Below are 57,671 nucleotides of genomic sequence, written 5' to 3' on the forward strand. Positions count from 1 at the left end.
GAGGTGCCGGACGTCGAGAACGTCATCGGCATGTTCCTCAACACCGTCCCCGCGCGCATCGCCCTGGACCCGCGCGAGCCGGTGCTCACGCTGCTGCGCAGGATCCAGGCGGAGCGGCTGGAGCTGATGCCGCACGAGTACCTCGGCCTGGGCGTCCTCCAGGCCGAGACCGGTCACCGGCGCCTGTTCGACACGCTGTTCGTGCTGCGCAACGCCGACACCGACGAGCGGCTCGCCGAACTGCGCGACCGGCACGGGGCGAGCGCCGTCGCCAATGTGGACGCCACCCACTACCCGGCCAACCTGGTCGTCACCCCCGGCGAGCGGGTCCGCGTCACCCTCGCCTACCGTCCGGACCTCCTGGACGACGCGTACGCGCGGAGCCTGCTGGACCGGTTCGTGCTCCTGGTCGGGCGGCTGGTGGCCGACCCGGCCGCCCCCGTCGGCTCGCTGGATGCGCTGCTGCCCGCCGAGGCCGCCGCGCTGGCCCGCGAGGAGGCCGCGAACCGCCGGCCGGTGCCGCACGAGACGGTCGCGGACATGCTGGCCGCCCAGGCCGCCCGCACACCGGACGCGACGGCCCTCGTCTTCGGCGCCCAGACCGTCACCTACGCCGAACTCGACGCCCGCTGCAACCGGATGGCCCGGCTGCTCCTCGCGCGCGGCGCGGGACCCGAGAAGGTCGTCGCGCTGGGCCTGCCGCGCTCGATCGACATGGTGGTGGCGCTGTTCGCGGTGCTGCGCACCGGGGCCGCGTACCTGCCGCTGGAGCTGGACCACCCGGCGGAGCGGCTGTCGCTGATGCTCGCCGACGCCCGCCCGCTGCTCCTGCTGTCGACGGGGGCCGTGTCACGGACACTGACGGGCGACACCCCACGCGTCCTGCTCGACGACCCGGAGGTGGCGGCCGAGCTCACGGGTCTGCCCGCCGACGCCGTGGACGTCACCTTCAGCCTCGACCACCCCGCGTACGTCATCTACACCTCCGGTTCCACCGGCCGCCCCAAGGGCGTGGTCACGCCGTACGTCGGCCTGACGAACATGCAGCTCAACCACCAGAAGGAGATCTTCGCCCCGGCGATCGCCTCGGCGGGCGGGCGGCGGCTGCGCATCGCGCACACCGTGTCGTTCGCGTTCGACATGTCCTGGGAGGAGCTGCTGTGGCTGGTCGAGGGCCACGAGGTGCACGTCTGCGACGAGGAACTGCGCCGTGACGCCACCGCGCTGGTGGCGTACTGCGAGGAGCACCGCGTCGACGTGGTGAACGTGACGCCCACCTACGCCCATCTCCTCATCGAGGAGGGCCTGCTGGAGGGGCACCGGCCACCGCTGGTGCTGCTCGGCGGCGAAGCGGTCACCGAGACGGTGTGGAACACCCTGCGGGACACCGAGGGGACGTACGGCTACAACCTGTACGGACCCACCGAGTACACGATCAACACCCTCGGCGGCGGCACCCACGACAGTGCCACCCCCACCGTGGGCCGCCCGATCCGCGCCACCCGCGCCCGCATCCTCGACCCCTGGCTGCGCCCCGTCCCGGACGGTGTGGCGGGCGAGCTGTACATCGCGGGCGTGGGGCTGGCCCGCGGCTACCTCGACCGGCCCGGCCTGACGGCGGAGCGGTTCGTGGCCGACCCGTACGGGCGGCCGGGCGAGCGCGTGTACCGCACCGGTGACCTGGTGCGGCGCCGCCCGGACGGCAACCTCGACTTCCTCGGCCGCACCGATGACCAGGTCAAGATCCGCGGCCACCGGGTGGAGCTCGGCGAGATCGAGACGGTGCTCGCCCAGCACCCCGAGGTGTCCCAGGCCGCCGTCGTCGCCCGCGACGACACGAACGCCCCGGGCACCAAGCGGCTGGTGGGCTACGTCGTCCCGGCGGAGCCCGACGCCGAGGCCCTCCGGACGGCCGAGCGCGACCAGATCGGCGAATGGCAGGAGATCTACTCCGCCGAGTACACCGAGATCGGCACGGCCGTCCTCACCGAGGACTTCGCGGGCTGGGACAGCTCCTACGACGGCGCGCCCATCCCCGTGGAGCACATGCGCGAGTGGCGCGAGGCCACCGTGGAGCGCATCCGCGAGCTGCGGCCGCGGCGGATCCTGGAGATCGGCGTCGGCTCCGGCCTGCTGCTGTCGCGACTCGCTCCCGACGCCGAGTCCTACTGGGCGACGGACTTCGCGGCGCCCGTGATCCGCAAGATCGGCGAGGACCTGAAGGCCGACCCCGGCCTTGCGCGGAAGGTCGAACTGCGCTGCCAGGCCGCAGAGGTGACCGCCGGCCTGCCGGCCGGGTTCTTCGACACGGTCGTCATCAACTCCGTGGTGCAGTACTTCCCGAGCCTGGAACACCTGCGCAAGGTGATCCGAGGCGCCATGGGCCTGCTCGCGCCGGGCGGCGCCCTGTTCCTCGGTGACGTGCGCGACCTGCGGCAGGCACGGGTGTTCCAGACGGGCGTCCAGCTCGCCCGCGCGGGCGCGGACACCGGCCCGGCGGCGCTGCGCCGGGCCGTCGACCGCGGCCTCGCCCTGGAGAAGGAACTCCTCGTCGACCCGGACTGGTTCAGCACCCTCGGCGTCGGCGTCGAGCTGCGCACCAAGGCGGGACGGCACCACAACGAACTCACCCGGTACCGCTACGACGTGGTGCTGTACGAGGGCGAGGGCGCCGTGTGGGTCGACGACGCCCCCGTACTGGACTGGACCGGGACGGGTGACCTCGGCGCCCGCCTGGACGGCGTGGACCTGCTCCGGGTCCGCCGCATACCCGACGCGCGTACGGCGGACGACCTCGCGGCGACGCGGGCGATGGACGCCGGACGGCCCGTCCCCGCTCCGGCGGGCGAGGAGCCCGAGCGGCTGCGGTCACTGGGGGAGTCCCGTGGCTACCGGGTCCTGACCACCTGGTCGGAGGAACCCGGCCACTTCGACGCCGTGTTCGTGCGTGGCCCGGAGCCCCGGCGCACCTCGGGCCTGCACCGCCCCCGCCCCGACCGGGGCACCGCCCCCTACGCCAACACCCCCACCGCCACCCGCGGCAACGGCGCGCTCGTCCGCAGGCTGCGTGAGGACCTGGGACAGCGCCTGCCCGGCTACATGGTCCCGGCCGCCTTCGTGGTCCTGCCGCGGCTGCCGATGAACGACAACGGCAAGCTCGACGTGCGGGCACTGCCGGACCCCGAGCCCGCGGTGGCCCTGTCGGAGGGCCGCGGACCGCGCACGCCGGCCGAGGAGGTGCTGTGCCGTCTCTTCGCCGAGGTGCTGGGGCTGCCGCGCACCGGCGCGGAGGACAACTTCTTCGACCTGGGCGGCCATTCGCTGCTGGCCACCCGGCTGATCAGCCGGGCCCGCACCGAACTGGGCGCGGAGCTTGCGATCCGGGACCTGTTCGAGGCACCGACGCCCGAGGCGCTGGCGCTGCGCGGGGAGGCGGGGCGCCCCGTCCGGCCGGTGCTGGAGCCCGTACCCGCGGCCGAGCGTCCCGCACGGGTGCCGCTGTCTGCGGCCCAGCGGCGGCTGTGGCTGGTGGAACGGATCACCGGCGGGGGCGTCGCGTACAACTTCCCGCTGGTCGTCCGGGTGCGCGGAGCACTGGACCTCGACGCCCTGCGGGCCGCCCTGCGTGATGTGACGAGCCGTCATGAAGCCTTGCGGACACGGTTCGTGACGGAGGACGGCGAGCCGTACCAGTGGATCGCGCCGCCCGGCGCGGTCGAGCCCGGCGTCCGGGTGACCGACTGCGCCGAGGAGGAGCTCGCCGCGCGGATCGAGGCGGCCCAGCGCCGCCCCTTCGATCTGAGCGCCGAACTTCCCGTCCGGGCCGAGGTCCTGCGGCTGGGAGCCGAGGACCACGTGGTGGCGCTGGTGCTGCACCACATCACGACCGACGAGTGGTCGGACCGGCCGTTCCTGACCGACCTGAACCGCGCCTACGCGGCCCGCGCGGCCGGAGAGCAGCCGGACGAGGCACCCCTGCCGGTGCAGTACGCCGACTACACGCTGTGGCAGGAACGCCTGCTCGCCGACGTCGGCGACGCACAACTCGCCTACTGGACGCGCACCCTGCGCGACCTGCCGGAGGAGATCCCGCTGCCGCTGGACCGCCCCGGCGCGGCCCGCACCACCGGCCGGGGCGCCACCGTCCGCCGGGACCTGCCGGACGCGACGGCCGCCGCGCTGCGGGAGCTGGCGGCCGGCCACCAGGTCAGCATGTTCATGCTGTTCCAGGCGGCGACGGCGGCGCTGCTGCACCGGCTCGGAGCGGGCGACGACATCCCGCTGGGCGCGCCGATCGCGGGGCGCACCGACAGCGCGGTGGACGACCTGGTCGGCTTCTTCGTCAACACGCTCGTCCTGCGCACGGACCTCTCCGGCGACCCGACCTTCGCCGAACTCCTCGGCCGGGTACGGGAAGCCGCGCTCGCCGCCTTCGAGCACCAGGACGTGCCGTTCGACCGGGTGGTCGAGGCCGTCAACCCCGCCCGCGTCGCCGACCGCAACCCGCTGTTCCAGGTGATGCTCGGCTACCACCACCGGCCCGGCGGTGACCCCGGCCTGTTCGGGCTGCCGACCGAGTGGTTCGAGATGGACACCGGTATGGCCAAGTTCGACCTGGACTTCACGTTCGTCGACCACGGCGCCGGACGCGACATGGTGCTGCTGCTGGAGTACGCGACCGATCTGACCGACGCGGACACCGCCGCCCGGCTCGTCGAGCGGCTGGTGAGCCTGCTGGAGCAGGTCGCCCGGGATGGCGCACGCCCGGTGGGCTCGCTGACCGTCCTCACGGCCGACGAGGAGTCGGCCGCCACGACCGTGTGGAACGACACGGCCAGGCCGCTGGAGACCCGGTCCGTGCCGGAGATCCTCGACGACATCGTCCGTGCCCGGCCCGACGCCCCGGCGCTCGTGGCCGGGGGCGAACGGCTCAGCTTCCGGGAGCTGGCGGAGCGGGCGGACGCGGTGGCCCGGCTGCTGCTGCGCCGCGGAGCGGGGCCCGAGACGGTGGTCGGGCTTGCCCTGCCGCGGCACCTGATGGTCCCCGCCCTGCTCGGTGTACTGCGGTCGGGAGCCGCCTACTTGCCGCTCGACCCCGAGTACCCTGCCGACCGGCTGGAGTTCATGCTCCGGGACACGGCACCCTTGTGCGTCCTGACGACGTCCGCCCTGGCGCCGCGCCTGCCGGACGGCTGCGAGCCGGTACTGCTCGACGAGGCGGACCACCGCAGCGACGGCGAGACCCCGGCCCCCGTGACACCCGCCCCGTCGAGTGCCGCGTACGTCATCTTCACCTCCGGCTCCACCGGCCGGCCCAAGGGCGTCGTCGGCACCCACCGCGGTCTGAGCAACCTCTTCGCCGTGCAGCGCGACGACGTCGTCGTCCCCGCCGAGCGGGCGGCCGGCAGGCAGGAGCTGCGGGCCGCGCACGCCGCGTCGTTCAGCTTCGACGGCAGCTGGGACCCGCTGCTGTGGCTGCTCGCCGGTCACGAGCTGCACGTGACCGACGAGGCCACCATGGCCGATCCGGCCGCGCTCCTCGCGTACCTGGGGCGGGAGCGGATCGACTACCTCGACGTCACCCCGACCTATCTGCGCGAGCTGATCCACCACGGTTTCCTCCAGCCGGGCGGTCACGTCCCCGGGGTGATCGCCGTGGGCGGCGAGGCGATCCCCGCCGCGCTGTGGGAGCGGCTGTGCGCGCTGGCGGACGTGTCGGCCCACGACCTGTACGGACCCACCGAGTGCGCCGTGGACGCCTACGGCCGGCACCACGACGCGTCCGGGGCCTGGGCCGCCCCGGTCGGCAACATCCGCGCCCACCTCCTCGACCACGCCCTGCGGCCCGTCCCCGTCGGCGTCACGGGCGAGGTGTACCTCGCCGGCGAAGGGCTCGCCCGCGGCTATCTGAACCGGCCCGGCATGACCGCCGAGCGGTTCACCGCCGACCCCTTCGGGGCACCGGGCAGCCGCATGTACCGCACCGGCGACCTCGCCCGGCGCCGCCGGGACGGCACGCTCGAGTTCCTGGGGCGCGCTGACAGCCAGGTCAAGCTGCGCGGCTTCCGCATCGAACTCGGCGAGATCGAGACGCTGCTCGCCGGGCACCCCGACGTGGCGACCGCCGCCGTCGTCGTGCGCGAGGACACCCCGGGCGTACGGCGGCTGGTGGCCTACGTGCTGCCGGCGGGGGACCGCGAGCCCGACCTGACGCGGTTGCGCGGCCACGCCGCCGCCGCGCTGCCCGCGCACATGGTCCCGGCCGCCTTCGTCACCGTCGCCGCGCTGCCGCGCACGGTCTCCGGCAAGCTCGACGAGAAGGCGCTGCCCGCGCCGGACCTCGCCCTGCTCAGCTCGGGACGCAGGCCCCGTACACCCCGCGAGGACCTGCTCCGCGAGGCGTTCGCCGCGGTGCTCGACGTCCCCGAGGTCGGCATCGACGACGACTTCTTCGCCCTGGGCGGCCACTCGCTGCTGGCCATGCGGCTGACCGCCCGGATCCGCGCCGCGCTCGGCGCCGAGGTGTCCCTGCGTACGGTGTTCGACGCGCCCACCGTGGCCCGGCTCGCGCAGCGGCTCACGGACGACCGGCACTCCGCCCGCCCCGCGCTCACGGTCCGGCCGCGTCCCGAACGGCTGCCGCTCTCCTCCGCCCAGCAGCGCCTGTGGGTGCTGTACCAGGTGGAGGGGCCCTCCGCGACGTACAACATCCCCACGGCCTGGCGGCTGACCGGAGACCTGGACGTCGAGGCGCTGCGCGCCGCGGTGCACGACCTGGTGGTACGGCACGAGACACTGCGCACGGTCTTCCCCGACGAGGAGGGCCGGGCCTTCCAGCGCGTGCTGGACGCCGCCGACGTCCGCATCCCGTTCGAGGTGGAGGACACCGATGCCGGCCGGCTGCCCGGGCTGCTGGAGCGGGCCGGGGCGTACGGCTTCCGGCTGGACCGCGAACCGCCCTTGCGCGTCCATGTGTTCCGCACGGGCGAACGGGAGTGGACACTGCTGCTCCTGCTGCACCACATCGCCGGTGACGAGTGGTCGGAAGTCCCGCTGCACCGCGACCTGGCGCTCGCCTACGCGGCCCGCACGGCGGGTCGGGCCCCCGACTGGGAGCCGCTGCCGGTCCAGTACGCCGACTACACGCTGTGGCAGCGTGACGTACTCGGGGACGAGAAGGACCCGCTGAGCCTCGCCGCGCGTCAGATCGCCCACTGGCGTCAGGCGCTGGCCGGGCTGCCCGAGGAACTGGCGCTGCCCGTCGACCGGCCCCGCCCGCTGGAGGCGAGCTACCGGGGTGGCTCCGCCGACCTCTCGCTCGACGCCGAACTCGCGGCGGGGCTGCACCGGCTGGCGCGCGACCACGGCGTCAGCGTGTTCATGGTGCTGCAGGCCGCCGTGGCCACTCTGCTCACCAGGCTGGGCGCGGGCCACGACATCCCGATCGGCAGCCCCATCTCCGGCCGTACCGACGCGGCTCTGGAGGACCTGGTCGGGTTCTTCCTCAACACGCTGGTGCTGCGCACCGACACCTCAGGGGACCCCTCCTTCCGGGAACTGCTCGCCCGGGTGAGGGAGGCCGACCTCGTCGCCTTCGACCACCAGGACGTGCCGTTCGAGCGCCTGGTGGAGGTGCTCAACCCCACCCGGTCGCTGGCCCGGCATCCGCTGTTCCAGGTGATGGTGGTGTACCTGGCGTCCGGCGACGACGGTGGCGGACTGCCCGGACTGCGGGCGTACCGGGACGACGTGGCGCAGACGACGGCGAAGTTCGACCTGTCGTTCGACTTCGTGGAGCGGGCCGACGGCCACGGCGTCGACGGTGTGCTGGAGTACAGCGCCGATCTGTTCGACCACCCGACCGCGCAGTCCTTCGCGGACCGCCTGCGGCGCATCCTGCGGGCCGTCACCGCGGACCCGGACCTGCCGCTCGGGCGCATCGGCATCCTCGACGCCGCGGAGGAGGCCCGGCTGCGCGGCGGCTGGCACAGCCGTCCGCTCGCCGCGGAGCCGGCTACCGTGCCCGCCCTGTTCGAGGAAGCGGTGCGCCGCTGCCCGGACCTGCCCGCAGCCGCCTCCGACGATGTCGAGCTCAGCTTCACCGAGCTCGACCGGGAGTCCAACCGGCTGGCCCGCCTCCTGGTGCGGCACGGCGCGGGCCCCGAGCGGTACGTCGCCCTCGCCCTGCCGCGCACCGCGCACTTCCTGGTAGCCGTGCTCGCGGTGCTCAAGGCGGGAGCGGCCTACCTGCCGCTCGACCCCGACGCGCCCGGGGACCGCACGGCCGGCGTTCTCGCCGACGCGCACCCCGTCCTGACGCTCACCACCCGCGCACTCGCCGCCACCCTGCCGCCCGGCGCGGACCCCCTCGTCCTGGACGAGCCCGGCACGGCCGAGCGGATCGCGGCACAGGACGCGTCCGGCCTCACGGACGCCGACCGGACCGCCCCGCTGACGCCCCGGCACCCGGCGTACGTCATCTACACCTCGGGCTCCACCGGCCGGCCCAAGGGAGTCGTGGTCACCCACGAGACGCTCGGCCATCTCTTCCACAGCCACCGCGAGACGCTGTACCGGCCCGCCGCCCGGGCCACCGGGCGCCGGCACCTGCGGGCCGGCCACGCCTGGTCCTTCTTCTTCGACGCCTCCTGGCAGCCCCAGCTGTGGCTGCTCGACGGGCACTGCGTGCACGTGGTGTCCGAAGAGGTGCGGCGCGATCCCGCACTGCTCGCGGCCGCCGTCGCCGAGCACCGTTTCGACTTCCTGGAGATCACCCCGTCGTTCTTCGCGCAGATGGCCGACAGCGGGCTGCTGAACGGCGACGACTGTCCCCTCGCCGTCGTCGGCGTGGGCGGCGAGGCCGTACCGGCGGCGCAGTGGCAACGGCTCGCCTCGCTGCGCGCCACCGAGGCGTTCAACCTGTACGGGCCGACGGAGTCCACCGTGGACGCCCTGGTGGCCCGCGTCCGCGACAGCGAACGCCCCCTCGTGGGACGGCCGGTGGCCGGTACCCGCGCCTATGTCCTGGACGGCCTGCTCCAGCCGGTGCCGCCCGGGGTCACGGGTGAGCTGTACCTGGCGGGCGGCGGTCTCGCCCGGGGCTACCTGGGCGCGCCCGGGCTCACCGCCGAACGGTTCGTGGCCGACCCGTTCGGTGAGCCGGGCGCACGGCTGTACCGCACCGGCGACCTCGCCCGCTGGACCGCCGACGGGCGCCTCGACTACCTCGGCCGCGCCGACGACCAGGTGAAGATCCGCGGCTTCCGCATCGAGCCCGCCGAGATCGAGTCCACGCTCAGCGGACATCCCGCCGTCAGCCAGGCGGTGGTGACGGTACGTCAGGAGGGGCCACGCAAGCTGCTCGTGGCCCATGTGGTCCCGGTCCCGGGCACCGACCCGGACCCGGGAGCACTGCGCGGCCATGTCGCCGCACGGCTTCCCGACCACATGGTCCCGGCGGCAGTGGTCACCCTGGAGCGCTTCCCGCAGCTGGCGAACGGCAAGCTCGACCGCGCCGCCCTGCCCGCGCCGGACTTCTCCGCGCTGTCCTCCGGCCGTGCGCCCGCCACCCCCATGGAGGAGCTGCTCTGCACGGTCGTAGGCGAGGTGCTGGGGCTGGAACAGGTCGGCGTGGACGACGACTTCTTCGCCCTCGGCGGTGACAGCATCGTCGCGATGCAGCTCGTCGGCCGGGCGCGCGCGGCGGGCATCCGCATCACCCCCCGGCTGGTGTTCCGCCATCGCACGGTGGCCGCGCTGAGCACCGTCGCCGAGGCCGCCGGCGCGACCGGTTCCCGTCCGGCGGACGACGGCACGGGCACCGTGCCGCTCACCCCGGTGATGCACTGGCTGCGCGAACTGGGCGGGCCGTTCGGCTCGTACCACCAGGCGGCGCTGGTGCGCACCCCCGCGGAGCTGGAGCTGCCCGGCCTGACCGCCGTGCTCCAGGCGCTGGCCGATCGGCACGACCTGCTGCGGGCGACCTTGGTGCGGCCCTCGCCGGACGCCACGGAGGACTGGTCGCTGCACGTCCAGCCCCCCGGCGCGGTCGACGCCGCCGGATGGATCGACCGCGTGGACGTGGCGGGCCTCGGCGCCGAGGCGCTCGCCGCGACCGTGCGGGACCAGGCGCACGCGGCGCGGGCGCTGCTCGACCCGGACGCGGGCGTGATGGTCAGGGCCGTGTGGTTCGACGCCGGAGACACGCCCGGACGCCTGCTGTTGATGGCCCACCACCTGGTGGTGGACGGCGTGTCCTGGCGGGTGCTCCTGCCGGACCTGGCGACGGCCTGGCAGCACGTCGCCGCCGGGCGGCCCGCGCGGCTCGCCCCGGTCGAGACGTCGTTCGCGCGCTGGTCGCGGCTGCTGACCGAACTGGCCCAGGACCCGGCCAGGGAGGCGGAACTGCCCGTGTGGACGGCCGTCCTGGACGGTGCACAACCCTTCCCGCTCGTCCGCGAACCGGAACCGGACCGCGACACGACGGCCACCCAGCGGGAGGTCGTCCTGCGGATGCCCGCCGAACACACCGGGCCGCTGCTGTCCACGGTGCCCGCGACCTTCCGGGCCGGCGTCGACGACGTCCTGCTGGCCGGGCTCGGGCTGGCCTTCGCCGACTGGCGGCGGCGGCACGGCGGTTCCGGCACCTCCGTCCTGGTCGACCTGGAAGGGCACGGCCGCACCGAGGAGCTGGGCGGCGACGACATCGACCTCTCCCGTACGGTCGGCTGGTTCACCAGCGTCTTCCCGGTCCGGCTCGACCCCGGCCCGGCCGACCCCGCCGACGCCTTCGCGGGCGGCCCGGCGGCCGGGGAAGCCGTACGCCGGGTCCGTGAGCACCTGGCCTCCCTGCCCGCCGGTGGCGTCGGGTACGGAATGCTGCGGCACCTCAACCCGCGGACCCGAGAGGTACTGGCGGGCCGCGAAGCGGCGCGGATCGAGTTCAACTACCTCGGCCGGTTCGGCATCCCCGAGGAGACGGACTGGTCGTACGCGCCCGAGGAGGACGCGGCCGACATCGGCCCCGAGGGCGCCATGCGCGAAGGCCACGCGCTGAGCATCAACGTCGTCACCGAGGACCGGGCGGACGGGCCGGTGCTGGCCGCCCACTGGTCCTACCTGGAAGGACTGCTGCCGCGCGAGACGGTCCAGGACCTGGCCGAGACCTGGTTCAGGGCGCTGGAAGGGCTGGTCGCGTGGGCAGAGCGCACCGCACGGCCGTGAATCATGAGGAGAGGAACAGCATGAGCAATCCGTTCGAGGACCCCGAGGGTGTCTTCCTGGTGCTGGTCAACGACGAGAACCAGCACAGCCTCTGGCCGGACTTCGTCGACGTGCCGGCCGGCTGGCGGGTGGTGCACGGGCCCGCCGACCGGCAGTCCTGCCTGGACCACGTCGAGACCCACTGGACGGACATGAGGCCGCGCAGCCTGGCCGAGGCCATGGACAGCTGAACATGACGGTGGGGCGGTCCCTCGGGACCGCCCCCCGTCATGCCGGGTTCAGGACGCGGGCTGCTCGACCTTGGTGTCCGGCTTGCCGTCGACGGCCGCGGCCAGCTGGGGGACCAGCCGCTCGACCACGTACCGCAAGCCGAGAACGGTGCCCATGGACAGCGCGTTGCCGTAGTCGCTGCTCTCGCTGACGTAGACCTCGCGACCCTCCTTGACCACGTTCAGGTCCTTGTAGGAGGCGTCCTTGTGCAGTTTGCCGGCGTCCTTGGTCACGTCCGTGACCTGCCACACGAGGGCGTCCTGGTCGAGCAGGTCGGTGCGCTCCTTGCTGATGTTCGCGCCGAACTGGTCGCCGATCACCTTGTCCAGGTCCGCCGGCAGGGAGAAGCCGAGGTCGGTCAGGAGATGCGAGCGCGGGTCCTGGCTGCCGAAGACGAACATGCCCTCGTACGGCGTGGCCATCACGGCCGTGCGGCCCTTGAACTCGGGGTGCTGCTCGACGGCCGCCTCGATCTGCGCCTCGGTCTCCTCGACCGCCTTGGCGGCCTCCTCCGGCTTGCCGAGCGCCTTGCCGATCGTCTCGGTCTGCTCCTGCCACGGCACGCCGTAGTCGTTGTACTTCTTCGGCTGGGCGACGACGGGCGCGAACTTGGACAGCGACTCGTACTGTTCCTTGGTCAGTCCGCCGTAGACCGCGAGGATCAGGTCCGGCTTGAGCGAGGCGATCTTCTCCACCTGCGGGCCGGTGCCGGTGTCCTTGAGCACGGTCGGTGGCTCGGCCCCGCCGAGCTTGTCCTCGGCCCAGGGGCCGATGGCGCCCTTGTAGCCGCCGAGCCACTCGGTGGTGCCGACCGGGACCTTGCCGAGCGCGAGGACGGCGTCCTGGTCGGTGAGGCCGACGGTGACGATGCGCTTCGGCTCGGACTTGATCGTGGTGCTGCCGTACTTGTGGGCGACGGTGACCGGGAAGGCGGACTCGCCGGAGGCGCCTTCCTGGGACCCCGCACCGCTGTCGTCCGATCCGGAGTCGTCATTACCGCAGGCCGTGGCGGCGGTCAGGAGCAGGAGGGCGGAGGCGAGGGCGGCGGCGAGCCGTGGTGCTCTGCGGGAGCGGAACATCGATGGTCCTTCGTTCTTCGGATTCCTGTGGAGCCGGGCGGTGCGGGGGGTTTCGAGGTGCATCCGTGGGGTCAGGTGCCGGTGTCGCGGGTGTCCGACCACGCCCGCCAGACGGCGGCGTAGCGTCCCTCGGCGGCGCGGAGTTCGTCGTGCGTGCCGGTCTCGACGACGCGGCCGGCGTCCATGACGACGACGCGGTCCGCGGTCGCCGCCTGGCTGAGACGGTGAGCCACGATCAGCGCGGTGCGGCCGTCCACCGCCTGCGCGACCGCCTTCTCCAGGGCGCGGGCCCCCGCGCTGCCCGCCTCGGCGGTGGCCTCGTCGAGGATCACCAGGGGCGGATCGGCCAGGATCAGCCGGGCCAGGGCGAGGGCCTGGGTCTGTGCGCCGCTCAGCCGGTGGCCGCCGTCCCCGACGACGGTGGCGAGGCCGTCGGGCAGTGCCCCGGCCCAGCCGAGGGCGTCCACCCGGTCGAGCGCGGCGCGCAGTTCGCCGTCGGTGGCGTCGGGCTTGGCCAGGCGCAGGTCGTCGGCGAGGGGCCCCGCGAAGACATGGGTCTCCTGGGTGATCAGGGCGACCGTGCGGGTGGCGGCAGCGCCGAGTTCGGTGGGTGGCACACCGCCGATCAGGACGGTGCCGGCGGTGGGTGGCTGGATGCCCGCGACGAGCCGGGCCAGGGTGGTCTTTCCGGCGCCGCTGGCGCCGACGAGGGCCACCCGCTCGCCGTGCCGGATCGTCAGGTCGATGTCGTGCAGGACGGGATGTCCGGGCCGGTACGCGTGGCGCAGGCCCCGCACGGTGACGTCGACGCCGCCCGCCCGGACCGAACGGGTGCCCTCCGGGGGCGGCGGCTGATCGGTGACCCCGACGAGCCGGGACAGGCCCGCGGTGGCCGACTGGGCGTCGTCCAGGAGGACGAGGGCGGCGTTGACCGGAGTGAACAGGCTGTGGAAGTACAGGGCGGCGGCGGTCGCGGTGCCGATCGACGCCGAGCCCTCGCGGACCAGCCAGTAGCCGGTGAACAGCACGGCGGCGAGCCCGGCGTACTCGGCGATGTGCAGACGGCTGTAGAAGCCCAGCACGAGCTGCACCCCGCGCATCGTCAGCGCCACCACGGACCAGGACCGTGCCGTCACCCGCTCGGTGTGCTCCCGCTCCAGCCGGAACGCGCGCACGGTGGAACTGCCCGCGACGGTGTCGAGGAGTTGCTGCTGCTGCGCGCTCGCGGCCCTGCGCTGCTCGGCGTAGAGCGGGACGGCACGGGCCACGTACCAGCGGGCGGTGGCCGCCTGGACGGGCACCGCGATCAGGGCGGCCAGCAGGAAACGCCAGTCGAGCAGGGCCAGGGCGCCCAGGGTGAGGACGATGGTCAGCAGCGAACGGGCCAGTTCGGGCAGGGCGTTGCGGATGGCTTCGGCGATGAGGGAGACATCGGCGGTGACCCGCGCGGTGAGGTCACCGGCGCCGGCCCGCTCGACCCGCTCCAGCGGCAGCCCGAGTGCGCGCTCCACGAACCGCTCGCGCAGCCGGGCCAGGGTTGTCTCCCCCAGCCGGGAGATCAGCGACAGACCGAACCCGGCGGTGACGCCCTGCGCCACGGCGACGGCCAGGAGAAGCGCCGCGGTCGTGGTGACGGCGTCGACGGAGCCGCGGTCGGCGGCCAGGTCCACGATCCGGCCCAGCAGCGGCTGCACGAGCAGCCCGACGGCGGTGGAGGCGACCATCACGGCGAACGCGGTGAGGGCCAAAGGGCGCTGCGGGCGCAGCAGTTCCGCGACGGCGGCGCGGGTGCGGGCGGGTGTGGCGACGGGCAGGAGGGGGGCCTGCGCCGTACTGCGGGGCTCGGTCATGTGAGGACCGCCGTCCGGTAGGCGGCGCGGTCGTGCACGAGCCGCTCGTGGGCGCCGGTCGCGGTGACCCTGCCGTCCTCGATCAGCACGACCCGGTCGGTCACGGCGAGCAGCGCGGGGCTGTTGGTCACGAGGACGGTGGTGCGGCCGCGGCGGACGTCCCTGATCCCGGCGGCGACGCCTGCCTCCGTGACCGCGTCGACGGCCGTGGTGGGCTCGTGCAGCACGAGAACAGGCGCGTCGGCGGCCAGTGCCCGGGCGAGGGCCACCCGCTGCCGCTGGCCTCCGGAGAGCGAGTGGCCGCGCGCGGTGACGGCGGTGGCCGTGCCGTCGGGCAGGGCGCGTACCACCTCGTCGGTGCCCGACGCGGCGATCGCGGCGGTGACGGGCGCGGCGGTGGGGCTGCCGTGCCCGGCGGTGACGTTGTCGAGGAGCGTGCCCTCGAAGAGGTCGGCGTCGTGCTCGGCGACGAGGATCGCCGCGCGCACCTGCGCGAGACTCAGCGCGGGCAGTTCCGTCCCGTCCAACTCCACGGTCCCGCGGGCCGGGTCGGCGTGGCGGCCCAGGCAGCGCAGCAGGGCCGTCGCGTCGGCGGGGTCGGTGGTGACCACGCCCACCGTCTCGCCCGGGGCGATGTCCATGTCCACCTCGCGCAGAGGGCCGTACGACAGGCCGCTCAGCCGGAGCCGGCCCGCGGTCCGGCGCGGTACGGCGCCGCTCTGCGGCGGACCCGGCGGCACGGCCCGGGGGGCGCCGAGCACCTCGGCGATCCGGGCGGCGGACGCCCGGCCCTGGGCCAGCTCGGCGTTGACCCATGAGAACTCGGAGAGCGGGCCGATGAGGAAGAGGGCGAGGGCGACGGACGAGACGAGTTCCCCGAGGCTGATGTCGCCGCGTGCGGTGAGCCGGCCGCCGACGAGCGCCACCAGCGCGAGGAACGCGCCGGTGAGGATCGTGACGACGCCGTTCTGCCATGCCTCGGCACGGGCCGCGCGCAGGGTGGCGGTCAGCGACTCCTGGCTGGTGCGGCGGTAGCGGGCGACGGCCGCCGGTTCGGCGCCGATGCCCTTGAGCACCCGCAGCCCCGCCACGAGGTCCGCCGCCACGCCCGAGGCGCGGGCCGCGCGTTCCTGCTCGGTCTCGCTGCGGCGTTCCAGGGGCTTGCTCAGCAGATGCACCAGCCACAGCAGCAGTGGCGTCCCCAGCAGGACGAGCAGGCCGAGGGGGAGCGAGATGCGCAGCAGGACCACCGCGCCCACCACCAGGCCGGTGGCGGCGCCGATGCCCACGATGAGCGCCATCGTGACGGCGCCGACCCGCTTGGCGTCCTCGGTCGCGGTGTTGGCCAGTTCCCCGGGCAGCCGGCCTTCCTCCGCGCCGCCCTCCGGGGCGAGTACGCGGCCGACGAGCTGGGTCCTGAGCCGGTGCGCGGCGGTCACGGAGGCGCGTTCGCCGGCCCGGGCGCCGAAGCGGAAGCTGTAGGAGAGCCCGACGTAGACGACGGCCAGGACACCGAGCCACAGCAGCAGCCCGCCCGCGTCGCCGGCCACGACGCCTCGTTCGACGGCCAGTCCGATGAGCACCGGCACCAGGGCCTCGCCCGTCTGGTGGCCCATGCCGAGCACCGCCCCGAGCGCGACGCCCCGGCGCTGCCCGCCCACCGCATCCCGCAGGACACGCCGTCCCGGCAGGTCCGCTTCTCTCACGCATCCCTCCGGAAGGGGGTCACAGCGCATACACCGGGCACCAGAACTTAGGTAAGGCTAATCAGATCTGGCTCTCGCGGCTACCCCCTTGGGGATTCGCGGGGACGTCGTCGACACGGACGAGCCGGTACCGGTGCTCGTACGCCGAGACGCCGCGCCGTGCGGTCCGCCTGGATCGCGCGCGGCGTGCCGCGAGGATCAGCGCGTTGACCTTCGGGCGTTCCTTGCGCAGCCGGTAGAGGGCCGCACGGGGCATTCCGGCGAGCGCGGCCGCGGAGGCGTGCTGCGCGCCCGCCTGAATCGCCTGGAGCAGCACCAGCAGCGCGACGGCGCCCGGCGGACGTGCCGCGCCGTTCACCTCGGACGCGTACGACTGGGCCAGTGCCCGCGCGCCCGACATGGCCGCGGCGAACGACGGGTTGTGGTCCTGCCAGTTCAGCAGCAGCCGTTCCGGCACCCCGGCGGCCGCCGCGCAGCCGGCCGGGCCGAAGCCCAGGGCCGCGGCCCGCACGGCCTCCGCCATCCGGGCCAGCGTCTCCTCGCGCAGGCTCGGACCGCGCCCCAGCGCGGCGAGCAACTCGCCGTCGAGCCCCTGTTGCGCGTCGATACGCGCCAGCACACCATCGGCCCAGGCCGCCAACTCGCGGTCGGGGCCCACCGTTTCCTGCATCGGAAGCCCCCTTAGGTTAGCCTAACCTAAACACATGTGCGGGCTGTGTGCCAGCAGTTTCGCGTGGGAGACCGGAAGGAGTTGTCCTTGCTCTCGTCGAGGATCACCAACGCCCGCATCATCACGATGGATCCGCAGCGCCCGCTGGCCCGGGAACTGGGCATCTGGCGCGGCCGCATCGTCGGTCTGGACGAGGACGTGGCGGGACTGCCGGCACGGCACACCCACGACCTGGACGGCGCCGTGGTGCTGCCGGGCTTCATCGACAGCCATGTGCACCTGGCCTGGGCCGGGTTGAAGGCGGCGGTGCCCAGCGTGGCGCCGAGCACCCGGGCCGACGACGTGCTCCGGGTCGTGGCCGACGCGGGCGCCGGGGCGCCGGCCGGGGCGTGGCTGGACTTCGGCGGCTACGACCAGCGCACCCTGGACCGCCCGTTGACGGCCAGGGACCTCGACGCCGTCGCCGCCGGCCGCAAGGTCTACCTGGGCCACCTCTCCGGGCACGCGTGCCTCGTCAACACGGCGGTCCTTCAGGGACTGCCGGCGGGCGCGGCCGGCGCCGACGGTTTCCTCGTCGAGGGCGCGATGGGAGCAGCCCTGCGGTCCCGGCCGCCGCACTCCCTCGACGAACTGGCGGCGGCCGTCGCACGCGCGGCCCGCGTCTGCCGCTCCGAGGGCGTGACCGCCTGCGCCGAAGCGGGCGTCGGCGCCCGCCTGTTCCGCCACAGCCCGATCGAGGCGGCGGCCTACCAGCTCGCCCACGACACCGGCCGCCTGCCGATACGCGTGCAGCTCATGGTGGCGGCCGACGCCCTCGATCCCGTACGCGCCGCCCCCGAGGACACCACGGCCCGCGCCCTCACCCTCGGCCTGCGCACCGGCTTCGGCGGCGGCGCCCTCTCCCTGGGGGCGCTGAAGATCTTCACCGACGGCGGGATGATGGCCCGTACGGCCGCCCTGACCAGCCCCTATCGCGGGACCAGCACCTCCGGCCAACTCCAGGCAGATCCCGAGGAGTTGGTGGAGACCATCGTGGCGGGGCACCGCGCGGGCTGGCAGCTGGCGATCCACGCCATCGGCGACCGGGCGGTGGACGTCGCCCTGGACGGCCTGGAGCGGGCGCAGCGGCTGCTGCCCCGCCCCCAGGCACGTCACCGCATCGAACACGCGGGCCTGGTTCGCCCCGACCAGCTGCCCCGGCTGGCCGCGCTCGGCGTCACCGTCGTGATCCAGCCGAACTTCCTGCGCTACTACGGGGACGACTACGCCACGGTCATGGGTGACGACAGGGCCGGCTGGCTCTACCGCGGCCGGGGCTTCCTCGACCACGGCGTCCGTGTGGTGGGCAGCTCGGACCGCCCGGTCGCCGACGGCGCGCCGCTGCGGGCCGTGCAGTTCATGGTCGAACGGGCCTCGCAGTCGGGCCGGGTCATCGGCCCCGAGGAGCCGGTCACCGTGGACGAGGCCCTGCGGGCCTACACCGTCGACGCCGCCCACGCCTGCCACTGGGAGGCCGACGCCGGCAGCCTCACCCCGGGCAAGCGGGCCGACCTCGTCGTGCTCGGCGACGACCCGTACCGGGTGGACCCCTCCCGGATCGCGGACATCGAGGTGCTGCGGACCTTCCTGGCGGGCGAGGACGGGCTCTGACCGGAGGGCCGGAACACCCCGTCCCGCCCGCCACGCCGGCCGCCACACCACGGCACCCCGCCCTCCGCGCCGCCGCGCCGCCCGCGCACTAGCCTGCGGTCATGGGACTCGGCCTGCTGTTCGCGCTGTGCGCCGCCGTCTTCATGGGGACGGCGACGGTGTTCCAGGCGCTCGGGGCGCGGCGGGTTGCTCCCGGAGGCGCCGGCGCGGCGGTGCGGGCCACCTGGCAGTGGCCGTTCGTCGCCGGAGTCGCGCTCGACACACTGGGATTCGGTGCCGAGCTGTTCTCGCTGCGCTCGGTCCCGCTCTTCCTGGTCGAGGCGGCGGTCGCCGGGGCGCTGGCCGTCACCGCGATCGTCTCGGCGCTGGTGCTGCGCATCCGGCTGCGACGGGTGGAGTGGGCCGCCGTCGCCGCGGTGTGCGGCGGGCTCGCGGTGATGGCGATCGCCGCGGGGCGCGAGACCGGCGGGGACGGCGACCTGAGAATGCGGCTCGCGGTACTGGTGGGCTCGGTGGGACTCGCCCTGGTGAGCTGGGCACTGGCGCCGCGCCTGCGGAACGTGCGCCACCGCGCGGCCGTGCTGGGCGGGCTGGCGGGAGTCAGCTTCGGAGTGACGGCCGTCGCGGCCCGGCTGCTGCCGGGGCTGTCCCTGCCCGGTCTGCTCGCCGATCCTTCGGTCTACGCCGTGATCCTGTCCGGGATCACCGGCTATCTGCTGCTGATCGAGGCCCTCCAGTCCGGTTCGGTCACCTCCGCCACCGCGGCGATGGTCATCGGGGAGACCGTCTGGCCCGCCCTGTTCGGCATCATCTGGCTGGGGGACACCACCCGCCACGGGCTCGCGCCGCTGGCCGTCGCCGGTTTCGCGGCCTCCATCGCGGGAGCCCTCGCGCTGGCCCGCTTCGGTGAGGCGGAGGAGCACGCGTCCTAGGGTCCCGCCCGGAGCCGCCGTGTCCGCACCTCGTTCCCCGTGCTGCCGCGTTCCCGTCACGCCTGATCAGCTCCACCGGACCCGCATGGCGGCCCAGATGCTCATTCGTGCTCGCAACAGGCTCTCTTCGAGCAACTATTGACACCCCGTCGTCCGCTCGACAAAGTCGTTCGGCAACAGGAGCAGTCGGCCACCCACAAGGGAGCGTTCAGCGCCATGCATGAAATCCCTGCTGTCTCACGCCGTACTCTCATGGGCGGGGCCCTGGCCTCCGGTGCCGTCGTCGCGGGGCTCGGCACCACGGCAGCCGCCGCACCGGCCAGCGCCGCACCGGACGCCGCCCACGCGGCCGCAGACACCCCGCCGGCCCGGCGGCCCGGCCAGAAGTCAATGATCAACGTCCCCTTCGACACGTACCGGACGGTCCGCGTCGCCCTGATCGGCCTGGGCAACCGGGGCCACGGCATGGCCTCGGGGTGGGCCGCCGTCCCCGGCTGCACCGTGACGGCCGTCTGCGACATCCGCCCCGACCGCGCCAGACGAACCGCCGACAAACTGGTCTCCGAAGGCAGGCCCCGTCCCGCCGAGTACGGCGGCTCCGCCGACGCCTACGCGCGCATGCTGCGCCGCGAGGACATCGACCTCGTCTACGTCGCCACCCCTTGGGAGTTCCACTACGAACAGGGCCGCGCGGCCCTGCTGTCCGGCAGGCACGCCATCGTCGAACTGCCCGTCGCCACCGAGCTGCGCGAGCTGTGGGACCTCGTCGACACCAGCGAGCGGACCCGCCGGCACCTGTTCCTGTCCGAGAACTGCTCCTACGGCCGCAACGAGCTGGCGATGCTCAAGATGGCCCACGACGGCCTCTTCGGCGACGTCACCAACGGACACGGCGGCTATCTGCACGACCTGCGCGAACTGCTGTTCTCCGACACGTACTACACCGACTCCTGGCGGCGGTTGTGGCACACCCGCAGCACCGCGTCGTTCTACCCCATGCACGGTCTCGCCCCGATCGCCGCGGCCATGGACATCAACCGCGGCGACCGCTTCACCACACTGCGGGCCACCGCCACCGAACCCCGCGGTCTCGCCGACTACCGCGCGCGGTTCGTCCCGCGGTCGCACCCCAGCTGGAAGGAGACGTACATCAACGGTGACCTGGTCACCTGCCTGATCGACACCGCCCAGGGCCGGGTGATCCGCGCCGAGCACGAGGTCAGCTCGCCGCGCCCGTACAGCCGTATCAACTCGCTGGCCGGCAGCCGTGGCATCTTCGAGGACTACGCCGGGGTCACCTCCGCCGGCGGTGGCCGCATCTACGTGGAGCCCGATCACAGCGGCCACACCTGGCGGTCGTTCGACGCGTACCTCAAGGAGTTCGACCACTGGCTGTGGCAGAAGATCGGTGACGATGCGGAGAACAACGGCGGCCACGGCGGGATGGACTACGTCCTGCAGTGGCGCACCGTCCAGCAGATGCGCGCCGGGCTCGTCCCCGACATGGACGTGTACGACGCCGCCGCCTGGTGCTCCCCGGTCCCGCTGAGCGTCATGTCCCTCGCGGTGGGCGGCCGGCCGGTCGCCGTGCCGGACTTCACCCGTGGCTCCTGGGTCAACCGCCGCACAGGTCTCGACTCACGCCCCACCGACATGCCGCCGGTCAGCTGAGCGGGCTCCCTCCCACCACACCACAGCAGCGCGCAGCGCGCCGCCCGGTCGATGCCGACGGGGCGGCGCGTTTCGCATGCCGCCCGCCGGTCGTGTGCAGCACTTCACCCTGCCCAACGCTGCCGCGGGCGTATGAGATGACGAGTCCGTCTGACATGATGTGCCGCGAAAAGGCGACGGCGGAACGAGGAAGCCGGTGAGAATCCGGCGCGGTCCCGCCACTGTGATCGGCGAGCGGATCCCGAACGACCACTGCCCGCATGCGGGTGGGAAGGACGGGACGAGCACTGACCCGAGAGCCAGGAGACTCACGCGGTCGCCTCCTCGACGTGACCGGGGCGGATTTCCCCGGGGAGGAGGGCTCGTTGTGACGCCTGCTGAGACGTCACGGGACGGCACCGTGCCGTGCCGGGTCGTGGTCTGCCGTGACTGCTGCTGCGGCAGCCCGAAGGTGACCGGTGTGGACCACGAGGCGCAGGTCCTGCGGCTCGCCGAGGACGCCCCGGTCCGCATCACCGGCTGTCTCGACGTGTGCGACCAGGCGAACGTCGTCGTCGTGCAGCCCTCGTCCGCGGGGCGTGCCGCCGGAGGCCGGCCGGTCTGGCTCGGGCTCGTCAACGACTCCGCCGCGACCGAGGACGTCGCCGCCTGGGTACGGGCGGGCGGCCCGGGCCTCGCGGCGCTTCCGGACATCCTGGACCTCTACGTCTTCACCCCGCCCCGGCGTGCCCGGTCCGGGGCGCTCGGGACGCCCGCTCCCGGCCCGGCGGCCTGACGGCCGCAGAACCGTTCGCCGTCACCGCCCGCCGCTCACACCCGCCGTACCCGGGGCGTCCACGAACGGCCGTACCCGGCCGATTTCCCGGACCGCACCGCGCACTGTTCCGCGTTCCACCCTCCGGTGAGAGGACCACTCCATGATGGGCAAGCGCCCGCTCCCCCTGCTGCCGGCTCTGGCCGCCGCGGCCCTGCTGATGTCCGGCTGCGGTGGCGGCTCCACCCGGGACGACGCCGCGCAGGCGGGTCCCACCGCCGAGGGCTTCCCGGTCACGCTGTCCAACTGCGGGGTGAAGACGACGTATCAGCGGCCCCCGCAGCGGGCCGTGTCGCTGAACCAGCACGCCACCGAGGTCATGCTGGCGCTCGGCCTGGAGAAGTCGATGGTGGGCACGGCGTACCTCGACGACAGGATCCTCCCCGAATATCAGGACGCCTACGACAACATCAAGGTCATCGCCGAGGAGTACCCGTCCTTCGAGACGCTGCTGTCCGCCGAACCCGACTTCGCCTACGGCGGGTTCGCCAGCACCTTCGACGAGAAGGAGGGCCGCAGCCGCGACGCCCTGTCCCAGGCGGGCATCAACTCCTACCTGAACATCGAGGAGTGCCCGTCCGGACCCGTCACCATGGCCACGATGGACCGGGAGATCCGTAACGTGGCCAAGATCTTCGGGGTGCCGGACCGGGCGGAAGCGGAACTGAAGAAGCTCCACTCCACCCTGGACACGGTCGAGGACGAACTCGCCGGGGTCACCCCGGTCAAGCTCTTCGTGTACGACAGCGGCGACAAGACCGCCTTCACCGCGGGCGGCGCGGGCATCGGCAACGAGATGATCGAGCAGGCCGGCGGCGTGAACCTCTTCGCCGACCTCGACAAGGCATTCGGCGACGTGTCGTTCGAGCAGGTCGCCGAGCGCGCGCCCGAAGTCGTCGTGATCTACGACTACGGCGACCAGCCGGTGGCGGACAAGAAGAAGTTCCTGCTGGCCAACCCGGCGCTGAAGGACGTACCCGCCATCAAGAACAAGCGGTTCGCGGTACTGCCGCTGTCGTCCACCGTGCTCGGCGTCCGGGTGCCGGCCGGCGTGGAGTCCCTGGCGCGCCAGCTCCACCCGGACCGCTTCAAGTGAGCGGCGCCGCCGACGTCACGGGCGTGACCGACGAGAGCGGTACCGCGCAGGCCGGCCCGCGAAAGCCGGTCGAGGCCGCCGCCGTCCGGCGCGGCACCAGGCTTCCCTACCCCCTCGTCCTGGTGCTGCTGGCCGCGCTGGTGGTGCTCGCGGCCACCTTCGGCATCGCCGCCGGTTCCATCAGCGTCCCGGCCGACCAGGTCTGGGGCATCCTCCTGCACCGCGTGCATCCGGCGCTGGCCGATCCGGTCTGGACGCCGGTCCGCGAGACGATCGTCGTCGACGTACGGCTGCCCCGGGTGCTGCTGTCCGGCGTGGTGGGCGCGGGCCTCGCGGTGTGCGGGATGGCCCTTCAGGCGCTGGTGCGCAACCCCCTCGCGGACCCGATGCTGCTCGGGGTGTCGTCCGGCGCCTCCGTCGGCGCGGTGCTGGTCGTGGTCTTCCACCTCACCCTGTTCGGCGTGTTCTCGCTGCCGGTCGCCGCGTTCCTCGGCGCGCTGGCCGCACTCGTCGCCGTCTACTTCCTGGCCCGGTCCGGCGGGCGGATGACCACGGTGCGGCTGGTGCTGGCGGGTGTGGCGACGGCCGAGGTGCTCTCCGCGCTCGCCAGCTTCCTGGTGGTCACCTCCAACGACCCGCACAAGACGCAGTCGGCGCTGCGCTGGATGCTCGGCGGACTGGCGGGCACCACCTGGGCGGTCGTGTGGATCCCCGTCGGCGCGGTCCTCCTCGGCACGGCGGTCCTGCTCGGCGTCTGCCGGTCCCTGAACCTGCTGCTCGCGGGGGAGGAGGCCGCCGCGGCGCTCGGCCTGGACGTGCACCGCTTCCGGGCCGCGTTGTTCACCCTGGTCGCCGTCATGATCGGCACGATCGTCGCGGTCAGCGGCCAGATCGGCTTCGTCGGCCTGATCATGCCCCATGTGGTGCGGCTGCTCGTCGGCGCCGACCACCGCCGGTCGCTGCCCGCCGCGGCACTGCTCGGCGCGGCCTTCCTGATCGCCGCCGATCTCGCGGCGCGCACCGTGATGAGTCCCGAGGAGATCCCGGTGGGCATCCTCACCGCCCTGGTCGGCGGCCCCTTCTTCCTGTGGCTGATGCGAAGGAGGACCGCATGACGGAGACGGTCATGGCCAAGTCCGGTGCCACGGCCGTGGCGGCGCCCGGCACGCTGGCGGTGGAGGACGTCTCGGTCGTCGTGGACGGCCGGGCACTGGTGGACCGGGCGTCGCTGCGCGTGGCTCCCGGCGAGGTGGTGGGGCTCGTGGGCCCCAACGGCGCCGGGAAGTCCACCCTGTTGCGCACGGTCTACCGGGCCCTGCGCCCCACCTCGGGGCGGGTGCTGCTGGACGGCGAGGACGTCCGGTGGCTGCCGGGCAAGAGCCTCGCGCGGCGGCTCGCGGCCGTTCTGCAGGAGTCGGCCGGGGAGTTCGAGCTGTCGGTGTACGACGTGGTGGCCATGGGCCGCACCCCGCACAAGCGGGCCTTCGAGGGGGACGACGCCGGCGACCGCGCCGTCATCATGGCCGCACTGGGCGAGGTCGACGCCGCGGGCCTCGCGCACGCCCCCTTCAGCCGGCTGTCGGGCGGCGAGAAACAGCGGGTGCTCATCGCCCGCGCGCTCGCCCAGCGTGCCGGGACGATGGTGCTGGACGAGCCGACCAATCACCTGGACCTACGCCACCAGCTCGACACGCTGCGCCTCGTCCGCCGGCTCGGTGTGACGGCCGTCGTCGCCCTGCACGACCTCAACCTGGCCGCTGCCTTCTGCGACCGCATCTGCGTCATGAACGACGGCCGCGTGGTGACCGCCGGGCCCCCCGGCAAGGTCCTCACCTCCGAACTCCTGGCAGACGTCTACCGCGTCGAGGCCGAGGTGACGGAGCACCCCCGTACCGGTACTCCGCACATCACGCTGCTTCCTGGTACCGGTTCCTTCGGAAAGGAGTGACGCGAGCTATTCCATGAAAAGCGGGGAGGTTTCTTCGCCATGCGCGAATTCGCAAAAACCACTGCATTGTTGATGCAGAGAGGTGGGAGTCGACATGAACGCCCTGCGGCAGGCCCCCGTCAGCTCCGTCGCCGCCGCCCTGAGGGACGTCGCGGACTTCGGCGGCTTCTTCTCGATCGAGCTCGGCGGCCCGGACGACGGATGGCACCGGATCGAGGACGCGTACGCCGACGGGGTCGCCGACCTGATCGCGGCGACAGCAGGCCGCTACGGCACCCGGGAACTGCGCATCGGCGCCTCCATCGTGCAGCTGGGGCACGCCGCGCGTCTGTGGTCACCCGTACTGGCCTGCGCCGTCGTCCACGGCATCGTCCCCGACCTGCGCGGGCTGCACCGCGCCGACGACGGGCCCGCACTGCGCCTGCCGGCCGTACCCACCGGCTGGTACGCCCCCGAACCTCCCCACCTCACGGACCTTCTGTACGAGGTCGTGGTGGACCGGCAACTCGACGCGCTGGCCGCCGGACTGCGCGTCAAGGTCGCGCCCCGGCTGCTGGAAGGCAACGCCGCGTCCGCGCTCGCCGAGGCGGCCCGCGCCGTCCTGGCGGCCAGAGGGGATCTGCGTGAGCCGCTCGCCCGTCTCGTCGACGACCTGCTGACGACCGGCCGGCTGGCCGGCACCGGCAAGGTCTTGGGCCCGGACCTGAGTTTTCGCAGGCGTAGTTGCTGTCTCTATTACCGAGTGCCCTCGGGAGTGAAGTGCGAGGACTGCTCGCTGGCCGAATGAATTGCGGCCACGCGGTATCCGGCAATTCCTGGCCGGAACGAGGTATTGAGCAATCCGCCGCCGCCGGGCACGAGGTTGCTGTTCCGGCTCGGCCTGCCGGCGGCGATCGCCCTGCTGTACGCCCTGCTGCTCCACCTGCGCTACCGGCGCCGGTTCCGGAGCGGGGAGCGAGCGCCGGACGCGGTGGTCCCGGGCCGGGGGTGAGTCCCCAACGCGGTTGCGTGCAGCGGAAGTTACCGGACGCAGGGCTCTGGTGGTTCCCGGACTCCCTGGTCTACCGTCGGTAACCCCTCTTCTCGCGGCAGCATCCCGCACCTCTCCGGCCTCCTCCTCACTCCCCTGGAAGGCAGCCCATGGAGCACTCGTCAGCCTCGTCCGCGATCACCCGCCGCCATGCCCTGACCGTGGCGGGCGGAGTGCTCGCCGGCGCCGCTCTCGCACAGGCGACGGCCCCCGCGTACGCCGCCCCGGGCGCGTCGTCGCACGCGGACGCCATCGTCGTCGGACACGGCCTCGCGGGGCTGGTCGCCACGGCCGAACTGGCGGCGGCGGGACGCAAGGTGCTGCTGCTCGACCAGGAACCCGAGACCGGCCTCGGCGGCCAGGCGTTCTGGTCGTTCGGCGGCCTGTTCTTCGTCGACTCCCACGAGCAACGGCTCATGGGCATCAAGGACTCCCGCGACCTCGCCTGGCAGGACTGGCTGGGCACGGCCGGGTTCGACCGCGGGCCCGACGACCCGTCGGGCCAGGACCACTGGGCGTACAAGTGGGCCGAGGCGTACGTCGACTTCGCCGCGGGGGAGAAGCGGTCCTGGCTGTCGGGGCTCGGCGTGCAGTGGTTCCCGATCGTCGGCTGGGCCGAGCGGGGTGGCGGACTCGCGGACGGCCACGGCAACTCGGTGCCGCGCTTCCACGTCACATGGGGCACCGGGCCGGCCGTGGTCGAGCCCTTCGAGAAGAAGGTGCGGGCGGCCGTCAGGGACGGGCTGGTGACCTTCAGGTTCCGCCACAGGGTGGACGAGCTGGTGGTGACCGCGGGCGCCGTCACCGGCGTGCGGGGCGCGGTCCTGGAGCCGAGTGACGCCGCGCGCGGCAGGCCCAGCTCCCGCACGGTGATCGGTGACTTCGAGCTGCGCGCCCCGGTCGTGATCGTCACCTCCGGCGGCATCGGCGCCGACCACGACCTCGTCCGGAGCAACTGGCCCGCCCGCCTCGGCACTCCGCCGAAGTCCATGATCACCGGGGTGCCCGCGCACGTGGACGGCCGGATGCTCGCCATCACCGAGCGGGCGGGCGGGCGGATCGTCAACCCCGACCGCATGTGGCACTACACGGAGGGCCTCAAGAACTACGACCCGATCTGGCCCGGCCACGGCATCCGCATCCTGCCCGGCCCGTCCTCGATGTGGTTCGACGCCACCGGCAAGCGCTTCTCCAGCCCCGACATCCCGGGCTACGACACCCTCCACACCCTCAAGTCGATCACCGCCACCGGGTACGACTACTCCTGGTTCGTGACCACGCAGAAGATCATCGCGAAGGAGTTCGCCCTCTCCGGCTCCGAGCAGAACCCCGACCTCACCCAGAAGAACGTCTGGAAGCTGCTGTCACGGATCTGGCAGACGCCCGAGCCGATCGAGCGGTTCAAGGAGAAGGGGGAGGACTTCGTCGTCGCCGAGACCCTGCCGCAACTGGTGGCCGGGATGAACAGGCTGACGGGCCAGGACCTGATCCAACTCGCCTCCCTCCAGCGGCAGATCGAGGCCCGCGACCGTGAGATCGCCAACCCGTACACCAAGGACGTCCAGGTCATGGGCATCCGCAACGCGCTGGCCTATCCCGGGGACACGCTCAGCCGCACGGCCTCCGCCCACCGGATCCTGGACTCCTCCGCCGGCCCACTGATCGCCGTGCGGCTCAACATCCTCACCCGCAAGACCCTCGGCGGCCTCCAGACGGACCTCTCCAGCCGCGTACTGAACGCCTCCGGTGGTCCGGTCCCCGGCCTGTACGCGGCCGGTGAGGTGGCGGGCTTCGGCGGAGGCGGCGTCCACGGATACCGGTCCCTGGAGGGGACCTTCCTCGGCGGCTGTCTCTTCTCCGGCCGTGCGGCGGGCCGGGCGGCAGCCGCGGCGACCGCGACCTGACAGGCCCGCTCCCGGGGGCCGGGGCGCGCGCGATCGCGCCCCGGCCTTTCGGGGCCGCCCGGTTCAGGAGGCGGGCAGCTCCGTGCGGACCGTGCGGGCCGCGGCCACCAGGTTCTCCAGGGACGCCCGGGTCTCCGGCCAGCCGCGGGTCTTCAGACCGCAGTCCGGGTTGACCCACAGCCGTTCGGCGGGGATGGCCTTCAGGCCGGTGCGCAGCAGTTCGGCGGCCTCCTCGGCGCTCGGGACGCGCGGGGAGTGGATGTCGTACACGCCGGGTCCGGCCTCGCGCGGGTAGCCGTGCGCGGCCAGTTCGCGGGCGACCTGCATGTGGGAACGGGCGGCTTCCAGGCTGATGACGTCCGCGTCGAGGTCGTCGATCGCCTGCACGATGTCCCCGAACTCGGCGTAGCACATGTGCGTGTGGACCTGGGTGTCCGGCCGAACGCCGCCGGTGGTGAGCCGGAACGCCTCCGTCGCCCACGCCAGGTAGGCGGCGTGGTCGGCCGAGCGCAGCGGCAGGGTCTCGCGCAGCGCCGGCTCGTCGACCTGGATGACGGAGGTCCCCGCCGCCTCCAGGTCGCCCACCTCGTCGCGCAGGGCGAGGGCGACCTGGCGTGCGGTGTCGCCGAGGGGCTGGTCGTCGCGGACGAAGGACCAGGCGAGCATGGTGACCGGCCCGGTGAGCATGCCCTTGACCGGACGGCCGGTGAGGGACTGGGCGTACGTCGTCCAGCGCACCGTCATCGGGTCGGGGCGGGAGATGTCGCCGGCCAGGATCGGCGGGCGGACGTACCGGGTGCCGTACGACTGGACCCAGCCGTGCTGGGTGGCGAGGTAGCCGGTGAGCTGCTCGGCGAAGTACTGGACCATGTCGTTGCGTTCGGGCTCGCCGTGCACGAGGACGTCGAGGCCGGTCTTCTCCTGGAAGGCGATCACTTCCTGGATCTCGGACTTGATGCGTTCCTCGTAGCCGGCGTCGTCGATCCGCCCGGCCCGCAGGTCGGCGCGGGCGGCGCGCAGCTCGCCGGTCTGCGGGAAGGAGCCGATGGTCGTGGTCGGCAGCAGGGGCAGGCCGAGGTGGGCGCGCTGGGCGGCGGCCCGCTCGGCGTAGGGCTGGGAGCGGCGGGCGTCGGCCTCCGTGACGGCGGCGGCGCGGGCGCGCACGGCCGGGTCATGGGTGATCGGCGAGCCGGCGCGGGACGCGAGGTCGGCACGGTTGGCGGCCAGCTCCGCCGTGATCGTGTCGGTGCCCTGGGCGAGGCCCTTGGCGAGAGTGACGACCTCGGCGGTCTTCTGCCGGGCGAAGGCGAGCCAGCGCAGGATCTGCGGCTCGATGTCCCGCTCCGGAGCGGTGTCCAGGGGCACGTGCAGCAGCGAGCAGGAGGCGGCCACGTCGACGCGGTCGGCCAGACCCAGCAGGGTGCCGAGGGTGGCCAGGGACTTCTCCAGGTCGTTGACCCAGATGTTGCGGCCGTTGACGACACCGGCGACGAGCCGCTTGCCCGGCAGACCACCGACGGCGGCGAGGGCGTCCAGGTGGGCGGCGGCGGCCTCGGTGAAGTCCAGCGCGAGTCCCTCGACGGGGGCCTTGGCCAGGACCGGCAGGGCGTCGCCGAGCCGGTCGAAGTACGAGGCGACGAGCAACTGGGGCCGGTCGGGCAGGGCGCCGAGCTCGCGGTAGGCGCGGGCCGCGGCGTTCAGTTCGGCGGGCGTGCGGTCCTGGACGAGGGCGGGCTCGTCGAGCTGAACCCACTCGGCGCCCGCCGCGCGCAGGTCGGCGAGGACCTCGGCGTACACCGGCAGGAGCCGGTCCAGCAGCGTGAGCGGCTCGAAGTCCGCGGGGACACCGGGCGCGGGCTTGGCGAGCAGCAGGTACGTGACGGGGCCGACGAGGACCGGGCGGGCCGTCAGACCCAGGGCGAGGGCCTCCTTCAGCTCGGCGACCTGCTTGGTGGAGTCGGCGGCGAACACGGTGTCCGGACCCAGTTCCGGCACCAGGTAGTGGTAGTTGGTGTCGAACCACTTCGTCATCTCCAGCGGCGCCACGTCCTGCGTGCCGCGGGCCATGGCGAAGTAGCCGTCGAGCGCGCCGGCGGTGACGGCCTCCCGGTGCCGGGCGGGGATCGCGCCGACCATCACGGTGGTGTCGAGAACGTGGTCGTAGTACGAGAAGTCGCCGGTCGGCACCTCGTGGATGCCGGCCTCGGCGAGCCGGCGCCAGTTGCCGGCTCGCAGCTCGGCGGCGGTGGCACGGAGGGCGTCGGCGGTGACGCGGCCCTTCCAGTAGCCCTCGATCGCCTTCTTCAGTTCCCGGTTCCGACCCTGGCGGGGGTAGCCGTACACGGTGGCCCGTGCTGCCGCGGCTGCGGACTTCGGTGTCACGGAGATCTCCTTCGCGAGATGAATCCCTGAGATCCCGGGGACGGGACGAGAACGCGAAGGGCGACGGAACCGGAAGGACCCGACCCCGCGCGGCAACGGCACGGTCGATCCGTCTGGTATGTACGCCGACCCGCCCTCGAGGTCACCGGGATGTCCGCGCACGAGGGTTCGCGCGCGGGCAGTTGGCAGGTCTTCGGACTCGCGGGCACGCCTCGTGTCGTACGAGACACCTACTGGCCGTCGCTTCCCAGGCCCACTTCCTCGGGCCCAGTGCGTATGACGGCGGTCGTTCCCACTCACCGCTGCGGGGCAGTCCCGGATTCCCACCGGGTTCCCTCTTACGACGCATCCCGCCTGGCGGACGGGGCGAACCAGCTGCGCGGACCACCCTACGCGGCGTCGCGCGGGTGGGGAGGGCAGGTCCGGCATTCGGATGGTGAAGTCGGACATGAGGAAGTCACGCACCCCGCGATGCCCGGGAACCAACCGCCCTCCGCTTCCGACACCTGTTCAGGAGCGAGGAGGTGGCATGGAAGGACTGGACGTCGTCATGCGCGAGGTCGCCTGCCGGCACGGCCGCGTGGAGGCCGTGCGGGGCGTCGACCTCGACATCGCGGCCGGCGGGCGGGTGGCGCTGACCGGTACCAACGGCTCGGGCAAGACCACGTTGCTGCGGGCCGTGCTCGGCCTGCACCGCCGGGCCGGCGGCCGGATCCTGGTGGGCGGCCGGGACACCCGCAGCGCGGCCGAGTGGGCGTGGCGGCGCCGGGCGTGCGCGTGGATTCCGCAGAAGCCGGCGGTCGGCCGGTTCCCGCTGCCGGCCAGGGAGTTGCTGGCCAGTGGCGGTGCGAAGGCCGAAGCGGTCGAGGCGGCGGCGAAGCTCGGCGTCGGGCAGCTCGTGGACCGGCCGTTGCACACCCTGTCCGGCGGCCAGCTGCAGCGGATGTATCTGGCGCGGGCGGTCGGCTGCGTCGCCGCGGGCGCCGGCGTGCTGCTGGCCGACGAACCCACCGCGGCACTCGACTTCGCCGGGCAGGAGGAGGCGGCCGACGTGCTGCTGTCCCTGCCGGTGACCGTCGTGGTCGTCACCCACGACCGGGCGCTGGCCGACCGCTGCGACCGGGTGCTGGAGATGGCCGCGGGCAGTCTGCGGGAGGTGCGGTGACCGCCCTGGCCGCGGCCGATGTCGGCCAGTTGCTGCAACTCGTTCCGGTCCAGCGCGCGGGTGCCGCCCTGCTGCTGGCGGCCGTGGGCCTGCCCGTGGTCGGCGTCGTGATCGTCGGCCTCGACATCATGCCGGTGCGGTTCGCCATGATGCATGTGGCGCTGCTCGGTATCGCGGTCGGTCTGCTGACCGGGCTCGACCCGATGCTGTGCGCGCTCCTCGCCTGCGCCCTCGCCGGAGCCGGGGTCGCGCCGCTGGCCCGCACTCCGGACGGGCTGTCGGGGGCGATGGGCCTGCTCATGAGCCTGGCGATCGCGGCGGCGCTGCTCGTGCTGGCGGTCTCCGGGGTCAACGCGGCGGGCGCGTTCGCCCTGCTGTGGGGATCGATCCTCTCCGTCGGCACGGCCGACCTGTGGGTGATCGGCGCCCTGGCCGTCGCCGTGCCGGCCCTGTTCTGGTGGCGGCGCCGCGACCTCGCCCTGCTGCTGTACGACCGTGAACTGGCCCTGTCCTCGGGCGTCCGGGTCGAGCGGCTCACCCTGGTGCTGCTCGTCCTGGTCGCGGTGGCCGTCGCCGGAGCCATCAAGCTCACCGGCGCGCTGCTCGTCGACGCCCTCACCCTGCTGCCCGCGCTCGCCGCCCGCCGCCTGGGCACCTCCCTGAAGTCCATCACCGCCTGGGCGGTCGGCATCGGGGTCGCCGTGAACCTCACCGGGTTCCTCGTCGCCCTCCGCTTCGACTGGCCGCCCGGGCCGGTCCTCGTCCTGACCGCCGGCGTGGTCGTCCTCGCCGTCCATCTCATACCCGAACGGAGAATCAGCTCATGGCGCGCACCCGCGTCCGCAACTCTTCCCTCCTCGCACTGACCCTGATCGCGGGGCTCGCCCTGACCTCGACCGGCTGCGGCGGCGACACCGAGTCCGGTTCGGCGCCGTCCGCGTCGTCCGGCGCCAAGGACTCCCCGCCGGTGGTCGTCGCCACCACCACCTGGGAGGCCGCCCTCGCCAAGGCGGCCGGCGCCGGGGACGTGCAGGTCATCGTCCCGCAGTCGGTGCAGCACGCCCCCGACTACGACCCCAGGCCCTCCGACCTCGTGGCGGTGGCGGACGCCGACTACGTCCTCTACGCGCCCTTCGAGCCGTACGCCGCGAAGATCAAGGAGGCGGCCGGTTCCGACGCCGAGCTGGTCGAGGTCGCTCTCGACAACGACGCGGACAAGGCGAAGGCCGAAGTCGCCCGTCTGGCGCAGCTGTTCGGAACCCAGGACGCCGCCGCACGGTGGACCGCCTCCTTCGACTCCGAGTACGCGGCGCTGCAGAAGGGCCTGAAGGCCAAGTGGCCGCAAGGCAAGCAGCCCACCGTCGTCGCCCAGGTGTTCACGACCTGGGCGGCGAAGCTGGCGGGCGCCGAACTCGCCGGTACCTTCGGGCCCGAGGCCGTGACGGCGAAGCAGCTGTCCGAGCTGTCGAGGACGAAGCCGCGACTCGTCCTGGACAACGCGCACATGACGACCGGCACGGTGCTGCCCGACTCGGGCGCCGAGCAGGTCGAGATCGTCAACTACCCGGGGACGGACCTCGACCTGCTGGCGGTCTACCGGGAAGCGGCGAAGACGGTGGAGACGGCGATGGCCGCCTCGTAACGGCGTCGCGTCACGCACCGAGGGGGCCGCCCGGCGCGGGCGGCCCCCTCAGCGCGTGACGGACTCAGCCGGCCGGAGCCAGCGGCCGCTCCGGGCCCGGCTGCGTGGCGAATCGTTCCCGCAGTGCGGCACGGTCCGGCTTGCCCGCCGGGGTGAGCGGCAACTCCGCGACGACCAGCAGCCGTTCGGGGTGCTTGCGCCGCTCCAGTCCCCGCGCGTCGAGGTGGGCGCACAGCTCGGCCAGCGTGGGCGTGCGACCCTCGCGCGGGACCACGCACGCCGCGAGCCGCTCGCCCATCAGCGGATCGGGCACGCCGACGCACACCACGTCCCGGACCAGCGGATGGCTCGCCAGCTCGATCTCCACCTCCGCCGGGCTGATGTTGGCCCCGCCACGGATCACCACGTCCTTGAGCCGCCCGACGATCCGCAGCACGCCGTCCTTCTGGAGCAGCCCGAGGTCGCCGGTGCGCACCCAGCCGTCGTCGGTGCGGTAGCGGGCGTCGAGGTCCGGGGCGGCGACATAGCACAGCGGGGTCATCGGGCCGCGGGCCACTATCTCGCCGACCGTGCCGCTCGGCAGCTCCCGCAGTTCGCGGGTGCCGGGCGAGGCGATCCGGATGTCGGCCACGCGCGGGTCGGGGTGGCCCGCGACGACGCCGGGCCCGTCACCTCCCGGTACCTCGGCGGCCAGCCCCGTATGGCAGTTGACGCCGTCGGCCGAGCCGTACAGGTTGACGACCGGGCAGCCGAAGACGCGTCCCGCCTCCTCGGCTGTGGCCTCGTCCAGCGGGGAGCCGCCGACCACGAGCGCGGTGGGCGGGGTGAACTCGGGGTGGCCGCCCTCGGCGACGCGGTCCAGCATCATCCGGATCATCGTCGGCACGCCGAGGACATGGGTCGGCTCGTGCTCGGCGAGGGCCTGGAGCGCGGCCTCGGGCGTGAAGTGGTCGAGCAGCACGAGGGTGCCGCCGTGCCGGGCGAGCGCCACGGCGGTGCCGTTGCTGCCGAACGCGGAGGCCAGCGGCACCAGGAACAGGCAGCGCGGCGGCTGCCCGCCGGTCATCAGGGAGGCGAGGAAGTTGCCGCGCCCGCCCGCCAGCGCGTTGTGCGAATACGCCACCATCTTCGGTTCGGCCTCGGACCCGGACGAGACGAGGATGCGCGCGGCGGAGTCCGGGTGCGGGCGGGCCGGGGCGAAGGTCCTGGGGTCCGTGCGCAGCAGCTCGGACAGTGCCACCGCACCCTCGGGCACGGTGCCGGGCCCGGCGGCCACGACGGTGCGCAGCGCGGGCAGTTCACCGGCCAGGGCGAGCAGACCGGCCGCGTGCCGGTTGCCCCGGTGCTCGGTGGCCGCGATGACCGCGACCGCCTCCGATCTGGAGAGCAGCGACGCCGCCTCCCGCCCGCCGCGCCCCACCGGGAAGGGCAGCGCCACGGCTCCCAGCGCGGCCAGCGCCAGGTCGGCGACGACGGCGTTACGGCCGTTGGGCAGTTGCACCCCGACCACGTCGCCGGCGCGTATGCCCAGACCGGACAGGCCCGCGGCAAGACATCGCACCTTGCGGTCGAGGGCGGTGTAACAGAGTTTGCCCTTGGCGTCGAGGACCGCCGTGCGGTGCGGGTCGGCGATCTGGTGGGCGCGGTGGAGGCTGTAGAGGTCGAGGTCGGGGCAGGTGCCGTCGACGGCCCAGGAGCGGCGCAGTTCGGCGGGCAGCAGGTCGTGCAGGGTGACGGTCATGCGAAGCTCCAGGGGTCGGGCACGGCGGGGGCGCCGTGCGCGTCGCGCCTGATCGAGCCGGTGGCGAGCAGGGCGGAGAGGTCGGTGACGACCGGGACTGCTGTCAGTCCGCGGCCTCGCAGGTGCTCCACGGCCTGCGCGGTGGACCGTGCGCGCAGGTCGTGCGGGATCGCGGCGTGGTCCGGGAGGGCGATCCAGCCGTCGGCCGTACGCAGCGGGCGGCGGAAGCCGGCCGGCTGCCGGGGGTCGAGCCCTTGCGCCGCCCGGGCGCGCGCGGGCGCGGTGAGGACGTCGGCGGCACCGAGCAGGGACGAGTCCACCCGCACGCCGCAGCCCGTGCGCTCCCGCAGCAGCAGGCCCGCCAGCACCGCCTCGGTGCCCAGCAGCCCGCCCAGCACGTCGAGCAGGGTCATCAGCGACGGTGCCGGCGGCTCGTCCGCGGGGCGGGCGGCCTCACCGACCCCGGTACGGGCCTGCACCATGAAGTCGGTGCCCATGGGCGCGCCGGGCAGCCGGCCGGCCCAGCCGCTGGTGTACGCGTACACCAGTGCCGGGTTGGCGGCGGCCAGATGTTCGTGGTCCAGGCCTAGTCGGGCAGCCTTGCCCGGCGCCCAGTTGTGCAGGAACACATCGGCCCGCTCCGCCATCTCGCGCAGCCGCTCGCGGTCCGAAGGCGACTTGATGTCCACCTCCACGGCCTTCTTGCCCCGGTTGAGCGCCAGCCAGCGTGCCGAGACCCCCGAGCAGGCGGGCGGCATGCCCCGCAGCGGGTCACCGCCCGGCGGCTCGATCCGGACGACCTCGGCGCCCAGCAGGCCGAGCAGATGAGCGGTGAGGGGTGCCTGGATGCGGCGCCCCGCCTCCAGGACGGTCAGCCCGGCGAGCGGTGCGTCCACCGGTGCCGCCGTCCCGGCGTACGACGCCTGGTGCGCAGCGAGCTCCCACGGTGGCGCTCCGTCGTACTCGGCGGCACGCCGCGCGAGCGACGACAGCGGGCACACGTCGGCACCGGCGTCCCCGGCGGCCTCCCGGACCCGCTCCCAGGAACACGCCCGCACGATCTCGTGCAGCACCGGCGGGAAGGGCGCGCAGGCGGTCGCGTAGCGGAACTGGAAGGGCCGCCAGCCCCGTCGTATCGCCTCCTCGGGAGCGCCGAGCGCCCGCCAGAACGCGGCCCACCCTCCCGGGTCGAGCGTCTCCAGCTCGAACAGAGTGCCGTCCCTCGTGGCGAACGGGGGTCCGCCCGGGGCGAGTTCGGCGGCCTCGCCCTCCTCGGCACCGGCGGCGGCCAGGTACTGCGAGACGGCCAGCAGGCCGGCCCGCTCGGCGCTCACGTGCGCGCCGGGGAGGCGACCGCCGCGGGCCTGCGCGAGCAGTCCGGCCAGCAGCGCCTGCACGGTGAGTACGCCGGTGGCGGTGGCCGCGTAGTCGACCGCGAGTCCGCGCGGGTCGCCGTCGCGACGACCGTGCACGGCCATGATGCCGGTGGCCGCCTGGACGGTCGCCTCGTCGATCACCCCGTCACCCCACGTCGTCCGGGCCGTGACCGCCTCCGGCCCGGACCGCCACCCGGAGACGGCGAACCGGCCGCCCGGACGGACTTCACCGCCGGCGCCCAGCAGGCGCAGATGCTCCGCGACCAGACCGTCCGCCGGCCCCGGCGGACCCGAGGTCTCCATGCGCAGCCCCTCGAGCGGCCGGGCCGTGCGCAGGGTGATGGGTGTGGCTGGAGTTGCCATGCCTTTCCTTCCTGACGCTCGGGAACCCGGGGGCGGTCGCCCCCGACCTGTTCCACGACAAGAGCAGTCGGACCGGCGACGGCCGGAGTTCCCACGGGAGCGGAGGAAAGTGGTGCGAGTGACGCAGGGTGACCCTCAATGCCCGCCCGGTGTCGAGGAGTTGCGGGACCGGGTGGTGCGGTTCGTCCGCGAGCGGGTCGTGCCCCAGGAGCCGGTGCTCGACGCGGGCGGTCCGGAGGCGAACACCGTGCTGGCCCGGCTCCGGGAGGAGGCGAAGGAGGCCGGTCTGTGGGCCTTGCCGCACCCGGCCGAACTCGGCGGTCAGGGGCTGCCGTTGCGCTCGTACGCGCACATCGCCGAGGCCGAGGGCGCGAGCGACCACGGCCCGGCGGCACTGGGTTCGGCGTCGCTGCTGGACGCCCTGATGCTGTGGCGGCACGGCAGCCCGCGCGTCCGTGAGACGTTCGTCCCCGCGCTCGTCGCCGGGGACCTGAGGGCCTGCTATGCCATGACCGAGCCCGACGTTCCCGGGACCGACCCCTTCGGCACCACCACCCGCGCCGAACCGGCCGGGGACGGGGCCTGGCGGCTCACCGGCCGCAAGTGGTTCACCAGCGGTGCCGCGGACGCCGACCTCGTCACCGTGCTGGCACGGACGGACGGCTCGGCACCGGAACGGGACGGGCTGTCACTGCTGCTGGTCCCCAGCGGTTCGGCAGGCTTCCGGGTGGTGCGCGACCTGCCGGTGCTCGGCGCGGCGGGGCAGTACGAGATCGCCCTGGACGGCGTCACGGTCGGCGCCGACCACCTGATCGGTGCACGCGGCAAGGCCCTGGCCGTCGCCGGGGAGCGGCTCCAACTCGGGCGCACCCTGCGCTGTCTGCGCTGGCTCGGGCAGGCTCAGCGCGCCTTCGGCCTGATGCGCGAACGCGCCCTGACCCGCACCCGCTCGCGCGGTCCGCTCGGCGACCTCCAGCTGGTCCAGCGGCACATCTTCGAGTCCCTGCTGGCCCTGCGCACCACCCGGCCGCTCGTGCACGAGGCCGTGGCCCGGCTGGACGCCGGACTCGACGCCCACGTGGAGGTGGGCCTGGCCAAGGTGGCGGCGGCCCGGACGCTGCAGCAGGTGGCCGACGCGGCGATACAGGTGTACGGCGCGGAGGGCCTCGGCCCCGACACCCCGCTGCCCGCCCTCTACCGCACCGGTCGCGCCGCACGCATCCTGGACGGCCCGGACGAGCTGCACATCACCGCCGTGGCCCGCCGCGTCCTGCGGACGGGTACTTCCTAGAAGGGACTCGGGCTCGCCGTCATGCCGGCTCGACGAGGCCGGTGAGCAGGGCGAGCGCGTACGCGAGGAAGAAGTCGCCCCAGATCAGCTCGTGCCGGACGGCCGTCGCGGAGGCGAGGTCGTAACAGCCGTCCAGCAGGCGGCCGTCGCCGGTCAGGTGGGAGCGGACCAGCTCTTCGAGGACGGCGACGGCCCGGCTCCGGTGTCCGAGAAGCAGCAGCGCCGTGGCGGTGACGGCCGCGGCCGAGGTGTCACGAGGGCCGTCGGGCCGCGCCGCGTCGGCGAGCGGCACGAGATCGCCGGACATCAACTCGGCTGTCACGTCGGCGAGTTCTCCGAAGCCCACGTGACGTACTGCCTCGGCCACCGCCAGCAGCAGCCAGGCCGGACCCCGGCTCCAGCCCGGCGGCGGATCCTCCCCGGCGGTCCAGCCCGCCGTCTGGTCGTGCTGCCACGACCAGTGCCGGGGCCGCTGCCCGAGGCACAGGTCGAGGTGGCGCCGCAGATGGGACACGGCCGCCTCCGGGTCCACGGTGGCGAGCAGCGGCACCAGCCCCGGCACACCGTCCGCGCGGGCGAGCAGGCGCGGCCCGCCGAAGGCGGAACCCCAGGGCACCAGGCCGAGTTCGCCGTCGAAGGCGGCCCGGCAGGCCCGGGCCGCCCGCTCCCGCACGGTGAGAGCACCGCCGTCGGCGAGGACGGTGCCGTACCAGAAGATCAGCCCCCGGGTCGCGGTGTCCTTCTCGGTCCAGCCCGTGAGCCGGGCGGTGCACAGCCGCGCGGCCTCCCGGTCCGCCGGATCGCCGGTGCTCCGGGCGCGCAGCCACTGCAGTCCCGCCCAGAAGCCTCCGGTCCACGAGCCGCGCCCGGTCGTCGTCCACCTTCCGAACGGGTCCGCGTACAGCGGGAAGCGGTCGCCCACCCCGGCACGGGTGACGGCGACCCTGCCGAGTACGGATTCCAGGGCCGGACGGGCCCACGCCGGGCACTGCGCATCGGGAACGCGCACGCTCACGACCCCGCGCCCGTACGACGCGCGCGCAGCGCCCACAGCACGGCGACCGCGCCCGCGCCCGCGAACTCGCCCGCGACGAGCCCCCATCCGGCGCCGTACCGTCCGGCCTCCGCCAGCAGACCGAACAAGGGTGGCCCGATCGCGAACCCGGCGAAGAACCCGGCCGACACCAGCGCCGAGTCCTGGCCCGCCCGGCCGGGCGCGGCACGCTGCATCACCAGCACCATGGACACCGCGTTGGCGGACACCGCGAACAGTCCCACGGCCACCGCGGCGGCCCAGGCGAGCGGCGGGGCGGAGGAGGAGAGGGCGAGCAGCAGCGCCGCCCCCACCGCCCCCGCGGCCAGCAGCCCCGGCAGCCACATCGACCATCCGGGGCGGCCGGCGAGCTTCGACCAGCCGACCCGCCCCGCGATCCCCGCCACGCCCAGCACGGCCACCAGCGCGCCCGCGGCGGTGGGGCCGAGGCCGAGCCGCTGGGCACCGTACAGCGCCAGATAGGTGTTCACCGAGGCGACACCGCAGCCCAGCAGCAGCGAGAAGACCATCAGCCAGGCGATCGTGCCGCGCGGCACCCATACCGCCGGAGTGGATTTCGCGGGCGGGTCGGCGGGCAGCGCACGCGCCGCCCAGACGGCCGCCGCGACCGCGGCACCCGCCGCCGTCCACACCGCTCCCCGCCACCCGGCGAGGCCCGCTAGCGCCGCGAGCGGCAGCCCGGCCGCGAACGCCCCGAGCTGCACCCCCGACTGCTTCATCCCGGTCACCGAGCCCCGCCGGGCGGGCGGCACGACGGCCAGAATCGCCTTGTTCGTCGCCGGGTTGGCCAGTGCCTGCGGCAGTCCGCCGAGCGCCACGGCCGCCAGCAAAAAGCCGGAGCCGGGCGCCGCGCCGATGAGCGCCAGCGCCAGTGCCGACACCGCGAGCAGCGCGACGAGACACCGGCGTGGACCGACCCGGTCCACCACCCGCCCGCCGACGGGCGAGAGCACGGTGGCCGTCGCGAACCCGACGGTCGTCGTCAGCCCCAGCACGGTGGGGGAGACGCCGAGTTCCGCCACCAGCCGCGGGCCCAGGGCCCCCAGCAGGAACAACTGCATCATCGAGAAGGCCATCGCGCAGGTCAGCAGCGCGGTCAGGGCACCACCCGCCCCGCCCGCCTCCGCCTTGCCCGCCCCGGCAGTTGTCCCCGTCGTGCTCCGACCCGTCGTCACAGACGCACCTCCCAGCAAGAGCAGTCGGGCCGGACCCTCTCCGGGTTCCGGCCCTCGCGGACCTCGGCGTGTGGCGTGTGCCACAGGGGGCGAGGCCGGCGGATCAGGCGCCGCCGGAACCCGGCTCGCCCACGGCGACCGGCTCCTTGCCGCACACCGTCTCCCAGGGGGCGGTGCGGTCGCACCAGCGGTGCAGGAGCGTGCGGTCGTGGCCGACGGCGAGGAGGCCCGCGCCGGTCGTGGAGCGGTAGTCCTCGACGGCCGCGACCAGCGCGGCGGTGGTGGAGGCGTCGAGCATCGCGGTCATCTCGTCGCACACCAGCCAGCGGGGGCGCAGTACCAGGGCACGGGCGAGGCAGGCGCGCTGCAACTGGCCGTCGCTGACTTCGTGCGGCTGCCTGCGCAGCAGGTCGGGGGTCAGGCCGACCGTGTCGGCGAGTTCGGGGACCCGCTGGGGGATCTCGTCACGCCGGCCGGTGGCACGCAGGGGCTCGGCGATCAGGTCGCTGAGCCTGAGACGGGGGTCCGCTGAGAGCCGTGGCTGCTGGAAGACGACCCCGAAGGCGGTGCGCAGCTCACGGGGGGCGCGGTGACGCCAGCGCCGCACGGGTTCGCCGTCCAGCAGCACAGTGCCGGAGTCGGGGCGGTGCAGGAGAGCGGCGACCCGCGCGAGGGTGGACTTGCCGCAGCCGCTGGGGCCGAGCAGTCCGACGGCCTCGCCGGGCGCGATGGTCAGGGAGGCGTTCCGTACGACGGGTGCGTGGCGGTCGTATCCGGCGCTTACGGCGTCTAGTTCAAGCACGGATGTCCTCGGGAGCCGGAACGGCAGGGCGCGGCGTTCGCGGGCCGTGACCTGTGAGCGGGTGGTGGCAGGCGACGGAGTCGGCCAGGGGCGGCAGCGCGGCGCAGCTGTCGGTGACCCGGTCGCAGCGCGCGGCGAAGGCGCAGCCGTCGGGGAGGGCGCCGAGTTCCGGGGGCAGGCCGGGGATGGGCGTGAAGGCGCGGTCGGGGAGGGCCTGGAGGAGGCCGCGGCTGTAGGGGTGCCGGGGACCGGGGGAGCCGAAGAACGCGGTGGCGTCGGCGATTTCGACGATGCGCCCGGCGTACATGACGGCGATCCGGTCGGCGATGCGCTCCGCCGCCGCCAGATCGTGGGTGATCATCAGCAGCGCGCGCCCCGATTCCCCTGTGCCGTCCGCGCTGTCGATGTGACGGCGCAGTTCGTCGACCGTGCGGTCCACCAGATCGCGGTCCAGGCCCGTCGTCGGCTCGTCGGCGAGCAGCAGCGGGGCGTCGCCGGCGAGGGCGAGCGCGGTGGCGGCGCGCTGGGCGAGGCCGCCGGAGAGCTGGTGCGGGTGGCGGTCGAGGTGGTCCACGGGGAACGCCGCACGGCCGGCGGCCGTCTCGGCGGCCACGCGCAGGGCGGCCCGGCCCCGGACACCGGTCAGTTCCTGGAGAGTCTCCTCCAGCTGGGAACGGATGGTGCGCACGGGGGTGAGATGCGCCGCCGGGCTCTGCGGGATCAGCCCGATCAGCCGGCCCCGGACGCGGCGTGCGAGCGTCCGCTCCCCGGCGGACAGCAGGTCGAGGTCGCCGAGCCGGGCCTCGCCCGCCGTCTGCGCGTTCGCCGGGAGCAGCCCGAGCAGGGCCGAGGCGAGCACGGACTTGCCGCAGCCGCTCTCGCCGATCAGCGCCAGGCACTCGCCTGCCGCCACGTCGAAGTGCGCGCCGCTGACGGCGGCGACATGGCCCCCGCCGGGCATCCGGAAACGCACCGAGAGCCCGCGCACGGACAGCACGGTGCGCTGCCCGGAAGGTTGCCGGGGCAGACGCTGGGCCGGCTCCTGAGCCGGGCGTCCGGCCGGTTCCTCGGCCGGTCGCTGTGGCGGTCGCTCGGTCACAGCATCAGCTCCGATCGGCGGCGGGGATTGATCCGCTCCCGCCAGGCGCCGGCGAGCCCGGCGATGGCGAGGGTGGGCACGATGATGAACAGGCCGGGGAAGAGGGTCGGCCACCACTGCCCGGCGAGCAGCGAACCGCGCGCACTCTGGATGAGGGTGCCCAGGCTCGCCGTGTGCGTGGGCAGCCCCAGCCCGAGGAAGGACAGCGCCGACTCGTGCCACATGGCGTGCGGCACCATCAGTACGGCGGCGAGCGCGGCCTGGGGCAGTACGCCGGGCAGCAGGTGCCGTACCGCCACGCGCCATCGCGAAGCGCCTCCGGAGACGGCGGCGTCGATGTACGGCCGCGAGCGCAGCGAGAGCACCTCGGCGCGCACGATGCGCGCGGTCGACAGCCAGTGGGTGAGCGCGACCGAGACGACCACCGGCCAGACTCCTGGCCGGAACATGGCGACGATGAAGATGCCGAGCAGCAGATGAGGCACGGAGGAGAAGGTGTCGACCAGGCGCATGATGCCCCGGTCGAACCAGCCGCCCAGGGCGCCGGCGGCGGCTCCGACGGCCGTGCCGACCACGGTCGCGGCGAGCGCCGCCGCGACACCGACGAGCAGCGAGACCCGCAGGCCGTACACGCAGCGCAGCAGCAGGTCCCGGCCGACGTCGTCGGTGCCGAAGGGGTGTTCCCAGGACGGCGGCAGCAGCTTGGCGGCCAGATCGACGGCCTGCTGGTCGAGTTGCACCAGCGGCGGGACGAGCAGCGCGGCGAGCACGGTCAGGGCCACCAGCGCGCCGGAGACCCGCACACGCAGCGTACGGGTCGAGCGGCGGGCGGGACCGGCGGAGCGCCACGCGGTCGCCGCACGTGGTTCGGTCTTGATTGCGGTGTCAGCCAAGGGAATCACCAAGGTCACATGTCACTGAGCTTCACCCTCGGGTCGAACAGGCCGTAGAGCAGATCGGCGAGGAGGTTGCCGGCCAGGACGGCGGCGGTCGCGAGGGTGGTCAGGGCGGCGAGCAGCGGGAAGTCGACGGCGGTGGCCGCCTCGACGGTGGCCGCGGCGATGCCCGGCCAGCTGAAGACACTCTCCACCAGCAGTGCTCCGGTGATGAGTTCGGGAACGCGGGAGCCGATCAGGGTGAGCACCGGCAGCAGCCCCGCGCGCAGGGCGTGCCCCAGCAGGACGGTGCGTTCGCTCAGTCCCCGGGCGCGGGCGCCCCGCACCGGGTCCTCGGCCAGGGCGTCGCCCACCCCCTGCCGTACGTACAGGGCGAACCAGGGGAGCTGGGACACGGCGAGCACCCCGGCGGGCAGCACGAGGTGGCTCGCGACCTGACCGGGCGTGACGCGTTCGCTGGCGGTGTCGGTCAGGCCGCCCGCCGGGAGCACGTCGAGCTGGAGGGCGAACAGCCACACGGCGAGCAGGGCGAGCCAGAAGACCGGCGCGGCCTCCAGGGTGTACGAGAGCGAGGTGACGGCCCGGTCGAGCATCGAGCCGGGACGGCGGGCGGCGAGCACCCCGAGCACCGTCCCGGCGAGCACGGCCACCGCGAACGCGACCGCGCACAACAGCGAGGACCACACCAGGCGTTCGCCGATCACCTGGGCCACCGGCTGCCGCAGCACGCTGGAATGGCCGAGGTCGCCCGTGAGTGCGGAGGTCAGCCACTCCCACCAGCGGGCCGGGAACGACTGCTCCACACCGAGGTTGTCGCGCAGCCGGTCCAGGGTCTCCTGGTCGGCACCGAGCGCCGCCGTACCGGCGTACGCCTTCACGGGGTCGAAGGGGGAGGCGGCGGCGATGGCGAAGACGCCGAACGTCACGACGAGCAGGACGGGGACGGCGAACAGGGTCCGCCGTCCCGCCAGGCGCGCCATCGCTCCCCAGGGCAGGGGTGTCACTTCTTGGGCTGCCAGTCCTCGATGTTCCACCAGGGACCGCTGGCGAAGCCGTGCTCGTGCGGTTCGAGCTGCGTGGTCAGCCCGTCCCAGCGGTCCGCGAGCACGTAGAGGTGGTCGATGTGGGTGAGGAACGTGTAGCCGGGGTCCTTCACGAGCTCACGCTGGACGGTCTCGTACGCGGCCTTGCGCCGGTCCGGGTCCTGGGTGCGGCGACCGGCGTCGAGCGCCTCGTCCACGGCCGGGTTGTCGTAGCGGGCCATGTTGTTGAAGCCGTCGCCGGCGAGGGAGGAGTGCAGCAGGGTGTAGAGGCCGAAGTCGGGGTCACCGGTGCTGCCGAAGCCCGCGAGGACCGCGGTGTCCTTCATCCGCGGCTCGATGACCTCCCACGTGGCGCTCTCCACCGTCACGTCGATGCCGGCCTTCTTGGCGTCGGAGGCGTAGGCGAGGGCGTGGTCCTGGCGGACCTTGTCGCCGGAGGGGTAGAGCAGCGTGAAGGCGGCCTTCTGCCCGCCCTTGGCGCGGATGCCGTCCGCGCCGGCCTTCCACCCCGCCGCGTCGAGGATCCGCCGGGCCTTGTCCAGGTCCTGCTGACGCTCGATGCCCTTGGCGAACGCGGGGTCGTCGACCGGCAGCGGCCCGTACGCCGGTCTGCCCGCGCCGTCGAGGATCTTGTCGACCATGGCCTCGCGGTCCACGGCGGCGTCCAGCGCCTGCCGGATCGCGCGGTCGCCGGTGACCTTGCCGGCGCTCGGCAGGGTGACGGAGCGGAAGTCGTAGGACCTCGCCTCGTACGACTTCGCGCCGTCGTCGTCCTTGAAGGTGGCGGCGAGGTTGGGCGGCAGGACGGCGCCGTCGAGGTCGCCGGAGCGCAGCCGCGTGGCGCGCACGTTGTCGTCCGCGATGACCGCCATGGTGAACGTCTTCACCTTCGGCGCGCCGCCCCAGTAGTTCGGATTTGCCTTGAACGTCATCTTCTCGCCCTTGCTCCAGGCGGAGAGGACGTACGGCCCGGTGCCGACCGGCTCGGTGTTGAAGGAACCGGTGTTGGGGTCCTGCTCGCCCGCGATGTGCTCGGGCACGATGGGCAGCACCGTGCGCCCGGCGAAGGGGGCGTACGGGTACTTGAGCGTGAAGACGACCTTGTCGTCGCCGCTCGCGCGGACGTCCTTGACGGCGTCCAGTTCGCTTCTGGCCGTGTTGTTGGTCTTCTCGTCCAGGATGGTCCGGTACGTGAAGACCACGTCGGCGGACGTCAGCGGTTCACCGTCGCTGAACTTCACGCCGTCGCGCAGGGTGTACGTGTAGGTCAGGCCGTCGTCGCCGACCTCCGGGAGCGCCTTCGCCAGCGCGGGCTTCAGCGCGAGGTCGGCGTCCCGGGTGAGCAGCCCGTCGAATATTTTGGAATTGCCGTCCTTGCCGTAGCCGAGCAGCGGGCTGAACGTGTCCGGCTCGTAGCCCACGCCGAGTACCACGGAGTCCGCGGCGCTGCCGCCGGCGCCGCCCTCGCTGGGGGCGGAACAGGCGGCGACCCCTGCCGCCATCGCCGCCACGAGGGCGGCTCCTCTTGTTCGACGGGTCGTCATGAGCCTCACACTCTTGTTGCTGGCCGATCGTACTTGCACATTATGTGCGACCGGAGAGCTACCCAAGTGCGCGGCCTGTCAGTCCGCCGCAGATCGGAGCGCGTTTCGCTGAACAATCCGCGCCCTCCACCCGTATCCCGGTCCGACCACCCACGGCACCGGCACGCAGAGGGAGCGGCGAAGTGACTCAGCAGCGGCGAGGATCCAGCGGCCGAGGACCCGCCCGCCCGTCGGTCAGGCGGGCGGTCGTCGGGAGTCTGGCCGTGCTGCCCCTGGTCACGGCGTGCGGCGGGGGGCAGGACCGGGACGCCGAGCCGCCGCCGGTGTCCGCCGCCCCGGCGGCCGGGGTCGTCGCGCCGGCCAAGGTGGAGGTGATCGCCGGCCTGACCGGCTGCAAGGCGCAGATCCGCGTCGACGCGGACCAACTGCGCCAAGGCCTGTGTCACACCCCGAAGGCCGACTACCTCATCACCACCTTCCCCGAGGAGCGCTTCCAGCGGACGTGGCTCGACGAGGCCGCCGTCTACGGGGGGAAGTACCTGGTGGGATCGCGCTGGGTGGTGAGTGCGAAGCCGGAGATGCTGGAGTCGTTGCGCATGAAGCTCGGCGGCACCATCGAGCAGCTGCGGGGGACGGGCCCGACTCCGGCTCCGTAGCGGCCGGAGCGGCCTCTTCACGTCATCCGCGTTCCTCCTCGCCGGCCGGCCGGTACGCGCTGATCACGTACACGGCCTCGTCGTCGATGGCGCGCCCGTCCCAGTCCAGGGTGATGCGCTCCGGACGCCCGTCGGCCGCGTACTGTGCCTCGGCCGTGTCCGCGTCGTCCTGCCGGGCCTCTTCTAGCTGTTCCAGAAGTTCCCCGATGGCGGGCACCTCCTCGGGGCTCCGCTGGACCACCCGGCGCCCGCTGTCGTCCAGGCCGGCCGCCGTGGCGACCTCACCGTCCCTGACGGTCACACGGAACGTGCCGATCAGCGACCGCTCTCCTTGGGCCGAAAGGAGCGTGTACGTGTACGAGGAGGGTTCCTCCCACGCGACTTCGCCCGTCGTCGCTTTCGTCGACGTCCCCGTGCCGCAGGCGGCGGCCGCGCACATCAAGCCCGTGAGGGCCAGGGGAACGAAGACGGCACGGTTGCCGAGGCGTGCACTCGTCATGACGGCAGTCCTTTCGAAGGCTACGGCTATGACGTGGTCCGGACCGGGAACGTTCGCCGCCCGCACACCCGGCCCGCGCGGGAGCGTCGGCCCGTCATGTCGGCGGGATGTCCGGATCCAGCCCTGTCCGCCGGATCGCCAGGCCCCCTACGATGCGAGCGCTCCCGGCCTTCACAGCGTCTTCACAGGCGCCTGCCTCCCGGGTCGGGAGCGCGATCGGCGCGACATGGACGTGTGCAGACTTGACATGTTCATGACTGAACCATCGTGGTGCCACCCCCCGCCCAGAGGCCGCGCGAGCGCCTCGAAGAAGAAGCACAGATCGGAGAACCATGGCTGTTGGCCTGCTCATGAGCAGCGCGATCGGCGCGCTGCTCGCCACCGCGGTACCCGCGCAGAGTCCGTCGACCGGCATCGTCGACCCGCCCCCGGACCGCATCGTCATCAAGGTCGCCACCGTGAACGGCTCCGGCTGCCCGCAAGGCACCGCAGCCGTCGCCGTCTCGCCGGACAACACGGCCTTCACGGTCACCTACAGCGACTACCTCGCCCAGGTCGGCGGCGGCTCGGACCCGACCGCGTTCCGCAAGAACTGTCAGCTCAACCTCGTCGTTCACGTGCCGCATGGCTTCACGTACGCCGTCGCCAGCGCCGACTACCGGGGGTTCGCCTCCCTCCAGCCGGGCGCGAGCAGCGTCCAGCGGGCCTCGTACTACTTCCAGGGCTCCTCGAACACCGAGTTCAGGAGTCACCCCTTCCGCGGCCCCTACAACGACAACTGGCAGGCCACCGACACCACGGACTGGGCCCAGCTGGTCTGGGCGCCGTGCGGCGTCCAGCGCAACTTCAACATCAACACCGAGCTGCGGGTCGGCGCGGGCAGCTCCAACCCCGCCGAAACCAGCTTCATGACGATGGACTCGACCGACGGGGACATCAGCACCATCTACCACCTGGCGTGGAAGGAGTGCCCGGACACGTGACCTGACACCGGCCCGTGCTCCGTTCCGCCGAGACGTCACGAGACAGCCGCGGAACGGGGCACGGGTGTACCACTACAGCTCAACAGCTGCACCACGCACGGCTCTTGACGTCCAAAGCACCGCTGGCCATCCTCGACGCATATCTCCCGCCGTTGATGACAACCCGTCAGTAGCGGCCCCGGAAGGGCCCGGGTGACCGTGCCATCGCGCCGACCGAGGGACGTGGGTAATGACCCCTGCTCCACGAAGCCCGAACCGCCGCCGCCGACATGTCACCGTCGTGTCGCTGCTGCTCCTCGTGCTCGCCACAGTGCTCGGCCCCGCGCCGAGTTCGGCCGCGGGAACCGACTGGTGGAACCCCGTCGCGCGACCCGCCCCGGACTCCGGGATCAACGTCACCGGTGAGCCGTTCACCGGCACCGACGCCCAGGGTGAGGTGCGGGGGTTCGTCGACGCGCACAACCACCTGTTCTCCAACGAGGCGTTCGGCGGCAGGCTCATCTGCGGCAAGACGTTCTCCGAGGCCGGCGTCGCCGACGCGCTCAAGGACTGCCCCGAGCACTACCCCGACGGCTCGCTGGCCATCTTCGACTTCATCACCAACGGCGGCGACGGCAGGCACGACCCGGTGGGCTGGCCCACGTTCAAGGACTGGCCCGCCCACGACTCGCTGACCCACCAGCAGAACTACTACGCCTGGGTCGAGCGGGCCTGGCGCGGCGGCCAGCGCGTCATGGTCAACGACCTGGTGACCAACGGCGTGATCTGCTCCGTCTACTTCTTCAAGGACCGCAGCTGCGACGAGATGACGTCGATCAGGCTGCAGGCCAAGCTGACGTACGACCTCCAGGCCTACGTCGACAAGATGTACGGCGGGCCCGGCAAGGGCTGGTTCCGCGTCGTCACCGACAGCGCGCAGGCCCGCCAGGTCATCGAGCAGGGCAAGCTGGCGGTCGTCATGGGCGTGGAGACCTCCGAGCCGTTCGGCTGCAAGCAGATCCTGGACATCGCGCAGTGCAGCAAGGAGGACATCGACAAGGGACTTGACGAGCTGCACGCCCTCGGCGTGCGCAGCATGTTCCTGTGCCACAAGTTCGACAACGCCCTCTGCGGCGTCCGCTTCGACTCCGGCACCCTCGGGACGGCGATCAACGTCGGCCAGTTCCTGTCGACCGGCACGTTCTGGAAGACGGAGAAGTGCACCGGCCCGCAGCACGACAACCCCATCGGCGGGGCGGCGGCACCCGCGGCCGAGAAGAAGCTCCCGGCCGGCGTGGACGTCCCCTCGTACAACGCGGACGCCCAGTGCAACGTACGCGGGCTCACCGAACTCGGTGAGTACGCCGTGCGCGGCATGATGAAACGCAAGATGATGCTCGAGATCGACCACATGAGCGTCAAGGCCACCGGCCGGGTGCTCGACATCTTCGAGTCGGAGTCGTACCCGGGCGTCCTGTCCTCGCACAGCTGGATGGACCTCAACTGGACGGAGCGGGTGTACTCCCTCGGCGGCTTCATCGCCCAGTACATGCACGGCTCCGAGGGGTTCGTCGCGGAGGCGGACCGCACGGCCGCGCTCCGCGAGAAGTACGACGTGGGCTACGCCTACGGCACCGACATGAACGGCGTCGGCGGCTGGCCGGCCCCGCGTGGCGCGGACGCGCCGAACCCGGTGCAGTACCCCTTCCGCAGCGCCGACGGCGGCTCGGTCCTCGACCGTCAGACCACCGGGGAGCGCACCTGGGACCTGAACACCGACGGAGCCGCGCACTACGGCCTCGTCCCGGACTGGATCGAGGACATCCGGCGGGTCGGCGGCCGGCATGTGGTCGACGACCTCTTCCGGGGCGCCGAGTCCTACCTCGGCACCTGGGGGGCCTCCGAGCGGCACCAGTCGGGCCGGAATCTCGCCTCGGGCGCCTCCGTCACCGCCAGTTCGGCCGAGTGGAACCCGTTCACCAGCTACGCACCCGGCCGGGCCGTGGACGGCACCCGGGACACCCGCTGGGCCAGCGACTGGAGTGACGCCCAGTGGCTGCGGATCGACCTGGGTGCCACGAACCTGGTCGGTCGCGTCACGCTCGACTGGGAGCGGGCGTACGGGACTTCGTACCGCGTCGAGCTCTCCACAGACGGTGTGAACTGGAAGACCGCCTGGTCCACCAGCGCGGGTGACGGCGGGCTGGACACCGCGCGGTTCACCCCGACACCCGCCCGGTACGTCCGTGTCCAGGGTGTGGACCGCGCCACCGACTGGGGCTACTCGCTGTACGAGGTCGGCGTCCACAGCGGCTGACGACAGCAGACCCCACGCAGGCCCCGCCGGGCAGTTCCGGCGGGGCCGCTGTACGTCCGGTACACGCACCGGCTGTTCCCGCCCCCGACACCACGCACATATGTGCGAATAACACGCATCTTGTGCGAATTTCCGGTGGTCTGATTGGATTCGCCGTGCCCGTGCTGGTGGATATTTCTACGTAGTGGAAAGGGTGGCGGGCCCTGGCGAATTACCCTGGCGCACGGCGCCGCCGGGCGTCGGTGTCCCCGAAGTGGTGGAAAGGGGAGGACGGTTGGCAGGGATCACGGTCACGCGATGGCTGGTCCGTCTCCGGGTGAGGAGAACCCTCGGTATCCGGGTGGTGCCGCGCACTCCTTCGAGTGACCCGCTCGCCGCGCTGATCAGGACCGCGCAGCAGCTCGATTACGGAGCCGGCCGAGCCGGTGGAGCGACAGGAGACGACCCCAAGCGGTAGAGCCGCGGCACCCGGGCCGGACGGGTGGCCCTCCGGTCACCCGCGGCCGGCACGTCATGCGGCGCGGCCCCGACGGCCCTCTCCGCTCCCCGCACATGATCAGCGCTCACGCCCGGCGGATCCCGCCGGGCCGGTGATCCTCGGCGACGAGGCCTACACAGTGGAGAGGGCTCACCCGGGCCACGCGCGATCTCCCTGACCACGGGGGAGCCGGACCCGCGCCGAGTACCGGCCGGGCAGGCCCGCCTCCTTCGTGGGCTGCGTCGATCCGGAGCGCAGCCGGTCCGGCACGCAGGGTCAGGGCGGCTCGGCCCTCCCGGGGATTGCCCGCCACGGCGGGGCATGGCCCGCGCTCCGCCGGGGTACGCGTCGAGGGCCGCACCGGAGACCGATCTTGGCCCGGGCGGGCCCCCCGAACCCCACGATCAGGGAATCCGCCATGGAGACACCCGCGAACGACCCGACCCCCACACCGGCCCAGCGGGCGCTCGACGCGCTCGTCGTGAACACCGAGGACGAGGCGGCGCTGGACACGCTCGCGAGCAGCGAGGTGCTGATCCCCGTGCCGGACGACGCCGAGGAGGAGGCCGCCGACCCGGGAGCGGTGGCGCTGCCCGTGCTGGAGGAACCGGACGGACGACCGGTGGTGCCCGTCTTCACCTCCGAGCTGGAGATGGCGGAGCTGCTGCCGTTCGTGTCCCGCTACCGGCTCGTGCCGCTCGGCGCCCTCGCCTCGCAGTGGCCGTCCGACGACCTGTCCCTCACCATCGACGGCAGTTCGTCGCACGGCCTGACGCTCACCTCGGACGGGGTGCGCACCCTGCTGGCGCGGCCGCAGCACTGAGCCTGGGCGTTCACCTCGGGTGAACGCCCACGTCACGCGGGGTCCGCCCCGCCGACGCATACCGAGGTCGGCCTGATTTCTGCCCCGCGCCGGGTGGTCAACGCCCCGCGCGGTGGGAAGACCCCAGCGGAAGGATCCGCAGCGAAGAGCGTCGGGGGTCGTCTTGAGGGTCGTCCTGCTCGGCACCGCGGCCGAAGGCGGCTTCCCGCGGTGGAACTGCGGCTGCGCGCCGTGCGCCGCCGCCCGTGACGGCAAGCTGCCCGCCCGCAGCCAGGAGGCGGCGGCCGTCACGGGCAACTCCCGCGACTGGTGGCTGCTCAACGCCTCGCCGGACATCCGCAACCAGCTCGCCGCCACCTCCGCGCTGTGGCCGGCGCCCGGCACCGGGCCCGCGCCGCTGCGGGGGGTGCTGCTCACGGACGCCGAACCCGAACACGTATCCGGACTGACCGAGCTGCGCGGAGAGCCGGGCCTGAAGGTCTACGCCGCGCCGCCGGTCCTTGCCGCGCTCACGCCCGCCCGCGCCATGGTCGACCGGTACGAGCCCTGGGAGTGGTGCGACAGCCTCACCGCGGGCGGGTTCGTGCTCTCGGGCGGCCTGGTCGTCACCGCGCACCCCGTCGGGACGTCGGCGCCGTCGTATCTGCCGCGGCGTCCCGCCGGCGAGAGCTGGGTTCTGGCGTACCGCATCGAGGATCTGGCGACCGGCGGCGTCCTTGTCTACGCTCCCCGGCTGGCCGCCCCGGGCCCGGAACTGGACGAACTGCTCGCGGGGGCCGACCGCGCGCTGCTGGACGGCAGCTGCTGCCCGGTGGCCGGCGAGGCCGCGACCGCCCTCTCCCCGCCGCCGGGGCTCCGCATCGTCCCGACCCGTCTCGATCACGTCGGCCCGTTGCTCGACACCACCTGCGCACAGGCCGCGGAGGTGGGTGCCGAGGTTCTTCCGGACGGGGCCGAGTTCGTGCTGTGAACTTCCGGGACCGTCACTCGGTGGTGAGCTCCAGGAGCTGGTCGGCGGCGGTGGTGTTGCCCGCGTCGGCCAGGCGGCGCAGCTCGTCCAGGTCGCCCTGCTCGGTGGCGAGCTCGATCAGCTGGTCGGTCGCGGTGCTGCTGCCCCGGTCGGCGAGGCGGCGCAGCTCGTCCAGGTCGCCCCGTTCGGCGGCGAGTTCGACCAGCTCGTCGATCGCGTCGGGGTCACCGCTGTCGGCCCGCTCCCTCAGCAGCGTGAGCGCGGTCGGTTCGGGGTCGGTCATGTTCGGCACCTCTCGTGTGCGGTGGCCCGGTGTGGGCAGCCTTCCCGGGGCTCGGGGTCCGTCACGACCAGGTACCCCAGCGGTGGCCCGCCATCAGGGGGACGCGGACCCCGTCCGGCTCAGCCGGTCAGCATCCGCTCCAGCGCCGCCCGCTGCAGGGGCAGCACCTCGGCGTGCAGGGCGCGGCCCTTGCCGGTCAACGAGACCCACACGCCCCGCCGGTCCTCGGGGCAGACGGATCGCTCGACCAGGCCGTCCTTCTCCAGCCGGCCGATGAGGCGGGACAGGGCACTCTGGCTGAGGTGCACCTTGCCCGAGAGGTTCTGCACCCGGCAGTGGTCGCCTTCTTCCGGCGCCTCGGCCACGAGGATGTCCAGCACCTCGAAGTCGCTCGCGCCGAGCCCGTGCGGATGGAGCACGCGGTCGATCTCCCACATTGTGCGGGCGTGCACCGACAGGATGTCGCGCCACCGCTGCTCCAGACCGGTGTGGACCGTGTTCGCCGCCATGTCCGCACGGTAACACCGTGGCCGCCCATTATTGAAGATGCAACTAGTGCGTGTGCACCTGTGCGGAACCCGGCGTGGAGTTCAGCCGGTCGGGTCCTGAAGCACGCCGATGAAGTTGCCGTCCGCGTCCTTCACCGAGGCGATCAGCCGGCCGGCCCCGACATCCCGTACGTCCTGCACCGTCTCGGCGCCCGCGGCCACCAGCGCCGCGAGGGTGGCCCGGATGTCGGCCACGTGCCAGAACGGGACCGGGCCCTGAAGACCCTGCGCGTGGCCGTTGGGGTCGAGCCCGATCTCCTGCTCGGCGTCCCGGAAACCGGCGTAGTAGGGCTGATCCGTGTGCGGCTCCACGCCCAGCAGTGCGCTGAACAGGGCCTTCGCGCGGTCGAGGTCCTTGACGGGGTAGATGATCGTCTGCAGGCCGGCGGTCATGGCGTACTCCTCCGTGTGGGTCGGTCCGGCGGTCGTTTCCGCCGGTGGTCACACGCTAGGGCGCGGTGCGGTCGGGTGGCTTCTCCGATCCTGACCGACCCGCGCCAGGCACTCGCCGCGTCGGCATTGCCGACAGGATCTCCGTCACCGGCCCCCTCTCCGGCCGCCCGCCGCTGCTCGCCCGGACCCTCCTGCCGGCCGTCGCTCGATTCCGTCCGGGCGCTTCCTTCGGCCGCCCGGCGGTGATGCGGCCGGGGTTCTTGCGCCGGGCGATCGCCGGTGTGCGGCTGGGGCACTCTTGCCGGCCGTTGCCGGGTTACGGCTGGGTGCTTCCGCCGGCCGTCCGACGGTGGTTCGGCCTGGCTGGTTCGCCCGTGTTCGGCCGGGGTTCTTGCGCCGGGCGTCCGCCGGTGCGCGACAGGGTCGCCCGTCGGCCGTCCGCCGGTGCTTCGGTAGCCCGCGGTGTTCCGCGGCCGGCCGCGTCGCTGTTCGGCGCGCCGTTCCTGTCGGCCGTGTAGCCGTCGGTGGTTCGGCCGGGCGCTCTTGCCGGCCGTCCGCGCCGATGTGCGGCGCGTCCTTCTCGGCCGGAGAGTCCGTCGGTGCTTCGGCCGGGCCCCTTCGCCGGCCGTCCGCCGGTGGCCGTGGCATTCCGCGACATTGAGGCGAAGGCCCGTTCGATCCGGTCAAGTCCGGCGGCGTCCCGGGCGCGGCCGCTTGCCCGGCGTCACAGTGGGAAAAACGCCACGTAGAGGGTCCGGAACAAGGGGGACGCGATGCTGGGGACTCCCGCCGGCGACACTCGCCTGCGCATCCTGGAGTGGCTGAAGGATCCGGTCGCCCACTTCCCACGCCAACGGCACACCGACCTCGCCAGGGACGGGGTGTCCGCCCGCGCCGTCGCCGCGAAGCTCGGCGTCCGCCGCACGGTGGCCCAGACCCACCTCACCCTCCTCACCGACCTCGGCATGCTGCGCGCCAAGCGCGTCCGGTGCCGCACCTACTACCGCCGTGACGAGGTCCGTATCGCCGAGGTGGCGCGGATGTTCGAGAAGGGCTGGTAGGGGAGGGGACGCAGCGGGTAACCACCGGGAGATCCCGCCTCCGGCAGCGAAGGGCGACCGCCCATGCAGACCCCCACGCCGCTCGTGCCCCTTCGTTACGTCGACGTAGGCGCGCGTGGCCCCGAGGACGTCGTCGCCGATGCCGAGGGCCGTGTCCTGACCGGGGTCGAGGACGGCCGCATCCTGCGTCTGGACGGTCTGGCCGAGGCGGCGACGACCCGGGTCAGGACCGTCACCGAGACCGGCGGCCGCCCACTCGGCCTCGAACTCCTCCCGGACGGCGCCCTGTTGGTCTGCGACGCCGAACGCGGACTGCTGCGCGCCGACCTCGCCGACGGCACCGTCCGTGTCCTCGCGGACTCGGTGGCGGGGGAGCCGCTGCGGTTCTGCAGCAACGCGGTCGCCCTGCCCGACGGCAGCGTCTGCTTCACCGTCTCCAGCCGCCGCTATCCGCTGCGGCACTGGATCGGAGAGGTGGTCGAACGGACCGGCACAGGCCGGTTGTTGCGCCTGGAGCCGGGCAGTGACCGGCCCGAAGTGCTGCTGGATTCGCTGCAGTTCGCGAACGGCCTCGTCGCGAGCCGGGACGGTTCGTTCCTGGTCGTCGCCGAGACCAGCGCGTGCCGCCTCACCCGCTACTGGCTGACGGGCCCCCGCGCCGGACGGCACGAACCCTTCGCGGAGGATCTGCCGGGCATGCCCGACAACATCTGGCGGGGCGGCCCCGACGGCCCCTTCCTGGTCGCGCTGGCCGGTCCCCGCGTACCCGCCCTGAACCTGCTGCACCGCGCCCCTCGCGCGGTACGCCGCGCCGCCGCCCGGGCAGCCGTGCGGGTCCCCGTCCGTCCACCGGCCGCCGGCGGGGTTCTGGCGGTCGGCGAGGATGGCGACGTCGTCCATCACTTCACCCACCACCGCTCCGGCTTCCGCATGATCACCAGCGTGTGCGAAGCGGGCGGCCGGCTGATCCTGGGCAGCGTCCGGGAGCGTGGCGTCGCGGTCTGCGAGGCACCGGCGCCGAGGTGACGCCGGCGCGGCCCCGGCGTTAGCCTGGCCTCCGGCCGCGATCCCGCGGCGCGGCGGTGGGGCCCGCCGTACCCGAACCGCGGCGCCGGTGCCGCCGACGGTCCCTATTCGCGAGGGCAGCTGCCCATGGGGCGCGGGCCCCGGGCGAGTAGGAGACGTACGGCCATGACAGCCCCGGAGACCGAGAACCTCTCCCCGTCCCGGCGTCCGTCACGGTGGTCCTGCCGGGGCGGCCAGGTGCCCGTGGTCGCGGTGGTCGCCGTCGGCGGTGCGATCGGTGCGACGGCCCGGTACGCCGCCTCCCTGTGGTGGCCCGCGCAGCCGGGCGGCTTTCCCTGGGCGACCTTCTGGGTCAACGCCGGCGGCTGCGCGGTGATCGGCGTGTTCATGGTGCTGGTCACCGAACTGTGGGTCCCGCACCGCCTGCTCCGCCCCTTCTTCGGCACCGGCGTGCTCGGCGGCTTCACCACCTTCTCGACATACGCGGTCGACATCCAGGGCCTGGTCGGCACCGGCCACCCGGGCCCCGCGATGGCCTACCTGGCCGCGACCGTCCTCGCGGCGCTCGCCGCCGTCTGGGGCGCGGCGCGCGCGACCCGCCGTTTCCTGGCATGGAGGCAGCGATGACGCCACCCACCTGCACCGGCGACGCCACCCGCACGAAGGACGGGAGGGCCCGGTGAACTGGCTGCTGGTCGTGGCCGGCGCCATGGTCGGCGCCCCGCTCCGCTACCTCACCGACCGGGCGGTGCGGTCCCGGCACGACTCCGTCTTCCCGTGGGGCACCTTCATCGTGAACGTCGTCGGTTGCGCGGCCCTCGGCCTGCTGACCGGCGCGGTAGCCGCCGGCGCCGCCGGCTCCCCGCTGCTTCTGCTGCTCGGCACCGGTCTGTGCGGGGCCCTGACCACCTACTCGACGTTCTCGTACGAGACCCTGGGGCTGGCCGAGACGGGGGCGAAGCTGTACGCCGCCGCCAATGTCGTGGGCAGTGTGGGCGTGGGTCTCGGCGCGGCGTTCGCGGGGGCGTGGATCGCCGAGGCGGTGTGGTCGTAGGGCGTGGCAGTCGCGGACCGGCCACCCTTTCGCTCCTGGACCCTCACCCCCGCTCGGCTCGCCCCACCCTCCGCCGACGTGTCAGCGACCGGCCCCGCGCAGCGGCTCCCCGACGTTCCTGAGGTGGCGCAGAGCCTCCCGGTGCGAGGCGAGCAGCCCGGTCTGGTGGTACGGGATGCCCAGCTCGGCGCAGTACCGCTCGGTGATGATCTGTGCCTGGCGCAACGCGGGCGTCGGCATGCTGGGGAAGAGGTGGTGTTCGATCTGGTAGTTGAGGCCACCCATGAAGACGTCGGTCAGGGCGCCGCCCCGGACGTTGCGGGAGGTGAGGACCTGGCGGCGCAGGAAGTCCAGCCGCGTCCCCTCCTCGATCATCGGCATCCCCTTGTGGTTGGGCGCGAACACCGAGCCGAGACAGATCCCGAACAGGCCCTGGTGGACGGCGACGAAGACGAGCGCCTTGGCGGGGGAAAGCACCGTGAACAGGGCTCCGAAGTACACGGCGAAATGGGCGACGAGCAGACTTCCTTCAAGAACAGGTCGTTTCACCGACGGATTGCGCAGCGCCTTGAAGCCGCTGAAGCTCAGATTCAGGCCTTCCAGTGTGAGCAACGGAAAGAAGAGCGTGGCCTGGTGTTTCCCGATGAAACGGGGAAGTCCCTTCGCCTTTCGTGCCTGCCGCCGTGACCACACCAGAATGTCGGGGGAGACGTCCGGGTCCTTTCCCTCGTGATTGGGGTTCGCATGGTGCCGGGTGTGCTTGTTCATCCACCACCCGTAGCTCATGCCGAGCAGGAGATCGGCGACCAGCAGACCGCCGGCCTCGCTGGGCCGGCGGCGGGAGAACACCTGCCGGTGGGCGAGGTCGTGGGCGGCCAGCCCGAGCTGGCCGAAGACCGCCGCCAGGAAAGCGGCGACGATCAGCTGGCTCCAGCTGTCCCCGAGTACGAGAAATGCCCCGATGCCTCCCGCAAGAGCGAGGGCCACTGCGCCGAAACGCACGGTGTAATACAGCGGCCGTCGCCGCAGCAGTCCGGCTTCGGTTATACGGCGAGACAGTTCCGAGAATTCGCTTCCCTTTTGCCGTCGGCGTTCGTCCACGCCCGTGGACGCATTGCCGGGAAGCATCGTTGGATTGGCCATGCGCTTCAGTATGGGTACCGCCTTCCGGCGGCAGAATGCCGT

Annotated in this window: 44 protein-coding genes and 2 riboswitches (1 of these 46 running past the window's edge); of the genes, 25 read left to right on the top strand and 19 right to left on the bottom strand. The window is 73.2% G+C overall.

What is annotated here, in order from left to right; translation table 11 throughout:
* Both ACIHCM_RS14335 and ACIHCM_RS14340 read left to right on the top strand, forming a co-directional pair.
* Positions 1–11,223: the 3' portion of an amino acid adenylation domain-containing protein gene (locus tag ACIHCM_RS14335; RefSeq protein ID WP_399894320.1), read on the top strand. The gene continues 7,632 nt to the left of window position 1, outside the view; only the last 11,223 of its 18,855 coding nucleotides appear in the window; its start codon lies off the left edge, out of view; it ends in the stop codon at positions 11,221–11,223.
* Positions 11,224–11,243: 20 nt separating this feature from the next.
* Positions 11,244–11,453: an MbtH family protein gene (locus ACIHCM_RS14340; RefSeq protein WP_399894323.1), complete on the top strand. Its 210-nt coding sequence runs from the start codon at positions 11,244–11,246 to the stop codon at positions 11,451–11,453.
* A gap of 48 nt (positions 11,454–11,501) precedes the next feature.
* Here ACIHCM_RS14340 and ACIHCM_RS14345 read toward each other — a convergent pair whose 3' ends face one another.
* The 4 genes from ACIHCM_RS14345 to ACIHCM_RS14360 form a co-directional block, all read right to left on the bottom strand.
* The gene (locus ACIHCM_RS14345; protein ID WP_399894326.1) at positions 11,502–12,572 is read right to left on the bottom strand and encodes an iron-siderophore ABC transporter substrate-binding protein; all 1,071 of its coding nucleotides are present in this window, start codon (positions 12,570–12,572) and stop codon (positions 11,502–11,504) included.
* Positions 12,573–12,643: 71 nt separating this feature from the next.
* A complete protein-coding gene (locus ACIHCM_RS14350) occupies positions 12,644–14,422 on the bottom strand; it encodes an ABC transporter ATP-binding protein (RefSeq protein ID WP_399894330.1) in 1,779 nt (592 codons plus the stop codon).
* On the bottom strand, positions 14,419–16,128 hold the full coding sequence (locus ACIHCM_RS14355; RefSeq protein WP_399894333.1) for an ABC transporter ATP-binding protein: 1,710 nt from the start codon (positions 16,126–16,128) through the stop codon (positions 14,419–14,421). Before ACIHCM_RS14355 ends, ACIHCM_RS14350 begins: the two co-directional genes overlap by 4 nt.
* A gap of 61 nt (positions 16,129–16,189) precedes the next feature.
* Positions 16,190–16,798 carry a hypothetical protein gene (locus ACIHCM_RS14360; RefSeq protein WP_399894337.1) on the bottom strand — a complete coding sequence of 203 codons (609 nt, stop codon included), beginning with the start codon at positions 16,796–16,798 and terminating at the stop codon, positions 16,190–16,192.
* Between the two features lie 87 nt (positions 16,799–16,885).
* Here ACIHCM_RS14360 and ACIHCM_RS14365 point away from each other — a divergent pair, with 87 nt between their 5' ends.
* The 10 genes from ACIHCM_RS14365 to ACIHCM_RS14410 all read left to right on the top strand — a co-directional run bounded on the left by ACIHCM_RS14365 (position 16,886) and on the right by ACIHCM_RS14410 (position 27,843).
* Positions 16,886–18,448 carry an amidohydrolase gene (locus ACIHCM_RS14365; protein ID WP_399894340.1) on the top strand — a complete coding sequence of 521 codons (1,563 nt, stop codon included), beginning with the start codon at positions 16,886–16,888 and terminating at the stop codon, positions 18,446–18,448.
* A gap of 101 nt (positions 18,449–18,549) precedes the next feature.
* Entirely contained in the window at positions 18,550–19,380 is an 831-nt protein-coding gene (locus tag ACIHCM_RS14370; RefSeq protein ID WP_399894344.1) for a hypothetical protein, read from the top strand.
* 216 nt (positions 19,381–19,596) lie between these two features.
* Entirely contained in the window at positions 19,597–21,051 is a 1,455-nt protein-coding gene (locus ACIHCM_RS14375; RefSeq protein ID WP_399894347.1) for a Gfo/Idh/MocA family protein, read from the top strand.
* 141 nt (positions 21,052–21,192) lie between these two features.
* Positions 21,193–21,382, top strand: a riboswitch (cobalamin riboswitch).
* A gap of 36 nt (positions 21,383–21,418) precedes the next feature.
* Entirely contained in the window at positions 21,419–21,826 is a 408-nt protein-coding gene (locus tag ACIHCM_RS14380) for a (2Fe-2S) ferredoxin domain-containing protein (protein ID WP_399894350.1), read from the top strand.
* A 142-nt stretch (positions 21,827–21,968) separates the two neighbouring features.
* Complete coding sequence (locus ACIHCM_RS14385; RefSeq protein ID WP_399894353.1) at positions 21,969–22,961, top strand: ABC transporter substrate-binding protein; 993 nt, start codon at positions 21,969–21,971, stop codon at positions 22,959–22,961.
* A gap of 119 nt (positions 22,962–23,080) precedes the next feature.
* A complete protein-coding gene (locus ACIHCM_RS14390) occupies positions 23,081–24,076 on the top strand; it encodes a FecCD family ABC transporter permease (protein ID WP_399894647.1) in 996 nt (331 codons plus the stop codon).
* Positions 24,073–24,909, top strand: coding sequence for an ABC transporter ATP-binding protein (locus ACIHCM_RS14395; RefSeq protein WP_399894357.1), 837 nt, complete (start codon positions 24,073–24,075; stop codon positions 24,907–24,909). The genes ACIHCM_RS14390 and ACIHCM_RS14395 overlap by 4 nt, the downstream gene beginning before the upstream one ends.
* A 94-nt stretch (positions 24,910–25,003) precedes the next feature.
* A complete protein-coding gene (locus tag ACIHCM_RS14400; RefSeq protein WP_399894360.1) occupies positions 25,004–25,696 on the top strand; it encodes a (2Fe-2S)-binding protein in 693 nt (230 codons plus the stop codon).
* Between the two features lie 45 nt (positions 25,697–25,741).
* Entirely contained in the window at positions 25,742–25,900 is a 159-nt protein-coding gene (locus ACIHCM_RS14405; RefSeq protein ID WP_399894363.1) for a hypothetical protein, read from the top strand.
* A 149-nt stretch (positions 25,901–26,049) separates the two neighbouring features.
* Entirely contained in the window at positions 26,050–27,843 is a 1,794-nt protein-coding gene (locus tag ACIHCM_RS14410) for an FAD-binding dehydrogenase (RefSeq protein ID WP_399894366.1), read from the top strand.
* Between the two features lie 63 nt (positions 27,844–27,906).
* Here ACIHCM_RS14410 and metE read toward each other — a convergent pair whose 3' ends face one another.
* The gene (gene metE, locus ACIHCM_RS14415; protein WP_399894369.1) at positions 27,907–30,225 is read right to left on the bottom strand and encodes a 5-methyltetrahydropteroyltriglutamate--homocysteine S-methyltransferase; all 2,319 of its coding nucleotides are present in this window, start codon (positions 30,223–30,225) and stop codon (positions 27,907–27,909) included.
* Between the two features lie 166 nt (positions 30,226–30,391).
* Positions 30,392–30,616: riboswitch (cobalamin riboswitch) on the bottom strand.
* Positions 30,617–30,754: 138 nt separating this feature from the next.
* Here metE and ACIHCM_RS14420 point away from each other — a divergent pair.
* The 3 genes from ACIHCM_RS14420 to ACIHCM_RS14430 are packed head-to-tail and all read left to right on the top strand — an operon-like array spanning position 30,755 to position 33,032.
* The gene (locus ACIHCM_RS14420; RefSeq protein WP_399894372.1) at positions 30,755–31,390 is read left to right on the top strand and encodes an ATP-binding cassette domain-containing protein; all 636 of its coding nucleotides are present in this window, start codon (positions 30,755–30,757) and stop codon (positions 31,388–31,390) included.
* Positions 31,387–32,256, top strand: a complete 870-nt coding sequence (locus ACIHCM_RS14425) for a metal ABC transporter permease (protein ID WP_399894375.1) — start codon at positions 31,387–31,389, stop codon at positions 32,254–32,256. The genes ACIHCM_RS14420 and ACIHCM_RS14425 overlap by 4 nt, the downstream gene beginning before the upstream one ends.
* On the top strand, positions 32,214–33,032 hold the full coding sequence (locus ACIHCM_RS14430) for a metal ABC transporter solute-binding protein, Zn/Mn family (RefSeq protein ID WP_399894379.1): 819 nt from the start codon (positions 32,214–32,216) through the stop codon (positions 33,030–33,032). Before ACIHCM_RS14425 ends, ACIHCM_RS14430 begins: the two co-directional genes overlap by 43 nt.
* Before the next feature lie 64 nt (positions 33,033–33,096).
* On the opposite strand, the gene ACIHCM_RS14435 is transcribed toward ACIHCM_RS14430, so the two are convergent.
* On the bottom strand, positions 33,097–34,773 hold the full coding sequence (locus ACIHCM_RS14435) for a class I adenylate-forming enzyme family protein (protein WP_399894382.1): 1,677 nt from the start codon (positions 34,771–34,773) through the stop codon (positions 33,097–33,099).
* On the bottom strand, positions 34,770–36,512 hold the full coding sequence (locus ACIHCM_RS14440) for a CoA transferase (protein ID WP_399894385.1): 1,743 nt from the start codon (positions 36,510–36,512) through the stop codon (positions 34,770–34,772). The genes ACIHCM_RS14435 and ACIHCM_RS14440 overlap by 4 nt, the downstream gene beginning before the upstream one ends.
* A 118-nt stretch (positions 36,513–36,630) precedes the next feature.
* Between ACIHCM_RS14440 and ACIHCM_RS14445 the strand changes: the two genes are divergently transcribed.
* Positions 36,631–37,803, top strand: coding sequence for an acyl-CoA dehydrogenase family protein (locus tag ACIHCM_RS14445; RefSeq protein WP_399894388.1), 1,173 nt, complete (start codon positions 36,631–36,633; stop codon positions 37,801–37,803).
* Between the two features lie 19 nt (positions 37,804–37,822).
* Here ACIHCM_RS14445 and ACIHCM_RS14450 read toward each other — a convergent pair whose 3' ends face one another.
* The 7 genes from ACIHCM_RS14450 to ACIHCM_RS14480 all read right to left on the bottom strand — a co-directional run bounded on the left by ACIHCM_RS14450 (position 37,823) and on the right by ACIHCM_RS14480 (position 45,416).
* The gene (locus ACIHCM_RS14450) at positions 37,823–38,812 is read right to left on the bottom strand and encodes a sugar ABC transporter permease (RefSeq protein WP_399894391.1); all 990 of its coding nucleotides are present in this window, start codon (positions 38,810–38,812) and stop codon (positions 37,823–37,825) included.
* 2 nt (positions 38,813–38,814) lie between these two features.
* Positions 38,815–39,933 (bottom strand): MFS transporter, encoded by a 1,119-nt coding sequence (locus ACIHCM_RS14455; protein WP_399894650.1) that lies wholly within the window; start codon positions 39,931–39,933, stop codon positions 38,815–38,817.
* 202 nt (positions 39,934–40,135) lie between these two features.
* Entirely contained in the window at positions 40,136–40,834 is a 699-nt protein-coding gene (locus ACIHCM_RS14460; protein WP_399894394.1) for an ABC transporter ATP-binding protein, read from the bottom strand.
* On the bottom strand, positions 40,827–41,795 hold the full coding sequence (locus ACIHCM_RS14465) for an ABC transporter ATP-binding protein (protein WP_399894653.1): 969 nt from the start codon (positions 41,793–41,795) through the stop codon (positions 40,827–40,829). The genes ACIHCM_RS14460 and ACIHCM_RS14465 overlap by 8 nt, the downstream gene beginning before the upstream one ends.
* Before the next feature lie 134 nt (positions 41,796–41,929).
* Positions 41,930–42,835 carry an ABC transporter permease gene (locus ACIHCM_RS14470; RefSeq protein WP_399894656.1) on the bottom strand — a complete coding sequence of 302 codons (906 nt, stop codon included), beginning with the start codon at positions 42,833–42,835 and terminating at the stop codon, positions 41,930–41,932.
* A gap of 5 nt (positions 42,836–42,840) precedes the next feature.
* Entirely contained in the window at positions 42,841–43,809 is a 969-nt protein-coding gene (locus ACIHCM_RS14475; protein ID WP_399894397.1) for an ABC transporter permease, read from the bottom strand.
* A gap of 20 nt (positions 43,810–43,829) precedes the next feature.
* Entirely contained in the window at positions 43,830–45,416 is a 1,587-nt protein-coding gene (locus tag ACIHCM_RS14480; RefSeq protein WP_399894400.1) for an ABC transporter substrate-binding protein, read from the bottom strand.
* A gap of 182 nt (positions 45,417–45,598) precedes the next feature.
* Here ACIHCM_RS14480 and ACIHCM_RS14485 point away from each other — a divergent pair, with 182 nt between their 5' ends.
* Positions 45,599–46,072 (top strand): hypothetical protein, encoded by a 474-nt coding sequence (locus tag ACIHCM_RS14485; protein WP_399894403.1) that lies wholly within the window; start codon positions 45,599–45,601, stop codon positions 46,070–46,072.
* Positions 46,073–46,094: 22 nt separating this feature from the next.
* On the opposite strand, the gene ACIHCM_RS14490 is transcribed toward ACIHCM_RS14485, so the two are convergent.
* The gene (locus tag ACIHCM_RS14490; RefSeq protein ID WP_399894406.1) at positions 46,095–46,571 is read right to left on the bottom strand and encodes a DUF6174 domain-containing protein; all 477 of its coding nucleotides are present in this window, start codon (positions 46,569–46,571) and stop codon (positions 46,095–46,097) included.
* Positions 46,572–46,903: 332 nt separating this feature from the next.
* Here ACIHCM_RS14490 and ACIHCM_RS14495 point away from each other — a divergent pair, with 332 nt between their 5' ends.
* The 4 genes from ACIHCM_RS14495 (at position 46,904) to ACIHCM_RS14510 (ending at position 52,121) form a co-directional block, all read left to right on the top strand.
* Positions 46,904–47,554, top strand: coding sequence for a DUF4360 domain-containing protein (locus ACIHCM_RS14495; protein WP_399894408.1), 651 nt, complete (start codon positions 46,904–46,906; stop codon positions 47,552–47,554).
* 229 nt (positions 47,555–47,783) lie between these two features.
* The gene (locus ACIHCM_RS14500) at positions 47,784–49,850 is read left to right on the top strand and encodes a discoidin domain-containing protein (protein ID WP_399894411.1); all 2,067 of its coding nucleotides are present in this window, start codon (positions 47,784–47,786) and stop codon (positions 49,848–49,850) included.
* An 896-nt stretch (positions 49,851–50,746) separates the two neighbouring features.
* On the top strand, positions 50,747–51,151 hold the full coding sequence (locus ACIHCM_RS14505; RefSeq protein ID WP_399894414.1) for an SseB family protein: 405 nt from the start codon (positions 50,747–50,749) through the stop codon (positions 51,149–51,151).
* 163 nt (positions 51,152–51,314) lie between these two features.
* On the top strand, positions 51,315–52,121 hold the full coding sequence (locus ACIHCM_RS14510; protein WP_399894417.1) for an MBL fold metallo-hydrolase: 807 nt from the start codon (positions 51,315–51,317) through the stop codon (positions 52,119–52,121).
* Positions 52,122–52,134: 13 nt separating this feature from the next.
* Here ACIHCM_RS14510 and ACIHCM_RS14515 read toward each other — a convergent pair whose 3' ends face one another.
* The 3 genes from ACIHCM_RS14515 to ACIHCM_RS14525 all read right to left on the bottom strand — a co-directional run bounded on the left by ACIHCM_RS14515 (position 52,135) and on the right by ACIHCM_RS14525 (position 53,345).
* Positions 52,135–52,404, bottom strand: coding sequence for a hypothetical protein (locus ACIHCM_RS14515; RefSeq protein WP_399894420.1), 270 nt, complete (start codon positions 52,402–52,404; stop codon positions 52,135–52,137).
* A 119-nt stretch (positions 52,405–52,523) separates the two neighbouring features.
* Positions 52,524–52,913: a MarR family winged helix-turn-helix transcriptional regulator gene (locus ACIHCM_RS14520; RefSeq protein WP_399894423.1), complete on the bottom strand. Its 390-nt coding sequence runs from the start codon at positions 52,911–52,913 to the stop codon at positions 52,524–52,526.
* Between the two features lie 81 nt (positions 52,914–52,994).
* Complete coding sequence (locus ACIHCM_RS14525; RefSeq protein ID WP_399894425.1) at positions 52,995–53,345, bottom strand: VOC family protein; 351 nt, start codon at positions 53,343–53,345, stop codon at positions 52,995–52,997.
* Positions 53,346–54,118: 773 nt separating this feature from the next.
* Between ACIHCM_RS14525 and ACIHCM_RS14530 the strand changes: the two genes are divergently transcribed.
* From ACIHCM_RS14530 to ACIHCM_RS14545, 4 genes are all read left to right on the top strand, one after another.
* Positions 54,119–54,406: an ArsR family transcriptional regulator gene (locus tag ACIHCM_RS14530; protein ID WP_399894428.1), complete on the top strand. Its 288-nt coding sequence runs from the start codon at positions 54,119–54,121 to the stop codon at positions 54,404–54,406.
* Positions 54,407–54,469: 63 nt separating this feature from the next.
* Entirely contained in the window at positions 54,470–55,432 is a 963-nt protein-coding gene (locus ACIHCM_RS14535; RefSeq protein WP_399894431.1) for an SMP-30/gluconolactonase/LRE family protein, read from the top strand.
* Positions 55,433–55,597: 165 nt separating this feature from the next.
* Complete coding sequence (locus ACIHCM_RS14540; RefSeq protein WP_399894434.1) at positions 55,598–56,059, top strand: fluoride efflux transporter FluC; 462 nt, start codon at positions 55,598–55,600, stop codon at positions 56,057–56,059.
* A gap of 52 nt (positions 56,060–56,111) precedes the next feature.
* Positions 56,112–56,486 (top strand): fluoride efflux transporter FluC, encoded by a 375-nt coding sequence (locus tag ACIHCM_RS14545; RefSeq protein WP_399894437.1) that lies wholly within the window; start codon positions 56,112–56,114, stop codon positions 56,484–56,486.
* 81 nt (positions 56,487–56,567) lie between these two features.
* On the opposite strand, the gene ACIHCM_RS14550 is transcribed toward ACIHCM_RS14545, so the two are convergent.
* Positions 56,568–57,629, bottom strand: a complete 1,062-nt coding sequence (locus tag ACIHCM_RS14550) for a fatty acid desaturase family protein (RefSeq protein WP_399894441.1) — start codon at positions 57,627–57,629, stop codon at positions 56,568–56,570.
* Between the last annotated feature and the right edge of the window lie 42 nt (positions 57,630–57,671).

Source organism: Streptomyces sp. NPDC052023 (genome assembly GCF_044548465.1).
GTDB lineage: Bacteria > Actinomycetota > Actinomycetes > Streptomycetales > Streptomycetaceae > Streptomyces.

Coding starts and splice junctions, on each gene's coding strand:
- ACIHCM_RS14525 (WP_399894425.1), bottom strand. CDS start 53,345: ATGACCGCCGGCCTGCAGACGATCATCTACCCCGTCAAGGACCTCGAC.
- ACIHCM_RS14490 (WP_399894406.1), bottom strand. CDS start 46,571: ATGACGAGTGCACGCCTCGGCAACCGTGCCGTCTTCGTTCCCCTGGCC.
- ACIHCM_RS14500 (WP_399894411.1), top strand. CDS start 47,784: ATGACCCCTGCTCCACGAAGCCCGAACCGCCGCCGCCGACATGTCACC.
- ACIHCM_RS14440 (WP_399894385.1), bottom strand. CDS start 36,512: ATGGCAACTCCAGCCACACCCATCACCCTGCGCACGGCCCGGCCGCTC.
- ACIHCM_RS14360 (WP_399894337.1), bottom strand. CDS start 16,798: ATGCAGGAAACGGTGGGCCCCGACCGCGAGTTGGCGGCCTGGGCCGAT.
- ACIHCM_RS14515 (WP_399894420.1), bottom strand. CDS start 52,404: ATGACCGACCCCGAACCGACCGCGCTCACGCTGCTGAGGGAGCGGGCC.
- ACIHCM_RS14465 (WP_399894653.1), bottom strand. CDS start 41,795: ATGCCCGGCGGGGGCCATGTCGCCGCCGTCAGCGGCGCGCACTTCGAC.
- ACIHCM_RS14420 (WP_399894372.1), top strand. CDS start 30,755: ATGGAAGGACTGGACGTCGTCATGCGCGAGGTCGCCTGCCGGCACGGC.
- ACIHCM_RS14530 (WP_399894428.1), top strand. CDS start 54,119: ATGCTGGGGACTCCCGCCGGCGACACTCGCCTGCGCATCCTGGAGTGG.
- ACIHCM_RS14375 (WP_399894347.1), top strand. CDS start 19,597: ATGCATGAAATCCCTGCTGTCTCACGCCGTACTCTCATGGGCGGGGCC.
- ACIHCM_RS14550 (WP_399894441.1), bottom strand. CDS start 57,629: ATGGCCAATCCAACGATGCTTCCCGGCAATGCGTCCACGGGCGTGGAC.
- ACIHCM_RS14400 (WP_399894360.1), top strand. CDS start 25,004: ATGAACGCCCTGCGGCAGGCCCCCGTCAGCTCCGTCGCCGCCGCCCTG.
- ACIHCM_RS14410 (WP_399894366.1), top strand. CDS start 26,050: ATGGAGCACTCGTCAGCCTCGTCCGCGATCACCCGCCGCCATGCCCTG.
- ACIHCM_RS14385 (WP_399894353.1), top strand. CDS start 21,969: ATGATGGGCAAGCGCCCGCTCCCCCTGCTGCCGGCTCTGGCCGCCGCG.
- ACIHCM_RS14395 (WP_399894357.1), top strand. CDS start 24,073: ATGACGGAGACGGTCATGGCCAAGTCCGGTGCCACGGCCGTGGCGGCG.
- ACIHCM_RS14345 (WP_399894326.1), bottom strand. CDS start 12,572: ATGTTCCGCTCCCGCAGAGCACCACGGCTCGCCGCCGCCCTCGCCTCC.
- ACIHCM_RS14435 (WP_399894382.1), bottom strand. CDS start 34,773: ATGACCGTCACCCTGCACGACCTGCTGCCCGCCGAACTGCGCCGCTCC.
- ACIHCM_RS14350 (WP_399894330.1), bottom strand. CDS start 14,422: ATGACCGAGCCCCGCAGTACGGCGCAGGCCCCCCTCCTGCCCGTCGCC.
- ACIHCM_RS14475 (WP_399894397.1), bottom strand. CDS start 43,809: ATGGCGCGCCTGGCGGGACGGCGGACCCTGTTCGCCGTCCCCGTCCTG.
- ACIHCM_RS14535 (WP_399894431.1), top strand. CDS start 54,470: ATGCAGACCCCCACGCCGCTCGTGCCCCTTCGTTACGTCGACGTAGGC.
- ACIHCM_RS14520 (WP_399894423.1), bottom strand. CDS start 52,913: ATGGCGGCGAACACGGTCCACACCGGTCTGGAGCAGCGGTGGCGCGAC.
- ACIHCM_RS14370 (WP_399894344.1), top strand. CDS start 18,550: ATGGGACTCGGCCTGCTGTTCGCGCTGTGCGCCGCCGTCTTCATGGGG.
- ACIHCM_RS14505 (WP_399894414.1), top strand. CDS start 50,747: ATGGAGACACCCGCGAACGACCCGACCCCCACACCGGCCCAGCGGGCG.
- ACIHCM_RS14430 (WP_399894379.1), top strand. CDS start 32,214: ATGGCGCGCACCCGCGTCCGCAACTCTTCCCTCCTCGCACTGACCCTG.
- ACIHCM_RS14540 (WP_399894434.1), top strand. CDS start 55,598: ATGACAGCCCCGGAGACCGAGAACCTCTCCCCGTCCCGGCGTCCGTCA.
- ACIHCM_RS14455 (WP_399894650.1), bottom strand. CDS start 39,933: ATGGCCTTCTCGATGATGCAGTTGTTCCTGCTGGGGGCCCTGGGCCCG.
- ACIHCM_RS14495 (WP_399894408.1), top strand. CDS start 46,904: ATGGCTGTTGGCCTGCTCATGAGCAGCGCGATCGGCGCGCTGCTCGCC.
- ACIHCM_RS14340 (WP_399894323.1), top strand. CDS start 11,244: ATGAGCAATCCGTTCGAGGACCCCGAGGGTGTCTTCCTGGTGCTGGTC.
- ACIHCM_RS14480 (WP_399894400.1), bottom strand. CDS start 45,416: ATGACGACCCGTCGAACAAGAGGAGCCGCCCTCGTGGCGGCGATGGCG.